Below are 55,802 nucleotides of genomic sequence, written 5' to 3'. Positions count from 1 at the left end.
CGGCGGCAAGTAATCGCTTGACCGGCCGGTCATAGCCGACGGGCGGTTGCACCGGTTTGAATGTCGAGTATGGGAAGGCGCTTCTATCCAAGTGAGGGGAGCGCCTTTTCCATGTCCATCCGTTTCGACGACAAGGTAGCAATCGTCACCGGTGCCGGCGGCGGCCTGGGTCGTGAATATGCGCTTGAGCTTGCGCGCCGCGGCGCCAAGGTGGTGGTCAACGATCTCGGCGGCGACCGCACCGGCGCCGGCGCATCCGACGCCGCGCACAAGGTGGTCGAGGAAATCAAGGCTGCCGGCGGTGACGCGATGGCGAACGGCGCCAGCGTTACCGAATATGAGCAGATGGTCGAGATGGTCGCCAAGGCCAAGGAGACTTGGGGCGGTGTCCATATCCTGATCAACAACGCCGGCGTGCTGCGCGACAAGTCGTTCACGAAGATGGATCCTGCCGATTTCGCCTTTGTGGTTCAGGTCCACCTGCTGGGCTCGGCCAACGCCACCAAGGCTGTCTGGGACACGATGCGCGAGCAGAATTATGGCCGCATCCTGATGACCGCTTCGTCCACCGGTCTTTATGGCAACTTCGGCCAGACGAACTATGGCGCAGCAAAGCTCGGCCTCGCTGGTTTCACCAAGTCGCTGTATCTCGAAGGCGCGAAGAACAACATCAAGGTCAATACCCTGGCCCCGGTGGCCGGAACGCGGATGACCGAAGATCTCTTCCCTGAGCAGCTGTTCCAGGCCTTCTCGCCCGACAAGGTTGTGCCGGCTGCGCTTTATCTCGTCAGTGAGGACGCGCCGACCAATCAGATCGTCGGCGCCGGCGCCGGCGTCTTCCAGGCTGCCTATGTCACGCTGACGCCTGGCGTCGCGCTGAGCGGTGATGAACTGTCGCCCGAAGGCATCGCCAAGCACTGGAACGAAATCACCGATCGCACCGGCGAGATCGTACCTGATTCGGGCGCCGGCCAGTCGATGATGATCGGCAAGAAGCTGCAGGGCGGCTGATCCTCTGCTATCGGCGTGTGCGGCACGTTCCGCCGCACACGCCGATGCGCTATCTGTACCGAGAAAGATGGAAAGCGCCCCAACGGTGGGCGCGGCAGCTTAGCCGTCGACCAGCTTCATCAAGCGCCGCTCGACCGGCGCCAGTACCGGGCCGAGTTCATGGCCCCGCTTCACGATCTGTCCGGCCTCACCATAGAGCGCCCACATGCCCTGCTTGTTGCGCAGGGCCGGCCGCTTCTCGATGCGAAACTCCGGCCGCTCAGCGGTTCTGCGGAACGCGGCAAATTCGGCGACGTCGCGGCCGAGGCTCATCGCATAATCCCGCCAATGGCCAGCGGCCACCATGCGCCCGTATAGATCAAGAATGCGGTTGAGCTCGGCCCGGTCGAAGCCGATCTGACTGGGTTTTCCTGCCAGCGGAAAGGGTGTGACGACCCCCATCAGGCGCGATTGCGCTCCCGTCCCTCACCCTGTTCGTCCAGCAGCGCATCCAGCCGCTTCTTCATTGCTTCCAGTTCGCAGCGAAGGATTTCAACCTTCTGCGTCGCCGGATCGAACATCTCGCTACACGGGGTGCCATAGGCCATGAACTTGCGCTCCGGAGCCTGGCCACCATCGACGACCGTCGGCCGCGCCGGAATGCCGACCATTACGGCGCCCTCGGGCACGTCGCGCGTCACGACGGCATTCGCGCCCACCCGCGCACGGCGCCCGACGATGATGGGGCCGAGCACCTGCGCACCCGATCCGATGATCGCTCCATCGCTGATGGTCGGATGGCGCTTGCCCGCGACGCCGTTATCGGGGCTGGTCCCGCCCAGCGTGACGCATTGGTAGATGGTAACGTCGTCGCCAATCTCCGCCGTCTCGCCGATCACCACAAAACCGTGATCGATGAAGAAGTTGCGGCCAATCTTTGCGCCGGGATGAATATCGATCGCGGTCAGGAACCGCGACAGATGGTTGATGGCTCGCGCAAGGAAGAACAGTCGCGCCCGGTACAGGCGGTGTGCGACGCGGTGCCAGCCAAGTGCCCACACCCCGGGATAGGTCAGGATCTCCAGCCGCGAATGCGGCGCCGGATCACGCGCGCGGATCGAATCGAGATAAACCGCCAAACGCCCCATCACGCGTCCCCTTTCAGAACGCGCGATCTAGGATGTCATGCGAGTGATTTCCAGCACCCCAAAGAATGAACATGCTCCGCGAAAGCATAGCAATCTTGTAGGATTTGCTCTCCTGCGGCATGGCGATGCTGCCAGTCACTAGGGGATGAGTGTGGATTTTTCGTCGCTGACCTTGGAAGCATTGCTGCCGTTCATCCTTGTCGGTTTCGGTGCCCAGATTGTCGACGGCGCGCTTGGCATGGCGTTCGGGCTGATTTGCAACACCCTGCTGGTGGCCGTGATCGGGCTCTCACCCGCGCGCGCATCTGCCAACATCCACATCGTCGAAACCTTCACCACCGCCATTTCCGGCATCAGCCACGTGCTGCATGGCAATGTGGACAAGCGGTTGTTCTTCCGGTTGCTGGTCCCCGGGATCATCGGCGGGGTCGGCGGCGCTTATCTACTGACCAATCTGGACGGAGAGACCGTCAAGCCATTTGTGCTCGGCTATCTCGTCTTCGTCGGCATCTACCTGCTCGTCCGTGGTCTCCTGTTCTCGGCCCCGCGGGGAAAGCCCAAGGTGGTCGAGCCGCTCGGCCTCGTCGGGGGATTTCTCGATGCGGCAGGCGGTGGCGGTTGGGGACCGATCGTCACCTCCAATCTGCTCGTTCAGGGTCTGGAGCCCCGCCGCGTCGTTGGGACGGTCAACGCGGTCGAATTCTTCCTGACGCTGACGGTGTCGGCCACGTTCATCTGGCATTTGGGCCTGGAGGACTTCGCCACCGCAACCGTCGGCCTGCTGATCGGCGGCGTCATCGCCGCGCCGCTCGGTGCCGTCATGGCCAAGCGGATACCCACCACCGTCATGCTCGTCCTGGTCGGCGCGGTGCTTACGATCACGAGTACCTACGGCTTCATCCGCGCGGTTCTGTAGCGGTTGCCCAACCATCTCGCATGATCGAGATATTGCACTATATGGAAGCCATTGATCGACTGGACCGATTACATGGCGAACATCTACCTACCGACGCTGAAGCAACTTCAATATCTGGTCGCGCTCAAGGAGCAGGGGCATTTCGGCCGCGCTGCCGAGACCTGCTATGTCACCCAGTCGACCCTGTCGGCTGGCATCCGCGAACTCGAAACGTTGATCGGCGTCACGCTCGTCGAACGTACGCGCCGCGTGGTCCGCTTCACGCCGCTGGGCGACCAGATCGTCGACAAGGCGCGACGCATCCTGCGGGAGGCGGAGGAGCTGGGGGATATGGCGAGGGCGGCCGGTCGCCCCCTTTCCGGGGAAATGCGGATGAGCGTAATCCCGACCATCGCGCCGTTCCTGTTGCCACGCGTCCTGCCGCGCCTGCGCGCCGACTATCCCGATCTGAAGCTGTACCTCCGTGAGGAACCCAGCGCGCAGGCGTGCGAGGCGCTGCACAGCGGCCGTGCGGACTGTGTGTTGCTCGCCCTCCCCTATGCCTGCGGTGATGTAACGGCTGAGCCGCTATTCGACGACCGCCTGTTCCTTGCCTTTCCCACCGGCGAACTGCCCGACAGCGTCCAGCCCGTTTCGCCAAAGGAGATCGATGAGACGCGCCTTCTGATGCTGGAGGACGGCCATTGCCTGAAGGATCATGTGCTCGCCGCCTGTAACCGACCGGAGTTGCGCGCTGAGGCGACGATGATGGGTACGTCGCTGCACACCATCGTCCAGATGGTGGACAATGGCCTTGGCCTCACGATGCTCCCGGAAATTGCGCTTACCGCCGGGATCCTCGATCATACGGGGATCACGGCCCGGCCGCTCGGCGGGGAGAACCCAAAAAGGACGATCGCATTGGCATGGCGGCGTGCTTCCCCGCGCGAGAAGGATTTTCGCCTCCTCGCCGAAATACTGTCATCCGTCAGGTAATCGGCCGATTTGATCTTCAAACGCGTTCAACTTTTGCGTTAGGTGTCGTGAAGCGACGCAGAATGCGCGCGAGGGAGAGGTTGATGCGGCTGTTTTCAACGCCTGGATTGCTGGCGGCGCGTGCATGACGGGGGCACGGCTGACAGAAGTGTCCCCCCGCCACCAATTCGATGAGGATAGACTAGCGGCCTGGCTCGACCGCCATGTTGAGGGCTTCGGCCGCGACATGCGGGTGCAACAGTTCGTCGGCGGTGCATCCAACCCCACGTTCATGCTGTCGACCGACGCTGGCGACTACGTCCTGCGCAAGAAGCCGCCGGGACAGCTGTTGGCGAGCGCGCATCAGGTCGATCGTGAGTATCGCGCGATGGCGGCACTGCGGGATACGGATGTCCCCGTCCCCGTCATGCGCGCGCTGTGCGAGGATCCGGACGTGATCGGCACCGCCTTCTACGTGATGGATTATCTGGAAGGCCGCATCTTCCGCGATGCCACTCTCCCTGATCTAACGCCGGCGGAGCGGTCTGCGGTTTATGACCAGCTCAATCAAACACTCGCGGCGCTTCACCAGGTTGATCACCGCGCCGTTGGGCTGGAGGATTATGGCCGCCCGACCGGCTATTTCGATCGTCAGATCGCACGGTGGATCAAGCAGTATCGCGGCGCCGAGACCCAGCCGATCCCCGCGATGGAGGCGTTGATTGCGGAACTGCCAGCGCGCGTTCCAAAGGATGAGGCGGTCAGCATCGCCCACGGCGACTACCGGCTGGAAAATGTCATGTTCCACCCGACTGAGCCGCGCCTCATCGCGGTGCTCGACTGGGAATTGTCGACGATCGGGCATCCGCTCGCTGATCTCGGCTACAATTGCTTCATGTGGCATTCCACGTCGCCCAGCTGGGGCACATTGGACGGGGTCGACTTCGCCAGCAGCGGCATTCCGACCGAGGAGGAATATGTCGCCGCCTACAGCCGCCGGACGGGACGCGGCGACGCGATCGAGGATTGGAACTTCTATCTCGCCTTCGCGGTCTTCCGCTTGGCCTCGATTAGTCAGGGTGTTTACGCCCGTGCGCTGGCCGGCGTGACCCCCAACGCCGGAGAGGCCGTGAACGGAACTCCGATGCTGGCGGAACAGGCGCTAACCCTCCTGCGCCGCGGATGAACCGATGACTGAAACGATCACGCCCTTCACCCTGGCCATCCCGCAAGAGGATCTTGATGACCTCAAGGAACGCCTCGCGCGCACCCGCTGGCCGGAGCGCGAAACCGTGGATGCCTGGCAACAAGGCGTGCCGCTGGCGTCAGCCCGGGCGCTGGTGGATCATTGGGAGCACCGCTACGATTGGCGCCGGTGCGAGGCGGCGCTCAACGACGTGGGGCAGTTCACGACCGCCATCGACGGGCTGACGATCCATTTCCTTCACCGCCGTTCGCCGGAATCGGACGCAATGCCCCTGATCCTGACTCATGGCTGGCCGGGATCGGTGGTCGAGTTCCTGAAAGTGATCGGACCGCTCACCGATCCCGCGGCGCATGGCGGCGACCCGCGCGATGCCTTTCACGTCATCTGCCCATCGCTTCCCGGATACGGCTTTTCCGATCGCCCCGCCGACAAGGGATGGGGCGTCCCGCACATCGCCGCCGCCTGGATCACCCTCATGAAGCGGCTCGGCTATGCCCGCTTTGTCGCCCAGGGTGGAGACTGGGGATCGGCCGTGACGACCGCGATCGGTGCCAGCGGCGATCCGGCCGTGGCCGGCATTCACCTGAACATGGTGACTGTCCAGCCGACGCCGGAAGACGTCTACAGCGCCAATGAAGCGGAAAAGGCAGCGCTGGCCGACCTGAAGCGTCATGCGGACCAGGGCACCGGCTATTCGAAGCAGCAGTCCACGCGGCCCCAGACGCTTGGCTACAGCTTGGTCGATTCACCTGTCGGCCAGGCGATGTGGATCTATGAGAAGTTCCACGAATGGACCGATTGCGGCGGCGTGCCGGAGAACGCCCTGACCAGGGACGAGATGCTCGACGACATCATGCTGTACTGGCTGACCGGCACCGGCGCCTCATCGGCACGGCTGTACTGGGAGAGCTTCGGCGCATTCGGCGGGCAGAAGGTCACGGTTCCTACCGGATGCAGCATCTTCCCCAAGGAGATCCTTCGTCCTTCCCGCCGCTGGGCAGAGCGAACCTACAGCAACATCATCCACTGGAACGAGCTGGATAGGGGCGGGCATTTCGCCGCGTTCGAACAGCCCGAACTGTTCGTGGAAGAGGTGCGCGCGACCTTCCGCTCGCTGCGCTGATAGCGGTGTGCCGCCGACGGGCGTGTCACTCCGACCCACGCCGGAGTGACACGCGGATCAGCCTAGCGCCTTCTTCAGCAGCTCGTTGACCACGCCCGGATTGGCCTTGCCCCCCATCGCTTTCATCGTCTGACCGACGAAGAAACCGAACAGCGCGACCTTGCCGGCGCGATACTGCTCCAGCTGATTTGGGTTCTTGGCCAGCACCTCGGCAATTACCGCTTCGATCGCCCCGGTGTCGCTCGTCTGCTTCAGACCCCGCTCCTCGACGATCTTGCCCGGAGCGTCGCCCGTTTCCAGCATTACCTCGAACACCTGCTTCGCGAGGCTGCCAGACAGCGTGCCGTCAGCGACAAGTGCCAGCAGCTCAGCCGCCTGCCCCGGGGTCACAGGCGATTCGGTGATATCCTTGCCGATGCGGTTCAGCGCGCCGAACAATTCACCCGCCACCCAATTTGATGCGGCGACCGGCGCCGCGCCGGCCTCCAGCAATGCATCGAACCAGCGCGCCGTCTCGACCTCTGCGGTCAGCACGTCCGCATTGTACGGCGTGATCCCCGCTGCCTCATACCGCTTGCGCTTCGCGTCAGGCAGTTCGGGCAGCGACGCGCGGCATTCCTCGAGGAATGCGTCATCCAGTTCCAGCGGCAGCAGGTCCGGATCCGGGAAATAGCGATAATCGTGCGCGTCTTCCTTCGACCGCATTGAGCGCGTCGTTCCGGTGTCCGCGTTGAACAGCCGCGTTTCCTGAACGATCTTTCCGCCGCTCTCCAGCACGTCGACCTGGCGGTTCGCCTCATGCTCGATCGCCGCCATCACGAAGCGCACCGAGTTCACGTTTTTCGTCTCGGTCCGTGTGCCGAACTCGTCGCCCGGCCGGCGAACGCTGACGTTGACGTCGGCGCGCATGGACCCTTCCTCCATGTTGCCGTCGCAGCTGCCGACATAACGCAGGATCGCACGGAGCTTGCGCAGATACGCGCCCGCTTCCGAGGGCGAACGCATGTCCGGACGGCTGACGATCTCCATCAGCGCCACGCCGGAGCGGTTGAGATCGACATAGGAGCGCGTCGGATGCTGATCATGCATCAGCTTGCCGGCGTCCTGCTCAACGTGGATGCGCTCCACACCGATCGTCTTTACTGTCTCACCATCCTCGATCTCGATCGAGCCTTCCCCGACAAGCGGATGATAAAGCTGCGAAATCTGATAGCCCTGCGGCAGATCGGCGTAGAAATAGTTCTTGCGGTCGAACCGTGACCATTTGTTGATCTGCGCATCGATCGCCATGCCGGTGCGCACCGCCTGGCGGATGCACTCGCGGTTCGGCACCGGCAGCATGCCAGGCATCGCCGCGTCGATCAGGCTCACTTGCGTATTGGGCTCCGCGCCGAACGCGGTCGCCGCGCCTGAGAACAGCTTGGCGTTGGAGGTCACCTGTGCGTGCACTTCAAGGCCGATCACGACCTCCCAGTCGCCGGTGGCACCCTTGATGCGATATGGTGCGGTTGCGTCAGCCATTGGCCTGATTCCCGAATTCAAACGTCATTACCACCACGCCTGCGGCCGAGCCGCAAAGCCCGCGCGTTCCTCGAGCGCGAGTGCGGCGTTCAGCACGCCCTGCTCGTCCAGCGCCTTGCCGATCACCTGCAGCCCGAGCGGCAGGCCCTTGCGATCCAGACCGCCCGGCACGCTCATCGCCGGCAGCCCGGCAAGGCTCGACGGCACGGTGAACACGTCGTTGAGGTACATCGCCAGCGGATCAGCGCTCTTCTCGCCCAGCGCGAACGCCGCCGATGGCGCGGTCGGGGTCAGCAGCACGTCGCAGCTTTCCCAGGCCTTCTCGAAGTCCCGCGCGATCAGCGTGCGGACCTTCGATGCCTGCGTGAAATAGGCGTCGTAGAAGCCGGCTGAGAGCACATAGGTGCCAATCAGGATACGGCGCTTCACCTCGTCGCCGAAGCCGGCAGCGCGCGTCGCCGCATACATTTCCTGCAGGTTCGCGCCCTCGGGCAAGTCGCGCAAGCCATAACGCACGCCATCATAGCGGGCGAGGTTTGACGACGCCTCGGCAGGCGCGATGATGTAATAGGCGGGCAGCGCATATTTGGTGTGCGGCAGCGACACCTCGACGATTTCCGCGCCCGCATCCTTCATCCACGCGATGCCCTGCTGCCAGAGCGCCTCGATCTCCTCGGGCATGTTGTCGACGCGATATTCGCGCGGGATACCGACCCGCTTTCCCGCCATGTTGGCGTTGAGCGACTGCTCCCACTGGGGCACCGGCAGGTCGAGCGACGTCGCGTCCTTTGCGTCGAAGCCGCTCATCGCCTCAAGCATGATCGCGCAATCGCGCACGTCGCGCGCCATCGGGCCTGCCTGATCGAGCGACGAGGCGAAGGCGATCGTGCCCCAGCGTGAGCAGCGGCCATAGGTTGGCTTGATGCCGGATATACCAGTGAATGCCGCCGGCTGACGGATCGAGCCCCCCGTATCTGTGCCCGTCGCGCCCGGGCAAAGCCGAGCCGCCACGGCGGAGGACGATCCACCCGACGAGCCACCCGGCGCCAGCGGCGCGGTGCTGCCGTCGTTACTACGCCACGGCGAAATCACATTACCGAAAGCGCTGGTCTCGTTGGACGAGCCCATGGCGAACTGATCCATGTTCAGCTTGCCGAGCATCCCGGCGCCGGCATCCCACAGCTTCTGCGACACGGTGGACTCATACTGCGGCTTGAAGCCTTCCAGTATGTGGCTGGCTGCCGTGGTCGTCACGCCCTTGGTGCAGAACAGGTCCTTCATGCCGATCGGCACGCCAGCCAGCGGCTTCAGCTCCTCGCCTGCTGCGCGCGCCGCATCGGCGGCGTCGGCCGCGGCCAGCGCATGATCAGGCGTCTCGACCAGAAATGCGTTCAGCGGCTTCGCGCGGCTGACCGCGTCGTTGAAGGCAGTGGCGACTTCGCGCGCCGAAAACGTACCGGTACGCACGCCGTCGCGAATGTCGCGAATGCCAAGATCTGTGAGGTCAGTCATCAAAGCACCGTCACGCCGACGATCGCCGGCTGTTCAAGGAAAAGGAGCGCCATCGGGCGCTGCACGATGGACGCGGCGATCATTCGATCACCTTGGGCACGGTGAAGAAGCCATGCTCCGCCTGTGGCGCATTGGCGAGTACCGCGTCGCGGATCCCGCCGCCGGTCAGCGGATCGGCATTCACCACGTCGTCGCGCAAGCGCAGCGTGTTGGGGATCACGGCGGTCATTGGCGCGACGCCGCTCGTATCCACCTCACCCAGTTGCTCGATCCAGCCCAGGATGTTGTTCAGCTCGGGCACGAGCCGCTCGGCGGCGGCATCGTCGATCGCGATGCGCGCAAGGCTCGCGACCTTCTTCACGGTGACAGTATCTACGGACATGGCGCCCGCTACCATCGCGGCGGGGCGAAGCGCAATGGTCGGGAAAGCGTATGCGCGATCGATGGGTACCGCGTTGGCGACCCCTCCCGGACGGTCAAAGTTGCACGCCCGCCGCGACTGGGGCAGGCGGCGCGCATGGCTCGCAAGTTCCTCTATGTCATGGCGGCGTTGATCGCGCTGATCATCGTTTTTCAGATCACCTGGAATTTCTACGGCACCGATCTGATCCGCTGGTATTACAAGCCGAAGGTTGCGTTCGAACAGCAGCCGGCACTGACCGTCAACAGCTATGATCGTACTGACATGTGGCTAGCGCGGCCCGACATCGCCGGCAATCCCGCCTTGTGGACCCCAGCGGGGTACAAGCCACGCGCGGCGCCCGGTGGTTCGGCAGTCTTCTTCATTCACCCGACCTCTTATCTCAACGCCGACCATTGGAACGCGCCGCTGGATGATGAGGAGGCGAACGCCCGCGCCGCCCTTTTCCTTCGTGGCCAGGCGAGCGCGTTCAATGAAGTGGGAGAGATCTGGGCGCCGCGCTATCGCCAGGCGACCTTCGGCTCATTCCTGACTGATGCCGCCGATGCTCGTCGCGCCCTCGAGCTGGCGTATGGCGACGTGCAGGAGGCGTTTGCCGCGTTCCTGAAGGAAGTCGGCCCCGATCGGCCGATCATCCTCGCTGGCCATAGCCAGGGCGCCTTGCACCTGACGCATCTGCTGAAGGATCAGGTCGCCGGTACGCCGCTCGCCCGCCGCGTTGTCGCGGCCTATGTTGTCGGCTGGCCGATCAGCCGCAACAACGATCTCGCGGCACTCGGCCTCCCCGAATGCACCCGCGCCGATCAGCGCGGCTGCCTTCTTTCGTGGGAGAGCTTTGCCGAGCCGGCCGACCCGGCGCTGGTAATCGACACCTATGACAGCACGACCGGCTTCGACGGTCAGCCGCGACGCGGCAGCGACCTTGTCTGCACCAACCCGTTGACCGGAACAGCGAACGCCGCGGCACCGGCTAGCGCGAACGCCGGCACGCTCTTCCCGACCGAGGATCTGGCCAGCGCGACGATCCAGGCCGGCAAGGTACCGGCCCGGTGCGGAGAGCGCGGGCTGCTCCTGATCGGCGAAGGACCGGACGTCGGTCCCTATGTCCTTCCGGGCAACAACTATCACGTTTATGATTATTCGCTCTTCTGGGCGAATGTCCGTGCGGACGCCGCACGGCGGGTGGCTGCACAATGATCACGCCAAACGCTGCCGATTTTCGCGAAGCACTCCCCACCGGCGGGCGGCTACTTGGGCTCGACCTCGGCACAAAGACGATCGGCACCGCCTTGTGCGACGCCGGCTGGAGCTTCGCCAGCCCCGCCACGTTGATCCGCCGCCGCAAGTTCACGCAAGACAAGGCCCTGTTGGCGGATCTCATCGCCGCGCAGAATGTGGCCGGGATCGTGCTTGGCCTGCCGCTCAATTTGGACGGTAGCGAAGGCCCGCGCAGCCAGTCGACCCGCGCGTTTGCGCGCAACATCACCGATCTCGGACCGATCCTGTTGTGGGACGAGCGCTGGTCCACCGTCGCGGTGGAACGCGTCATGATCGAGCAGGACATGAGCCGCGCCAAACGCGCCGAACGGATCGACTCGCTCGCAGCGGCCCATATTCTCCAAGCCGCAATCGATGCGCTGACCATCTGACACCACCGCTCGTTATCCTACGGGACAGCGCGGCTTGCCCTCCGCTCGCGCCATGATTATCCGGCGCCTTTGATGCAAATGTCGGACCACCGCCCCGCCTCTCTCATTGCCGGAGGCGACGTTTTCCCACACCGTCACCTCACCGGGATCGAGGGTCTTCAGCCACACGAGATCAGCTTCCTGCTCGACGAGGCGGAGGGCTGGATCACCGCCAACCGCGATCGTGCGGCGCCAGACAAGCGGCTCGCCGGTCTGACCCAAATCAACGCCTTCTTCGAAAACTCGACCCGGACGCTGCTCAGCTTCGAAATCGCCGGAAAGCGACTGGGGGCTGACGTCGTGAACATGCACGCCGCACAGTCGAGCGTGAAAAAGGGCGAAACCCTGATCGACACGGCGATGACGTTGAACGCCATGCGTGCGGATGTTCTCGTCATTCGCCACATGTCGTCGGGCGCGGTCCGGCTGATCGCGGACAAGGTGGATTGTCCGGTGCTGAATGCAGGGGACGGACGGCATGAACATCCGACCCAAGCGCTGCTCGATGCACTGACTATCCGGCGCCGCCGCGGCACGATCCACAATCAGCGAGTCGTGATTTGCGGCGACGTGCTGCACAGCCGGGTCGCCCGATCCAATATCCTCGCGCTCACCGCGCTGGCAGCGGAGGTGCGAGTATGCGCGCCGTCGACCCTGATGCCGCCCGCGATTGAGCGCATGGGCGTCACGCCTTTCACCGATTTCGACGCCGCGCTCGAAGGTGCCGACGTGGTGATGATGCTCCGCCTTCAGACGGAGCGTATGTCCGGCGGCTATGTGCCCTCCAGCCGCGAGTACCGCTTGCGGTACGGCCTCACGCCTGAACGGTTGGCGCGTGCGAAACCCGATGCGCTGGTCATGCACCCCGGGCCTATGAACCGAGGGGTGGAGATCGACTCGAGCGTAGCGGACCATCCAGAACGTTCTGCCATTACCGAACAGGTCGAGATGGGTGTTGCCGTCCGAATGGCCTGCCTCGATGTGCTGACCCGACGAGCGCGCGGCGTGGAGGGCTGGGCATGACCAACGCACTCCATTTCCGCAACGCTCGCATCCTCTGCGCACGCGATGGCGAACGTGGCGGCGACCTGTACGTGGCCGACGGCCGCATTATCGGCGAGGCAGTGAGCGGCGCGACCATCATCGACTGCGCGGGCAAGCTCCTCGCGCCGGCGATCGTCGATCTAGGCGTCGCCACGATCGATCGCGCCGCCTTTCGCGCCGGCGGCATCGTTCGTGTTGGGTTGCTGCCGGATCAGAGCCCAGTGCTTGACGAACCCGGCATCGTTCAGCGCTCCGCCTTGATCGGCCGACCCGATCTGTGGATCCACCCGATCGCTGCTGCCACCCGCGGGCTTGCCGGCACCGATCTCGCCGAAATGGCGATCTGCGTCTCGGCCGGAGCGCGCGCTGTCGGCACGGGGCGGCAGTGGATCGCCGACTCAGGGGTCATGGCCCGTGTCCTCGCTTATGCCCGCGATCTCGATCTCGTGGTGATCACTCATGCCGAGGATCACGGATTGGTTGGCGACGCGGTTGCCACCACTGGCGAGACGGCAACTCGCCTGGGCCTGCCAGCCGCGCCCTCGCTGGCCGAGCCACTCGCCATCGCGCGCGACCTGATGCTGGCGGAGGCAGCCGACGCGCGCATCCACATCCGCCAGGTCACCACTGCTGCCGGTTTCGACCTGATCCGCGCGGCCAAGCGGCGCGGCGTCCGCGTCACCTGTGGCATCACGCCCGCGCACCTCCTCCTTTCCGACATCGCGATGAGCGACTTCCGCACCTTTGCGCGCTTGTCCCCACCGCTCCGCTCGGAGGATGACCGCCGGGCCGCCCTCGCAGCGCTCGCAGACGGGACGATCGACGTTTTGTGCTCCGGCCACGACCCGCATGGTCCGGAGGAAAAGCGGCTGCCCTTCGCCGATTCCGTGGCCGGCGCGGCTGGCGCCGCAACCTTGCTGGCGCTTGCCCTCGGACTGGTCCTGGACGAGCGGCTGCCGCTGGAACGTCTGCCCGCACTGTTGTCGCGCAATCCCGCAGCGATCCTGGGTGTGGAGAGCGGTATCCTGGCGGAAGGCGACCAGGCCGACCTGATGCTCGTCGATCCCGATGCACCGTGGCAGGTCAATGCCGACACGCTGCCCGGAATGGCCGGTAACACGCCGTTCGACGGCCTGCCGGTGCAGGGTCGCGTGCTCCGGCTGTTCAAGGGCGGCCGGGAGATCCCAGCCACCTGATCATCGTGCCGGCGTCGCTTATCGACCCGGCATGATCGGCTCAGCGAACGGCGAGTTGGACCTTGGCCGGCTTCACCCAGGACGCGGTCTGGTCGCCCGCGCCGGTCCGCACGAAGCAGCGGCCACCCGTGGCGCGATAGCCGCGGCACATCGACTCTGCGTCGTTGCGGCTGAACCCGCCGACGGAGAGACGATAGAACGACTTGAACGCCATTCCGGTCGGTGTCTGCTCGGCAAGCGCTGGGTAGCGCCGCTGGGCCCGCTGCCACGCGTCCTTCGCCACCCCCGCGGAATCAAAGGCGCCAAGCTGAACGTACCAGTCGCCCTTCGCCCGCTCGCGCGGTGAAGACACGCTCGTCGCCGACGCCAAGCGGGTCTTGGCCACGGCCGCGGCAGGAGTCGGGGGTGCACGCCCAGCTGGCAGCGACTGTACGACTTCCTGGCGCGCCGCAAACACGATCCGGCTGCCGCTGGCGGACGTGTCCGTCGCTGCAACAGGTACCTGAGGAGCGACCTGCGCCACCTCGACGGGCTGCTCGGCGGGTACGCCGGGTGCGGTTGTTTCGGGGTTCATCGCAGCCGGCTGCACGGCAGCCAGCGCGGTCACCGGCACGGTGGCATTCAGCGCGAGGGCCACCGGAAGCCCCGGATCCTTGACGGGGATCACACCCAATAGTGCCGATACCTGGTCAGCTGCGCCCGTCGGCTTGGCGAACGTGGCCCATTCCAGCATGCGGGCGTCCGCCGCCTGCGGGGCCATGTCGATCCCGGCGATCTGTCGTGCCTCCGCCCAGCGGCCGGCGAGCGCCAGGACGAGTGCAAAATTCTGCCGCGTTGTAGCCGTAGCATCGGGTGCGCGCGCGGCGCCCATCAGGAGCTCGGCGCCCGATGCCGGATCGCCCGCGAGCGCGGTCGCGAGCCCACGGTCGGCGGCGGGAACGATGGCGGCATGTTCTTCCAGCAGCGTCCGCGCCTCGTCCCACTGCCCTTCCGCGATCATCGCCAGCGCCAGGTTGAGCGCGGCCTTCCCGTTGGTTGGCGCGAGCTGGAGCACATCGGCGTACGCCTCATGCGCCGACGTGAAGCGCCCAGCCTTGAGGTAGGACGCGCCCAGCAGCGCACGAAGCTCGGCATCGCGCGGCATGGCCGCCACAGCTGCCTCGGCAAAGGTGATCGCTCTCGCCGCGTCGCCCTTTGCCAGCGCCTGCTGCGCCTTTGCCGCATTGCTCGCCGCCGACGCCGCCAGCTTCGCCTCGCTGCGGGTGCTCGCGGTGGAAATCCCGCCCTGTGCGCATCCCACCACGGTTCCGCCGAGCATCAACGCGGACAGGCTTAGCCCAGCAATCGCGCGCTTCTTCATGTCTCAGTCCCCGAACGATCTTTGTCTCAGGCACCAGCGTTGCACCGCTGCGCGCATCCGCCCCTCTCGGGAAATGCGGCGCCCCGCCCGAAGACGTCAGTGCCCCGATGGACGTGCCACCTTGCGCATGAAGGTGTGCCCCTTTGGGTCTAAGGAATGGTAAATGGCGGCTCACTTTCGCTGGCAAAGGGTTATTGAAGCAGTAACCTTATGGGGTCAGATCGCTGCTCCAGCTTGTCAGCGGAACCGTGAACTTGGGGGTTCGATCAATGCGAAATGCCTGCCTGTTGTTGCCCGTTGCCGCACTTGTGTCGGCCCTGCCGGCTGGCGCCGACGTGAAGCAGGGCGTGGATGCCTGGACGCGCGGCGACTACAAGGCTGCTGTGCAGACCTGGCGCCCACTCGCCGTATCCGGTGATGCGGACGCGCAGTTCAACCTGGGGCAGGCGTATAAGCTGGGCCGCGGTGTCCAGGCCGATCTTCCCGCTGCCGTCGAATGGTTCCGCAAGGCCGCCGTTCAGGGCCATGCCCAGGCAATCGACAATTACGGCCTCGCGCTGTTCCAGGAAGGCAAGAAGACGGAGGCGCTGCCGTGGCTGGAGAAATCCGTCGCCCGCGGCGAGAAGCGCGCCCAGCTTGTCCTCGGCACCATGCTGTTCAATGCGGACGGCGTGCCGCGCGACTGGACCCGCGCCTATGCGCTCGTCACTCGATCCTCGCAGCAGGGCCTGCCGCAAGCCTCGCAGACGCTGGCGCAGATGGATCAATATATCCCGGAGGCACAGCGCCAGCAGGGCCTGACGCTCGCCCGCAAATATGAGACCGAAGCCCGTGCACTCGCCGCGACGCTGCCACCCGCCCGTCCCGCCGGCGCGACGGTCGATTCAGCGCCGCCACGGGCCAGCGCCGCCGCCGCTGCTTCACCGCCACGCACCAGCGTGACGACGAATGCACCAGCCGTCGCTACCCGGGCGCCGGCGGCAGCAACGCCGGTAACCACCAGCGCACCGGCCTCGGTCACGCCCCAGCCCGCCCGTGCCGTCCCCACGGCGACGCCCCGACCCGCCGCGGGCGGTGGAAGCTGGCGCATTCAGCTCGGCGCCTTCCGTGACGAGGCGAATGCCCGCAATCTTTGGTCAAAGGTGGGGAACCGAACCGGCGGTAGCCCCAGCTATGTCAAGGCAGGCACCATCACCCGGCTGCAGGCCACCGGCTTTACATCACGCACGGCCGCGCAGGCGGCCTGTTCAAAGGCTGGCGTCAGCTGCGTGGTGGTTGCGCCCTGACACGCGGGCGCAGGACCTAGCTGAATGCCAAGGCTGGCGCTGGCGGGATTCAGATGATCCCGCCGCCCAGCATCAGGCGAAGTGCGAAGATCACCACTAGGATGATGTTGAGGTTCCGGCCGCCGTTGGTCGACGACAATGCGCCAACGGCGATGCCGACGATCCCGATCGGGATCACGAGCCAGTTCAACCAACCAAGCAACGGCATGAACGCCACGATTCCCAGCAAGAGGGTGACGAGGCCGATAAGAATCGAAGCGATATTGAGCATGCCGATGACATGGTGGCATCCGCGGCGTGTTGCAAGCATAAGACACGTGGGCCGTACCGTTCCTTAAGGATGCGCTGCTAGCCACAACGGCTGATGGAGAAGCGATGATGAAGACGATCGGCTATGTCGGGGCAGCGGCCGCGCTGGCACTCGCAGCGTGCGGGAAGCCAGCGTCAGACCAGGCTGCGCTCGCCGATCTCGACAACAGCCTCGCCACGATGAACGATGCCGCGAGCGTCAATGATCCCGTGCTTCAGGGCGCCTTGCGGGACCCGATCATGGTAGACCCGAAGCTGCTGCAGCAGGCCAATGCGAATACCGTCCGGCCGCCGATGCAGCCTGGGTCGGGCGCCCTCCCGCCGGAAGGTATCGCGGGCGCGGTGCAAAAGCAGGCCACAGGCGCGCTACGATCCGCCCCAGCCCCTACCGGCGCCTGCAAACAATGCGCCGCGGCCCGGAAAGCGCTCACACTGGGGGCGCTCGCGCAAAGCCAGGGCGCATCCGCTCAATGCGTGACCAACGTGGCCTATTCAGCCGATTGGGCGAACCGCCTGCCGCGGGGCGTGCCGCTTTACCCCGATGCGCAGATTGCCGAGGCAGCCGGCGCGGATCGCGACGGCTGCGCGCTGCGAGTCGTCAGCTTTGCCAGCGCCGCGCCAATGCAGCGATTGCTGGACTGGTACTATACCCGCACCTCGGAAGCGGGCTTCCGCTCCGAACATCAGGTGGACGGCGGGGAGCATGTGCTTGCCGGGACGAAGAAGGGTGCGGCCTTCTTCCTGATCCTGAAACCGCGGCAGAACGGCGGCACCCAGGTTGATCTGATGGCCGACGGCGCGGGTTAATCCCGCAACGGCTGATCACCCAACGCGCGATCGTCGTTCCCCTTTTGGCGTTTTCGCTCTAGGGGCGGGCCGATGAACGGATTACTTTTGGTGATGGCCGGTGGTGCCGTCGGGGCTGGCATGCGCCACCTCGTCGGCCGCGCAGCGCTGGTCACGCTCGGCCACGGTTGGCCGTGGGGAACATTGATCGTCAACATCGCTGGTGGCTGCGCCATGGGCGTGCTGGCTGGAACGGTGGCGCGAATGAGCAGCGGTGCAGAACCCTGGCGGCTGTTGATCGGCGTTGGCGTACTTGGCGGATTTACCACCTTTTCGGCCTTCTCGCTCGACGCCATGCTGATGATCGAGCGGGGTGCATGGCTCCAGGCGCTGACCTACATCCTGCTGTCGGTCACCGGTTCGATCGCGGCGCTGGCGGCGGGTCTCGCTTTCTCGCGGGTGACGGCATGAGTGACAGTGTTCGCCAATTCACCGTTGACGCCGAAGATGACGGCATCCGGGTCGACCGCTGGTGCAAGCGGCATCTTCCCGACACCAGCTTCACGACGGTCGCCAAATGGGCACGTACGGGGCAGTTGCGCCTCGATGGCGCCCGTGTCGGTCCGGGCGATCGGGTATCAACCGGCCAGGTGCTCCGCCTCCCGCCGCCGGAGCCGGTGCGAGTCGACGTCAAGCCGAAGCGTGAACGTCCGCCGCTCAGCGACGATGAAATCGCCTTCGCGCGCGAAATGGTCATTCATCAGGATCCCGCTGCCTTCGTCCTGAACAAGCCGCCCGGGCTCGCCACGCAGGGCGGGACCAAGACGACCGCGCACGTCGATGGCCTGCTCGACGCGCTGCAGTATGATGCGGAAGGCCGGCCCAAGCTGGTCCACCGGCTCGACAAGGACACGTCGGGTGCGCTGCTCATCGCCCGGACCTCGCGCGCCGCCGCCTTCTTCTCCAAGGCATTTTCCAGTCGCTCGGCAAAGAAGGTTTATTGGGCGCTGGTCGTCGGCGTTCCGTCGATCGATGATGGCACGGTAGATCTCCCGATCGCCAAGCAGCCGGGCAGCGGCGGTGAGAAAATGCACGTCGACGAAGAAAACGGCCAGATCGCGCGCAGCCGCTATCGGGTGATCGAACGCGCGGGCAATCGCGCGTGCTGGGTGGAGCTTCAGCCCTTCACCGGCCGCACCCATCAGTTGCGCGTTCACATGGCGGCAATCGGCCATCCCATCGTCGGCGACGGCAAATACGGCGGCCCCGCAGCCTTTCTGACGGGTGGCATCAGCCGAAAGATGCACCTTCATGCGCGCCGCATCCGGGTGGATCATCCCGACGGCGGCGCGATCGACGTGACGGCAGAATTGCCGACGCATTTCGCTGAGAGCTTGGCCGGACTGGGCTTCGAAGAGGCCGCCGGCGACGCACTTCCGGCCGATACCAAGCCGCCGGAAACCCGCGACGACCGCAAGGCAAAGGCGCGCGCGCACGCCAAGCAGGTCCGCAAGGCCCGCCGCGGTGAGCGACGCGGACGGGGATCGCGCGAGTAATCGCGCGTTAGTTCAGCGGAAAATGATCGAAGCGCCGGGAGACTGCCTCCCGGCGCTAATCAGATCGTCAGGTTGAGCAGCGGCTCGCCAAGCGACAGGCTCACCACGTGTGCCGACAGGATCAGTGACGCGCCCGCGGTGATACCACACAGGACATACCCGACGTAGTTCAGCACGGGCGGGTTGGGGCGTCGCAGCTTTGCGTTGCGCGATGCGCCCGAAAAAATGAAGCTGACCAACAAACCGTAAATAAAGACTGCCGCGCCGACCATCGTCGTTCCGTTTCCAAGGCTCAGAAATATGAGGCCTGCCCCCCCGGGCCCGCTCTCGCTATTGCACCCCCGTAGAGCATAAAGATGACTTGTAACCAAGAGGTTGACGGCCGCTTGGTCCCGTTGCGGAACCAACTGGTCGCGACTGGCGCACGGGCACTGCATCGGCCATAGCTGCTGCCATGGCACGCGACCCTGCTCGAACACGCTGGCTGATCCTTTCGCTCACCCGCCTCGTCACCGCGATGGCGGCGGTTCTTGGCGTCATCCTTCTCGCGGAGGGTCCGGACACCGGACGCAAGGTGCTGGGCGGCGCGATCGTGCTGGCCGCGCTCTGGGCAATGGCCGTCGTGCCACGCGCCCTTGCGCGTCAATGGCGGAGCCCGACCGAGTGAAGCGTTTCTGGACTGACGTGACGATCGATGATGAGCGCGTGGTGCGGCTCGATGGCCGACCTGTGCGCACGCCCGGACGCGTGCCTCTAGCCCTGCCGTCACTCCCCCTGGCAGAGGCGGTTGCCGAGGAATGGCGATCCGTCATGGAGGAGATCGATCCGCGCACAATGCCACTCACCGGCCTCACCAACGCAGCGATTGACCGCGTCGCGCCAGCGCCCTCGGCCTTCGCCGCAGGGCTCGTCGCCTACGCCGAAACTGACCTGCTTTGTTACCGTGCCGAATCACCTGCCGAACTGATCCAGCGCGAGGCGGAGGCTTGGGATCCGCTGCTGGATTGGGCGCGCGCGCGTTACGATGTTCATTTCGAAGTGGTCAGCGGGCTCATGCACCGCCCTCAGCCGGAAGCCACCGTGGCTCGGCTCGCGGAGGCGGTCGCCAGTCGGGACGCCTTCTCGCTGGTGGCCTTGCAGCCAATCGTCACTATTTCGGGCACGCTGGTAGGCGCGCTCGCGGTGGCGGAGCAGTTCATCGACGCCGACACCCTATGGGAAGCCGCGACCGTGGATGAAACCTGGCAGGCGGAACAATGGGGTGTCGATCCGCTGGCCGTAGAGGCCAGCGCGATCCGCCGCCGCGATCTCGAGGCCGCGGTACGATTCCTGATGCTACTCGATTGAACCGCTCTTCTTCAGAAGGCTACGGATGAAGCCAATGATTCCGGTCTGACGAGAGCGCTTCAGCCGCTCTGCTGCCAGGATCATTCGCACGCATTCGAAACAATGTTCCAGGTCGTCGTTGACCAGGACATAATCGTAACCGTCCCAGTGGCTGACCTCGTTCGCCGCCCGCGACATGCGCGCGTCGATCACTTCCTGGCTATCAGTTGCGCGCTTCTGCAGCCGGTCTTGCAGGATCGCCATTGACGGCGGCAGGATGAAGACCCGGACCACATCGCCACCGGCCAGCTGATGCAATTGCTGGGCACCCTGCCAATCAATGTCGAACAGTATGTCCTTCCCCTCGCTCAACGTGTGGAACACGTCGGCCTTCGGCGTGCCGTACCGATTGTCGAATACGTGCGCCCATTCGAGGAATTCGTGATTGTTCGCCATGTCACGAAAGCGATCTAGCGAGACGAAATGATAGTCCTTGCCGTCCACTTCGCCCGGCCGCGGCGCGCGGGTCGTGTAGGAAACCGACATCGACAATTCCTGTTCGGCCGCCAACAGCTTCTTGGCTATTGTCGATTTTCCCGCCCCCGAAGGCGAGGACAGGACGAACAGGACACCGCGACGGCGGAAGCCATGCGGATCGGTCGGAGAGGATGCGGCCATGCGCGCTAGTGCCGTGCAGAGGACACGAGCGTCAAGGTTCCGCCCGCGTTATGCGCCGGAAAGAGGCTCGCCTAAAGCTGGCTGTTGCGATCTTGGTTGGAACGGAGCGGACGGTCCATCCGTCCGCTCCTTGTTTGTTCAACGCACCGGACGACCCGCCATGCCCTTTGCAGCCTTGCGACGGTCATACATCTTCTTCGCGACATAGCCGCCGCCAAGCAGGAGCCCCAACGGGCCACTGCGCGTCGCCATGCGCGCCGCCAGCGCGCCCACCGCAGCACCCTTCAGCCCACCGCGGCCGTCCCGACGATCGATTTCCTTGCCGACAAGTGCGCCTACGATGGTGCGAAGCATGGATGTTCCTTTCTCTACTTGGCTCGCTAAGCGCGCCGCAGCGGTTCAGGTTCCCAGCATCGCCTCCGGACGGACCACCCGATCGAATATCTCACCCTCAACCAGGCCCAGCGCCAGCCCGGCCTCGCGCAGCGTCAGCCCTTCCGCATGGGCGTGCTTGGCGATCTTCGCCGCATTGTCATAGCCGATCTCAGGCGCCAGCGCCGTCACCAGCATCAGCGAACGGCCGACCAGATCGGCGATCTGGCGCTCGTTGGCCACCATCCCTTCGACGCATCGTTCAGCGAAGCTGGTCATGCCCACCGCGAGCAGGTGGATCGATCGGAGTACATTGGCGCCGATCAGCGGCATGAAGACGTTCAGTTCGAAATGCCCCTGCATCCCGCCGACGGTCACCGCCTGATGATTCCCGATCACCTGCGCGGCCACCATGGTGAGCGATTCGCATTGCGTGGGGTTCACCTTGCCCGGCATGATGGAGCTGCCCGGTTCGTTCGCCGGCAGGGACAGTTCGCCCAGCCCGGACCGCGGCCCCGAAGCGAGGAGCCGGATGTCGTTGGCGATCTTGTTGAGCGCTACCGCCAGCGTGTTTAGCGCGCCGGAGAAGAAGACAAGGCCATCCTTGGCGGCAAGCTGCTCGAACTTGTTCGGAGCGCTTTCGAATGGCCAGCCCGCGATGTCGCTGATCGCGGCGGTCATGTCGGTCGCCCACCCTCCCGGCGCATTCAGTCCTGTGCCGACAGCCGTGCCGCCAATCGCCAGCTTGCGAATATCGCGGTGCAACGCATCCTCGATCCGGCCGCGGCAACTGGCAAGCTGCGCTGCATAGCCGGAAAACTCCTGCCCCAGGGTTAGCGGGGTGGCGTCCTGCGTATGCGTCCGGCCGATCTTCACGATGTTGGCCCACGCCCTGGCCTTCGCATCCAGCGCGGCATGAAGCGTGTCGAGCGCAGGAAGCAGCGCGTCACGCGTCGCGAGCGCGGTCGCGACATGCAGCGCCGTCGGAAAGCTGTCGTTGGACGATTGACTCATGTTGACGTGATCATTCGGATGTACCGGCGACTTGCCGCCCCGCGTGCCGGTCAGCACCTCGTTGGCGCGGCCGGCGATCACTTCGTTCACGTTCATGTTAGTCTGGGTGCCGGACCCGGTCTGCCAAATGACCAGCGGAAACTGGTCGTCCAGCTTCCCCGCGACGATTTCCTGCGCGGCATCCTCGATCGCTTTGACGATGCCGGCATCCAGCCCATGCCGGGCGTTAACCCGCGCCGCCGCCTGCTTCACGATCGCCTGCGCATGAACGATCCCGATCGGCATCCGCTCCGTAAGTCCGAACGGAAAGTTCTCGATCGAACGCTGGGTTTGCGCGCCCCAATAAGCGGTAGCCGGCACCTCGATGCTGCCAATCGAATCGGTTTCGGTGCGCGTCGCGTTCATGCCCGGGCCTATCTGTTGTGACAGGCGGTATTTGGAGGCGCAGGGCACAGGTGCAAGGGCGCACGACCACCCTCCGGCGGTTCGCGTCCTCGGCTTCGAAGTGACACTGCCAGGACTGGCCCGGCAGCGACGCCACTACTTCTTGCGCTTGAAATCCACCGAAACGACGTTCGAACCGTCTTCGCTGGACGGCGTCGGCGGCCCGTCGTTTTCTGCCGGGTCGTGCGGCTCAGGGCCATCGCCCGGCCCTTCCTGCGCCTGGAACCGAAGCTCGAAATTGACGGCCGGATCATGAAATCCCGTGATCGCCGAATAAGGGATCACCAGTTTCGACGGCACCTGGTTGAAGCTGAGGCCGACGGAGAATCGCTCGGCATCGACCGTCAGGTCCCAATACCGGTTCTGCAGCACGATCGTCATTTCGTCGGGGAAACGCTCGATCAGCCGTTGCGGGATGTCGACGCCCGCCGCCTGGGTCTTGAACGTGATGTAGAAATGATGATCGCCCGGCAGGGTGCCGCCGGTTGCGACGGAGCCCAATACACGGCCGACAACGGCGCGCAGGGCCTCCTGCACGATCTCGTCGTAGGGAATCAGGCTGTCGGGTGCTTGGTCGTCCATTGGCACCATCGGTAACGGCGCGAACCGTACGGTCAAGATTGCATGGCGCGCCGGCTCCGCTATGTGCGCGCTCATGCGCACCGCGACGATCCGCCGTGACACCAGCGAAACCAAGATCGCGGTGACCGTTAACCTTGATGGCACGGGAACCTACCGTGTGTCGACCGGCGTCGGTTTCTTCGACCATATGCTGGAGCAGCTGTCGCGCCATTCGCTCGTCGATCTCGATGTCGAGACCAAGGGCGATCTCCACATCGACCAGCATCACACCGTGGAGGATACGGCGATCGCTATCGGCGAGGCGCTGGCCCAGGCGCTCGGCGATAAGCGCGGCATCCGGCGGTACGGCGACGCCCTGTCGCCGATGGATGAGACGCTGACGCGCGTCGCGCTCGACATCTCCGGCCGCCCCTGGCTCGTGTGGAAGACAGAGTTCAGCCAGAAGCGGCTCGGCGAGATGGACACCGAGATGTTCAAACACTGGTTCCACAGCTTCGCCCAGGCCGCCGGCATCACGCTCCATGTCGAGACGCTGCACGGCGAGAACAATCATCACATCGCAGAAAGCGCTTTCAAGGGTCTTGCCCGGGCCCTGCGACAAGCGATCGAGATCGACCCGCGCAAGGCCGATTCGATCCCGTCGACCAAGGGCGTCTTGTGACACTGGCACTGGTCGACATTCTGTCCGGGAATCTGCACTCGGTCGAAAATGCTTTGCGTGCGGCCGGCGCAACGGAAGTGACCGTCACCGCCGACCCCGACGTGATTGCCCGCGCCGACCGCATCGTGCTGCCGGGTGTCGGCGCATTTGGCGCCTGCGCGGCCAACCTTCGTGCCGTGGATGGGCTCGAATCGGCACTGCGAGCCCGTGTGCTTGATCAGGGCGCGCCCTTCCTCGGGATCTGCGTCGGCATGCAACTGCTGGCGGAATGCGGCGAGGAGATGGGGCAGCACCGCGGCCTCGGGTGGTTTGCGGGCAGCGTCCGGCGCCTGGATCCGGCGGGTACCGACGCGAAGGTACCGCATATGGGCTGGAACGATGTGGTGCCGACCGGCGAGCATCCTCTGGTTGTCCCAGGCGAGGCCTATTTCCTGCATAGCTTCGCTTATGAGGGTGATGGCGTGATCGCGCAGACCGACCATGCCGGCGCGGTCACGGCCGCGATCGGCCGTGACACCATCGTCGGCGTTCAATTTCATCCCGAGAAGAGCCAGCGCTACGGCCTCGATCTTCTCGCCCGCTTTCTGGAGTGGCGTCCTTGAGCCTTATCGTTTTTCCCGCCATCGATCTGAAGGCGGGCCAGGTCGTTCGCCTTGCCGAAGGCGATATGGACCGTGCGACCGTCTATGGCGATGATCCTGCGGCGCAGGCGATGCTGTTTGCCGATGCCGGCGCCGGCCATCTTCATGTCGTCGATCTTGACGGCGCCTTCGCCGGTGAAAGCCGCAATGGCGACGCGGTGCGCGCCATCGTCAGCCGGTTCCCCGGTCATGTGCAGCTCGGCGGCGGCATTCGCACACCGGAAAGCGTGGAGGCCTGGTTCAATGCTGGCGTTGCGCGCGTGGTGATCGGCACCGCTGCGCTCGAAAATCCAGAGTTCGTCCGTGACATGGCCGCCGCCTTCCCCGGCGGCATCGTCGTTGCCGTCGACGCCCGAGACGGCATGGTGGCGACCAAGGGCTGGGCGGACGTGTCGACCACCTCCGCCACCGATCTGGCGCGGCAGTTCGAGGATGCGGGGGTGGCCGCGCTCCTGTTTACCGATGTCGGGCGCGACGGGTTGCTGAAGGGCTGCAATGTCGAGGCGACGGTGGATCTCGCCCGCTCCGTGTCGATCCCGGTTATCGCCAGCGGCGGCGTCGCGGGCATTTCGGATATCCATGTGCTGGCACTCCACGCCCGCGATGGGGTGGAAGGCGTCATCACTGGCCGCGCACTGTACGATGGCCGGCTCGATCTCGCCGCCGCCCTGAACGTCGCTGCGGCGGCCTGAGCCGTGACGGTTCGCGCCCGCGTCATTCCCTGCCTCGACGTGGCTAATGGCCGCGTGGTGAAGGGCGTTAATTTCGTCGATCTGGTCGACGCCGGCGATCCCGTCGAACAAGCTCGCGCCTACGACGCGGCGGGAGCCGACGAACTCTGCTTCCTGGACATCACCGCGAGTCACGAGGGGCGCGACACGATCCTCGACGTGGTCCGCCGAACCGCGTCGGTGTGTTTCATGCCGCTGACCGTCGGCGGCGGTGTGCGCAGCGCGGACGATGCACGCGCACTGTTGCTGGCTGGTGCGGACAAGGTGGCAGTCAACTCGGCCGCCGTCGCTCGCCCCGAACTGGTCGCTGACATCGCCGAACGCTTCGGCCGCCAGTGCTGCGTCGCCAGCGTGGATGCTCGCCGCGTGGCCGACGGATGGGAGGTCTTCACCCACGGCGGACGGCGCGCAACCGGGATCGACGCGATCGCGCATGCGCTTCGCCTTGCGGAACTGGGCGCGGGCGAAATCCTGCTGACTTCGATGGATCGTGACGGCACGCGCGATGGCTATGACCTCGACCTGATCCGCGCAGTCGCTGACCGAACCAGTGTTCCCGTGGTGGCGTCGGGCGGAGTCGGGGGCCTCGACGATCTGGTCCGCGGCGTAACCGAAGGTCACGCGTCGGCAGTGCTTGCCGCATCAATCTTTCACTTCGGCCAGGCTACCATCGCTCAGGCACATGCCGCCCTTGCCGATGCCGGCGTGCCAGTCAGGCGTCATTGACTCTTCGCTAAGCGTCGGTGGCATAAGGACGGCTCAGTCCCGCCGGAGCCATTAGCGTCATGTCGCCATCCTTGTTCACGCTGACGGCCTCTACCCCGCGCGCCGGGATTGAGGCGGTCTCCACCCCACGCCGTGGGCCGGAGCTGTCCGATGCGGCGCTGTTCGTCGCCGCTGCGATTGCGGTGTGGCTTACGCGCCGCGCACTGAGGAACAGGGGCCGCAGAGGTTGACCTTGTTCGCCGCGCGCGGCACCTCGCGCGGCATGGCTGACGACACCCTCGACCGTCTCGAAGCAACGATCCGCGCGCGAAAGGATGCGCCCGCCGTGCGCTCCTATACCGCGAGCCTGTTCTTTCAGGGACGCCACAAGATCGCACAGAAGGTCGGCGAGGAAGCGGTGGAAACCGTTATCGCTGCCTGTTCCGGCGAAGATGCCGACATCATCCCTGAGGCGGCGGACCTCATCTTTCACCTTCTCGTGCTGCTGGCCGACGCTGGGCTGACGCTCGATGATGTGCGTCGGGAGCTTGATCGCCGCGAAGGGCAATCGGGCCACGACGAAAAGGCCGGACGCCCCCTCTCCTTCCGTCCCGAATAAGGCTTCGCTCATGCCCGTCGATGCAACGCTGCCCTATGACGATACGAACATTTTCGCGCGCATCCTTCGCGGGGAGATACCGGCGCGCAAGGTGTATGAGGATGATCACGCGCTCGCCTTCCACGACATCGCTCCATGGTCGCCCACCCATATTCTGGTGATCCCAAAGGGGCCGTACGTCAGCTGGGATGACTTCTCGGCAAAGGCGAGCGACGTGGAGATCGCTGGGTTCGTCCGGGCAGTCGGTCACGTCGCGCGAGAGGCGGGACTCGTCGAGCCGGGCTACCGCCTGCTCGCCAACGCCGGCCCCGACAGCCACCAGGAAGTGCCGCATCTGCACGTCCACATTCTTGCCGGGCGCCCATTGGGTCCAATGCTGGTCGAAAACGACAGCCGACCGTAACTCAAAGGACGCAATCTTGCTTCCCTGTGCGTTGAGGGATTGCGCGACGACGATCTCCCGCTAGGTTCGCGCGCTTTAATGCACATGCGGCCGCGAGTGCCGCGTTCCTGGGGGGAAAAGGCCGCATGATCTTTGGCCGAGTAAAACCGCTCGACGCCATCTTGGCGACTGCCGAGAAGAAAGCGCTTCACCGTACCTTGGGCTGGTTCCAGCTCACCTTGTTCGGCATCGGTTGCGTAATCGGTACCGGTATTTTCGTTCTCACCTCCGCCGGCGCGCAAAAGGCCGGCCCCGGCCTGATGCTCGCATTCGCGATCGCCGGCCTGATCTGCATTGTGGCAGCGCTTTGCTACGCCGAGATTGCAGCCATGATCCCGGTCGCGGGATCGGCCTACACCTACAGCTACGCTACCATGGGCGAACTCGTCGGCTGGACGGTCGGCTGGGCTCTCATCCTCGAATATGCCGTGGCGGCCAGCGCCGTGTCCGTCGGGTGGTCGGGCTATTTCACCGGCACGATTCTCAATGAATTTCTCGGTATAAGTCTGCCGGCCTGGCTGTCAGGCGCTCCGCTCGCTCTTGGCGGCGTCGAAGGCGGCTTCATCAATCTGCCCGCCGTCGTCATTGCCCTTCTGATCACCTGGCTGCTGATGGTCGGCACCACCGAAAGCGCGCGCGTCAACGCCGTGCTGGTGGCGATCAAGGTGACGGCCCTCACCGCATTCATCGCACTGACGATCCCATCCGAGGCGTTCGACGCTGATCGCTTCAATCCCTTCCTGCCTGCGGGCGTCTTCGGTGGCTTCGGCACCGGTGTTGGCGCGGTCGGCGCGGCGGCGACGATCTTCTTCGCTTATGTCGGCTTCGACGCCGTTTCGACGGCGGCAGAGGAAACCAAGAACCCGCAGCGCAACGTTCCTATCGGCCTCGTTGGATCGCTGCTGTTCTGCACTGTCTTCTACATCCTCGTCGCGGCGGGCGCGATCGGCACGGTTGGCGGTCAGCCGATCATGGGTCCGAATGGCGTTCCCTTCCCGGCCGGCTCGGAAGAGCTCGCCCGTCAGTGCGCGACCTTCGCGGCTAACGATCTGCCTTTGGTATGCTCCAACGAGGCGCTGGCTCATGTGCTTCGTCAGATCGGCTGGTCGGGCGTCGGCAACATGCTGGGCATCGCGGCCTTCCTGGCGCTGCCGTCGGTCATCCTGATCCTGATGTTCGGTCAGACCCGCATCTTCTTCGTGATGAGTCGCGACGGCCTGCTGCCGGATCGTCTCTCGGCCGTTCACCCGAAGTGGAAGACGCCGTACATCGTCACCGCGATCACCGGTGCGGCCGTGGCATTTGCCGCCGCCTTCCTGCCGGTGGGCAAGCTGGCGGACATCGCCAATGCCGGTACGCTCTATGCGTTCATGATGGTGGCCATCGCCGTCATGATCCTGCGCCGCACCGAGCCAAACCGCCAGCGCAGCTTCCGCACGCCAGCGCTGTGGCTGGTCGGACCGCTGACGATCGCTGGTTGTATCTTCCTGTTCTTCAACCTCCCGATCGATGCGATGCTGGTGCTGCCGCTCTGGGGCATCCTGGGTCTCGCGATCTACTATGGCTACGGCTATCGCGCCTCGCATCTCGGCCGCGGCCTGGTTGAAGTGCATGAGAGCGAAGCCGTGCACGACATCGACCCGTCGACGCCCGGCACGCGCTAAGGCCGTCGCAAGTACCACATGAAACGGGACGGGCCGGGGCAATGCTCCGGCCCTTTTCGCATCTGCTTGGCGGCGCGCGCGGGCTCGCCTAACCAGCCGCTATGACTGCGCTTCCCACCACAGAAAACGCCGCTGCGGCCGAACTCGAGCATCTGGCCGGGGAGATCGCGCGCCACAATCGTCTCTATCACACCAATGACTCGCCCGAGATTTCGGACGCGGACTACGATGCGCTGGTCCGCCGCAACAATGCACTCGAAGCCGCCTTCCCTCACCTCGTACGGGCGGACTCGCCCTCGCGGCAGGTGGGCGCCGCCCCGGCGGGCCATCTTGCTAAGGTGAACCACGCCCGGCCGATGACCAGCCTCGACAATGCCTTCAGCGATGAAGAGGTCGAGGAGTTCGTCGCCCGGGTCCGCCGCTTTCTGCGTCTGGGCGACAGCGAAGAGGTGGCACTAACCGCCGAGCCCAAGATCGACGGCCTGTCCTGCTCGCTACGCTACGAACAGCGCCGCCTCGTCCAGGCGCTGACCCGCGGAGACGGCACGACCGGCGAGGACGTGACCGCCAACGTCCGCACCATCGCCGACATCCCGGCGCGGCTGCCTGACGACGCGCCCGACATTTTCGAGGTCCGCGGCGAGGTATATATGGCCAAGGCAGATTTCGCCGCCCTCAACCAGCGCCTCGCTGACGAAGCGGTAGAAAGCGGCAAGGAAGCGCGCCAGTTCGCCAACCCGCGCAACGCCGCCGCCGGCTCGTTGCGACAGAAGGATGCCGTCGTCACGGCTCAGCGCCCCTTGCGCTTCCTCGCGCACGGTTGGGGAGAGGTGAGCGCCCTCCCCGGCACGACTCAGTCGGACGTAGTGGCTACCATCCGCCGCTGGGGCTTTCCCGTCGCGGACGATTTCGTCTCCGTAGCCACGGCTGCTGAGGCGCTGGCGCAATATAATGCCATCGAAGGCAAGCGTGCCGACCTGCCGTTCGACATCGACGGCGTCGTCTATAAGGTCGACCGGCTAGACTGGCAGGAGCGGCTGGGCTTCGTTGCCCGCGCGCCCCGCTGGGCGATCGCGCACAAGTTTCCCGCCGAGCGGGCACAGACCACGCTCAACGACATCGACATTCAGGTCGGCCGCACCGGCAAGCTGACGCCCGTAGCGAAGTTGGAGCCGGTCACCGTCGGCGGCGTCGTCGTCCGCAATGCCACGCTCCACAATGCGGATGAGGTCGCGCGGCTCGGCGTCCGCCCCGGCGACCGCATCATTGTCCAGCGCGCCGGCGACGTCATCCCGCAGATCGTGGAGAACCTCACCGTCGAAGAGGATCGCCCCGCCTGGCACTTCCCCACTCACTGCCCGGAATGCGGCTCTGAGGCGGTGCGTGAACCGGGCGAGGTCGACTGGCGTTGCTCGGGCGGTCTGGTTTGCCCGGCACAGCAGGTGGAACGCCTTCGCCACTTCGCGTCGCGCCACGCGCTCGACATCGAAGGGCTAGGTATCACCAACATCGAAAGCTTCTTCGCCGACGGCCTCATCGGAACGCCCGCCGATATCTTCCGCCTGACCGAGGAACAGCTGCTCGCGCGTGAGCGCTGGGCCGCGGTGTCGGCGCGCAATCTGATCGCGGCGATCGATGCGAAGCGGCAGCCCCCGCTCGATCGCTTCCTCTTCGCGCTCGGCATCCGCCACATTGGTGAGGTGACGGCGCGCGATCTCGCCCGACGCTGGCGCAGCTGGGCCGCGTTCCGGGCCATGGTGCAGACCGGGATCGAGAAGCGCGACAACATGTTGCAGGCGATCGGAGAGAGCGATGACAAGCTGCTCGCCCGCACCGCCAAGGAACTGGCGGCAATAGTCGACACCAAGCAGGTCGGCCCGGAAGTCGCACTCGCCCTGATCGATTTCTTCGCCGAGGAACGCAACGACTCGGCCGTCGCGGACCTGCTTGGCCAGCTGACCCCCGCCGACGTCGTGCATGAGACTCGCGCGTCGGAGGTGTCGGGCAAGACGGTGGTCTTTACCGGTACGCTCGAAACGATGAGCCGCGATGAGGCAAAAGCGCAGGCAGAGGCACTGGGCGCGAAGGTGTCTGGCTCGGTCTCCACCAAAACGGATCTTGTCGTTGCTGGCTCGGGCGCCGGTTCAAAGGGCAAAAAGGCTGCAGAACTGGGCATTCGCGTGGTCGATGAAGCTGGCTGGCAGGCGATCGTCGCGGCCGCCGGATAGCCTCGATACACGTGTCGCCTTTTTGCAACGCAGCAAAATCAAAATTGGTTCCCTTTGGATTCTGCTCGCCCGCGTAACGTAACGGAAATATTGCGCAGGCACGGGCGCGGCAGCGGTTCAGGCACCGCCTGCCAGAGCACCAGCTCCAAGGGGAATTTGATTCAATGCGACATAACCTGTTTCTGGGCGTAGCTGCGGTTGCGCTCATCGCACCGGCCGGCGCGATGGCACAGGAAACCACTTCCGCCATCCGTGGTACGGTGACGGCAGCAGGTGCGCCCGTGGCTGGCGCAACGGTCATCGCGCGGGAAACTGCGTCGGGCACGACGTCTTCGACTACCACCGACGCGAACGGCGGCTTCTCGCTGACCGGCCTTCGTCCCGGCGGCACGTTCACTGTCGACGTCCAGTCGTCGCAGGGTGCCAAGCAGGTTACCGACATCTACACCGTCGTCGGACAGACCTACTCGCTGCCGATCGACGTCGCAGCTGCCGATGAGGGCGACGGCGACATCGTCGTGACTGCTTCGTCGATCGCTGGCGCTGGTGTCACCTCGGATGGTCCGCAGACCGTCCTCACCGCGCGTGACATCTCGAAGGTCGCTTCGGTCAACCGCAACGTGCGCGATCTCGCGCGTCGCGATCCGTTCGCCGCGCTCGATCTCGCCAACGGCCAGGGCGCCGTCAGCTTCGCGGGCGTCAACCCGCGCTTCAACCGCTTCACGATTGACGGTGTGCAGGTCGGTGACACGTTCGGCCTGAACTCGGATGCGAACCCGACCAACCGTGGCCCGGTCCCCTTCGACGCCATCGGTCAGTTCTCGGTCTCGATCGCTCCCTACGACATCCGTCAGGGCAACTTCCTCGGTGGCGTCATCGATACCACGCTGAAGTCGGGCACCAACACCTTCACCGGCACCGGTTTCTATTCGCAGTCGACCGACGGCCTGCAGGGCGACCGCATCGGTTCGAACCGCATCACGCTGCCTAAGTACAAGTCGGAAACCTACGGCGCGACGCTGGCCGGCCCGCTGATCAAGGACAAGCTGTTCTTCATGGTGTCGGCGGAGCGCAACACCGATCCGCGCCCGCTGTCGATCGCCACGCTGAACCAGATCCCCGGCTACAACCAGGGTGTCCTGGATGAGGTGATCGGCATCGCCAACACCTCGCGTTATGGTGGCTACGCGACCGGCGATTTCGTGACGATCAACAATCAGAAGGACGAGAAGATCGTCGGTAAGATTGATTGGAACATCAGCGACAATCACCGCCTCTCGCTGTCGTACATCAACGCTTACGAGGAAAGCACGGTCGCCAACGGCACCAGCGCCAACAATAACACGCCGGTCATCGGCCTGGCGTCTAACTACTATCAGTCGTCGAACCTGCTGCGCGCCGGCATTGCGAAGCTGAACTCGGACTGGACCGATCAGCTGTCGACCGAAGCCCGCTTCCTTTACCGCAGCACGCGCCGCGGCCAGGATCCGCTGCTCGGCACCGGCTACCCGCAGATCCGCGTCTGCACCGATCCGACCAGCATCGTGAACGGCACCAACACCGCCTCGACCTGCGGCGTCGGCGTGCCGACCGTGGCCTTCGGTCCGGACAACAGCCGCCAGGCGAACGAGTTGTTCTTCGATACCTGGGGTGGTTCGTTCCTGACCCGCTACTCGGCCGGCTCGCACGAGCTGAAGCTGCTCGTTGAATATAACGAGAACCGTAGCCGCAACCTGTTCGTGCAGAACGCCACCGGCAGCCTGTACTTCGACTCGGTCGCAGACTTCCGCAACGGCCGCGCCAGCGCCTACAATCTGCAGGTCGCGCTCGATGGTGACATCAATAGCGCCGCAGCCGACTTCAAATACGGCCAGTACACCTTCGGCTTCCAGGACGACTGGGCGATCACTGACCGCCTGACGCTGACCTACGGCGCGCGTTACGACCTGTACGGCATGCGCACTCAGGTGCCGCTGAACAGCTTCTACCTCGCTCGTTATGGCTTCCCGAACACCAAGACGTTCAAGGGAATGGAGAACTTCCAGCCGCGCATCAGCGCGAACTGGCAGACCAACGATTGGCTCAGCCTGCGCGGCGGCGTGGGCGTGTTCGGTGGCGGTTCGCCCGACGTGTATCTGTCGAACAGCTTCTCGACCACGGGCGTCCTCACCAACGCGCTGAACTCCTCCACCTCGGGCTACGGCGTCATTCGCTCGAACACCAATCCGGCGGTCTGCGGCACGGGCACTGCGCTGTGCGGCATCCTCGACAACGTCGTCGCGCCGGGCATCCCGCAGGCGGCAGTCGATTACCTGCGCAACAACACGCAGTCGCTGTCCACCGCGCCGACCTCGTCGCTGGCTCAGGACCTGCGCCTGCCGGCCGTGCTGAAGGCCACCTTCTCGGCTGACGCGAAGGTGCGCGGCGTGAACTTCGGTGCCGACTTCCTGTACACCGACACGCTGAGCGCGCCGTCGTTCACCGATCTGCGTGTTCGCCGCGTCGGCACGCTGCCGGACGGCCGTCCGCGCTACGCGCCGATCACCACGCCGACCGATGGCAACAGCGACTTCCTGTTCTACAACGAAGATCGTGGTCGCAGCTTCATCTTCGTGGTGCGCGGTGACAAGCGGTTCGACTTCGGCCTGTCGGTTCACGGCAGCTACACCTGGCAGGACGTGACCGACGTCAGCCCGGCGACGTCGTCGACCGCCAGCTCGCTGTACGGCAATGCTGCCATGATTGATCCGAATGTGCCGGCCTACGGCATCTCGAACGATCAGATAAAGTGGGCGTTCAAGTACGGCGTCGGCTTCGACCGCGCGCTGTTCGGTGACTATCGCACGGCGATCCAGCTGTTCGGCGAAACCCGCGCGGGACGTCCGTACAGCTTCACGATGCAGGACAACAACAACGGCCGTTCGCCGGTGTTCGGGACGATCGGCAACAACGATCGCTACCTGATGTACGTGCCGACCAGCCCCACTGACCCGCTGGTCAGCTATGACAGCACGACCACGCGTGACCAGCTCGACGGGCTGATCAACCGCACCAACCTGAAGGACTATCGCGGCCGCATCGCTGGCAAGAACATTGCCCGCAACCGCGCCTTCACCCGCATCGATCTGCACGTCGAACAGGAAATCCCGACCTTCGTCGGCGGCTCGCGGATCACGCTGTTCGGCGATATCGAGAACCTGCCTAACCTGTTGAACAGCAACTGGGGTGGCCTGCGTCAGCTCGGCTTCCCGTACACCGCCGCAACGGTTCAGGTGCAGTGCCTGAACGCAGCCGGCGCCGCGCTGAGCGGGGCGATCGGAACGCCCAGCAACGCAGCGAACGCTTGCGCTTCGTACCGCTACTCGGGCTTCCGTGACCCGAACACGTCCAACCCGAGCATCAACAACTCGGTTTACCTGATCCGTCTGGGCGCGCGCTTCACCTTCTGATCGCGCTGATCTGAATGGGTCTTCGGGCCGCCGCATCTCCGGGTGCGGCGGCCCTTCCTTTTGCGTGGACGCGAATGGCGGTGTAAGGGCCGCGCGATGGCGACCTCGCTTCCTGCCCCATCCAATCCGCAAGCGCCCATCCGGCCCAGCAACCTCGCAGTGCGGCCGTTCTTCGAGGACAAGGCCCGCGCCTTCTGGATCCTGCAGGCGGCGGGGTGGACAGGCTATCTCGTTCTACGCACCGTCTCCGCGATTTCGGGCGGCTTCACGCTTCAAGGCGTGGTCAGCATCCTGGTCGAAACGATCGTCGGCTATTGCATCACATTGCTGCTGTCGGTGCTCTACGGTTTCTACCGCGGGCTGCCGCGCATCACGGCCATCCTGCTGACGGTGTTCACGCTAGGCGCGGCGACCTTCATCTACGCCCTCCTCGACACCTTCTCTTTCAGCCTGATCAAGCTATCGGCGCCCGGCGTGGACGTGAAGCTGCTGATCGGCTCGCTATTCCTGAACTTCACCGTGCTGGCTGGCTGGTCGGCGCTCTACTTCGGGATCAACTTCTACCTGATCGTCGAGGAACAGATCGATCAGCTCCAGCATCTCGAAACGCAGGCCTCATCGGCGCAGCTGGCGATGCTCCGCTATCAGCTCAACCCGCATTTCCTGTTCAATACGCTCAACTCCATCTCGACGCTGGTGCTGCTGAAGCAGACCGAACGCGCCAATGCGATGCTCAGCCGCCTCTCCAGCTTCCTGCGCTACACGCTGGCGAACGAGCCGACCGCGCATGTGACGCTGGCGCAGGAGGTCGAGACGCTGAAGCTGTATCTCGAGATCGAGAAGATGCGATTCGAAGATCGCCTGCGCCCGACGTTCGAGATCGATCCCGCCGCGGAACGCGCCCGGCTCCCCTCGCTCCTGCTGCAGCCGCTGGTCGAAAACGCGATCAAATATGCCGTTACGCCAAAGGAAGAAGGCGCCGAAATCCGGGTCTCCGCGCGGTTGATCGGCGATCGCGTTCGGATCAGCGTAAACGACACCGGACCGGGCTTGCAGCCGACGCGGAACAGGCCAAGCCTTTCAACCGGCGTCGGGATCGCCAATATCAGGGAGCGACTGGCACAATCTTTCGGGACGGATCACCGGTTCGAGGTCCGCGCGATGCCAACGGGGGGCTTCGGCGTGGAGATCGAGATACCGTTCCAGCTTGAATAACAGGGAAGAGTTAAGGGGGCAGTGACGTACGATGACCACCGGCGCCAATCGTCAGGGCCGGTGCCATCCGAATGGAGAATGACCGTACCATGACCATCCGCACCATTCTCGTCGACGACGAGCCGCTCGCGATCCAGGGCCTAGAGCTCCGGCTGCAGCCGTTCGCCGACGTCGAGATCGTCGCCAAGTGCCAGAACGGGCGCGAAGCGATCAGCGCGATCAAGACTCACAAGCCCGACCTCGTTTTCCTCGATATCCAGATGCCCGGTTTTGACGGCTTCTCCGTCGTTCAGGGGCTGATGGAGGTCGAACCTCCGCTTTTCGTGTTCGTTACCGCCTACTCCGATCACGCCTTGCGCGCCTTCGAGGCGCAGGCGGTCGATTACCTGATGAAGCCGGTGGAGGAGGCGCGCCTCGCCGACACGCTCGACCGGGTGCGTCAGCGGCTCGCCGAAAAATCAAGCATCAACGAAGCGGAGAAGCTGAAGGAAGCACTGGCCGAACACGCGCCCGAGGCCGCAGCCGAGATCGTCGACGGCGGCGAAGGCCCCACCGCCAACCGCTTTGAGAAGCTGATCAACGTGAAGGATCGCGGTCAGATCTTCCGCGTCGATGTCGACACGATCGAAATTGTCGAGGCGGCTGGCGACTACATGTGCATCAAGACCGCGGACAACACGCTGATCCTTCGCGAAACGATGAAGGACCTGGAAAAGCGTCTTGATCCGCGCCGCTTCCAGCGCGTCCACCGCTCAACCATCGTCAACCTCGATCAGGTGCGCCAGGTGAAGCCGCATACCAACGGCGAATGCTTCCTCGTTCTCGATTCGGGCGCGCAAGTGAAGGTCAGTCGCAGCTACCGCGACGTCGTCGCTCGTTTCGTGCACTAAGGTTTTGCACCGGTAACCTGCTGGCTGGCGTGAAGGCGCCAGCCGGCAGGACGTGCATTACGCAGGCGCAGCAAATCTGCTAAGGCGCCTTCATGCTTACGATTAACGGTATCACGGTGCGCCTCGGTGGGCGCGCGATCCTCGACGGCGCCTCCGCCTCATTGCCGCCCGGCAGCCGCGTCGGGCTGATCGGCCGCAACGGCGCTGGCAAGTCGACGATGGTGAAGGTGATCGCCGGCCAGATCGAGCCCGATGGCGGGTCGATCGACAAGCCGCGGGGCGCGCGCATCGGCTATATCGCGCAGGAGGCGCCGGCCGGCGACGCGACGCCGTTCGAGACGGTGCTCGCTGCCGATACCGAGCGCGCAACGCTCATGGAGCAGAGCGAAACCGAAACTGATCCCGAGAAGCTCGGCGACATCTACGAGCGGTTGATCGCGATCGACGCCTATACTGCGCCGGCGCGCGCCTCGCAGATTCTGCTGGGTCTTGGCTTCGACGAGGAAGCACAGAACCAGCCGCTCGACAGCTTCTCCGGCGGGTGGAAGATGCGCGTCGCGCTCGCCGCGCTGCTGTTCTCGCAGCCGGACCTTCTGCTGCTGGACGAACCGTCGAACCACCTCGATCTGGAAGCAGTGATGTGGCTGGAGGATTTCCTCCGCTCCTATCATGCGACGATCGTCGTGGTCAGCCATGAGCGCGATTTTCTCAACAACGTCGTCGATCACATCCTGCACCTGCAGGGCGGCAAGACCACGCTGTACGCCGGCGGTTATGATTCGTTCGAGCGCCAGCGCGCGGAGCGTATGGCCCAGATCGCCGCTGCGAAGGCGAATCAGGACGTCCAACGCGCCAAGCTGCAGGACTACATCGCGCGCAACTCCGCCCGCGCCTCCACGGCGAAGCAGGCACAGAGCCGCGCCAAGATGCTGGCAAAGATGCAGCCGATCGCGGAGCTTGCCAACGATCCGACGCTCTCCTTTGGCTTCCCCGATCCCGAGCCGCTTCGCCCACCACTCGTCACGCTGGATTATGCCAGTGTCGGCTATGGCGACACGCCGATCCTGCGCCGGCTTAACCTTCGCATGGACCCGGACGATCGTATCGCGCTTCTCGGCCGCAACGGTAACGGCAAGACCACCTTCGCCAGGCTCATTGCAGCGCAGCTCGCCCCCATGGAGGGCGGCATGACGACCAGCAACCGGATGCGCGTCGGCTATTTCACCCAATATCAGGTGGAGGAACTCGATTCGGACGACACCCCCCTCGCCCATATGACGCGCGTGATGAAGGGCGCGAGCCCGGCCGCCGTGCGCGCACAGCTGGGCAGGTTCGGCTTCTCGGGCGATCGGGCCACCGCAACCGTGGGCAAGATGTCAGGCGGGGAAAAGGCACGTCTCGCGCTGGCGCTGATCACGCGTGAAGCGCCGCATCTGCTGATCCTGGACGAACCTACCAACCACCTTGACGTCGACGCGCGCGAGGCGCTGGTTCAGGCACTCAACGACTATAAGGGCGCGGTCCTGATCGTCAGCCACGATCGCCACATGGTCGAATTGACCGCCGACCGCCTGGTATTGGTGGACGGCGGCACGGCACGCGAATTTGACGGCAGCCTTGATGATTACACCGCCTTCATCCTAGCCAAGGAGCCTAAGTCCGAGGGCAAGGCGCGCGGCAAGGACGATCGGAAGGCGTTCGCCGAGAAGCGGGAGAACGACAAGGCGTGGCGCAAGTCCGTCAAGGAAGCCGAGGCGGAGATCGCCAAGCTGGCCGCCGAACGTGACGCCATCGATCACGCCATGGCGCATCCGGCATCAGCCGCCCGGGAGCTGTACGGCTTCAACACCGGCCAGCTGCTGAAGCGCCGCGCGCAGGTGGTCGAGCGGCTTGAAGTTGCCGAAGCGCGCTGGCTGGAGGCAAATGAGGCACTCGAGGCGGCCTGACCCAAGCCCCGACGCCCCTCGGCCGATCCCAGCGTCGGCCCGGGCGGCAGGGGGGTTGGGTAGCGGCGGGGTGGCGGCTTAACGCTGCTTGACCAGCGTGATCTGGACTACGTCGATCCCGCCGCCGCGAAACCCACCCTCGCAATACATCAGATAGTACCGCCACAGATCGACGAAGCGGCGGTCGAACCGGGCAGGCAGCCGCCCTTCCGCGACGGCGGCGTCAAACCGCTCGCGCCACTGGCGAAGCGTTTCGGCATAATCCTGTCCAAAGGCGTGGCGATCCTGCCAGCATAGCCCCTGCGCCTCGGCCAGCGCGCGGAACTTTGGCTCGTGGATCAACATGCCTCCCGGGAACACATAGGCCTGGATGAAATCGACATTGGCCCGGTACGACGGCCAGATATCGTCAGCGATCTTGATGAACTGGATCGCCGCCCGCCCTCTGGGCTTCAGCGCCCGTGCGACCGTCGCCAGATAGTCGGCCCAATATCGCTCACCAACCGCCTCGACCATCTCGACCGAGGCCACGCCATCATACAGGCCGCGGACATCGCGATAATCGGTCAGCGACACGGCCACCGGCAGATCGATGGTCCGGTCGGCGACAAACCCTTGTTGCTCCGCAGCCAAAGTGATCGCACGCACCCCGATTCCGCGCTGTCCGGCCCGTTCGGCCAACCCGCCCCATCCACAGCCGATTTCCAGCAGAGTGCCGTTGGCCGGCACGTTCGCACGGCTCAGGATTGCATCGATCTTGCGCTGCTGCGCCGCCTCCAGCGTATCGCCCGCTTCGAACAGCGCGCTGGAGTAGGTCAGCGTCGGATCGAGCCACGCCTCGTAGAAATCATTGCCCAGGTCGTAATGGGCGGCGATGTTGCGGCGCGCGTTCCGCCGGTCGTTGTGTCTCAGCGCGTGCATCGCCCGCGCCGCCAGCCGCGTTCCGCGCTTCGCCCGCGCGACATTGCCCAGCGTCGCGCGATTGCGCATGAACAGATCGAACAGCGGGACAGGATCGGGACTAGTCCAGTCCCCCTCTTCCCACGCCTCGTACCAGCCGATCGACCCACCAGTGATCAGGCGTCGCAAGGCGCGCCAGCGAACCACCGTGACATGCGCCACCGGGCCGTCCTGCCGGCCGCCCAGCAGCCGATGAACACCGTCGGGAAGTAAGGCCTCGATGGCGCCCACTTCCAAACCGGCGTCGATCCGGTCGAGGATGCGATGGAATAATGGCGCGATGCTGCGCGCCCAGCGATTGTCCGCCCCCGGCTCTGTCACCCGTCCCTCCATCCCGCGCGCTCATGCACCGGCGCGGGCGGCGGCGAAAGAGGGGATCAGCGCACCTGGCGTCCTGCAGCCAGGGCACGCTCGCGCGCATCGCGATGGCCGATGATCTTGCGCGGATAGCCTGACGGGCGGCATCCGCTCTCTTCCGGATCGTGGATCGCGGCATCTGATACGTTGCGCAGTTCAGGGACCCACTCTCGGATGTACTCGGCCGCGTCGAACTTGGCCGATTGCGACAGCGGGGCCATGATCCGGCCAAACATGTTGGCGTCGATGCCCGTACCCGCGACCCATTGCCAATTGACGCTGTTGTTGCCGTAGTCCGCGTCGACCAGCGTATCCCAAAACCAGCGCTCCCCGTCGCGCCAGTTGATCAGCAAATGCTTCACTAGAAAGCTCGCCGCGATCATCCGCACCCGGTTGTGCATCCATCCCGTTTCCCACAGCTGTCGCATTCCGGCGTCCACGATGGGATAGCCGGTTCGCCCCTGCTGCCACGCCTTCAGGTCGCTCGGTGCATGGCGCCACTTCAGCCGGTCAAACCGCGGGCGGCCGTTGCGGTCGGCATAATCCGGCAACGCGAGGATCAGTCCGGAGGTGAAATCGCGCCACGCCAGCTCGCGACGGAACGACTCCACCCCGGCGCCGCGACTAGTCAGCGCCTCCCAGATCTGCCGCGGCGAAATCTCGCCATGGTGAAGGTGCGGGGAAAGCCGGGACGTGCCCTCCACCGCCGGCAAGTTGCGTGCCTCTTCATACGCATCGACCGCGTGTTCAAAATCGTCGAGTGCTGTCTGCGCGCCCGCCTCGCCCGGCGTCCAAACGTTAAACCCCGTCGCCCAATCAGGCTTGGTCGGGAGGAGATCCCAATCGGCCAGTGCATCGCTTTTCGGCCATTGCTCCGGCGCCTTAATGTGCTTTGGCGCGTCGATCGGCGTCTCCGGAGGCATCATGGCCGATAGTGCGCGGTAGAAGGCCGAAAACATCCGGAACTGGCCACCGCCGCCCGTGCGGACGCTCTCTGGCGGCCGGAGATGATTCCCCTCGTGGGAGCAGAGTCGCTCGCCAAGCGCCTCCTCCGCCTCCCGCCACCATGGCTCATAGTGCCGGATCGCGTGGACCGCTTCTGCGCCACAGGCTTCCGCAACCTCGCGCATGACGGTTGCCGCGCGGCCGCGTCGCAGGATCAATCGACTGCCGATTTCCCGCAGTGATGCGTCGAGCGCGCTTAGGCTGTGATGCAGCCACCAACGCTGCGCCGCGCCGATCCGCCACGCCCCCGGCCCTTCATCATCAAGCACATAGACAGGAATGACCTCACCCTCAGCCGCCGCGGCGATGAGAGCGGGATGGTCATGGAGGCGGAGATCCTGGCGAAACCAGACGAGGGCAGGCATCGCGCGACTACGCTCCCACCGCTCCCCCGGTTCCCGCACCCGACCACCCGCGCTCGAACGCCTCCCCCAATCGCAGGATCACCGCCACGTGACGCTGGGCAATGGCCATGACATCATCCCCGTATCCGCCCCCCACCGTGCTCGCGACAGGCAGGTTCCGCGCAAGCGCAAGCGCTGCGACCAGCCGGTCGCGTGCAGCCAGCCCGTCGTCGGTCAGCGCAAGCCGCCCCAACCGATCGTCAGCGAAGGGATCAACACCGCCCTGATAAAGGATGATATCAGGCTCAAACCGGTCGATCAGCACCGGCAACGTGCTTTGAACAGCCTCCAGATAGTCCGCATCCCCGGTGCCGTCCGGCAACGGCACGTCGAGAGTCGACCGGGCCTTCCGCACCGGGAAGTTCTTTTCCGCATGAACCGAATAGGTTGCGATGCCCGGATCGGAAGCTGTCAGCGCTGCCGTCCCGTCCCCTTGGTGCACGTCCAGATCGACCACCAACACTCGCCGCCCTTCAACGGCGAGTTGAGCAGCAGCAATGGCAAGGTCGTTGAAAACGCAAAAACCGGCGCCCGTATCTGCAAGGGCATGATGACTGCCGCCGGCAGTATTCGCGGCAAAACCGTGCTCGATCGCTATCTGCGCGGCCAGATACGTACCACCCGGAACCAGCTGTGCGCGTTGCGCGACTTTGGCCGTCACAGGAAAGCCGATCCGCCGCTCCTTTGCTCGGGGCACATCGGCCCGGATGACCTCTGCGACATATTCCGGCTCATGCACCGCCTCCAGCCAGCTACGCGGCGCTACTACCGGAGCATGCCATTCAATCCGATCACCCTCCTGCCGCAACAGGTCGCGGATCGCGCCATTCTTGCCCCAGCGATAGGTGCTCCTGGCCGGCGCCTCCGTCACGTAATCGGGATGATGGACGACGGCGATCATCTGCGCCAAGATAGGTAGCAAAAGCGAACTTGAGGAGAGATGTTATGACGGACACGTTAATTCGTGCAGATGGCACGGGCGCAGCTTCAAACAGCGAAGGCCCTTATGTGCGCCCCGATGTTCGCGGCTTCCTCGACTATCTGAATAGCGTCGAGGGCCCCAAAACGCACGAGGGCACGGCTGATTCCGCGCGCGCGATGTACATCGGCATGAAGGATGTCGCAGATCCCCCGGTCGGCGAACTCGCGACGATCAGGGATTTAGTCATCCCCGGTCCAGCCGGCGACATTCCGGCGCGCTTGTTCGACGTCAGGGCGTCACGCGAGCCCGGCCCAGTGGTCGTGTTCTTCCACGGCGGCGGCTTCGTGATCGGTAATATTGATACGCATGCAAGCTTCACCGCAGAAATGTCACGTCAGCTGGACCTGCCGGTTGTCTCGGTCGACTACCGTCTCGCTCCTGAGCACCGCTTTCCCGCCGCGCCGCAGGACTGCGAAGCCGCAGCGCGCTGGATCGCCAGCAATCCGGCCGAACTGGGCCGCACCGTTACCAGCCTCGTCCTCTCGGGTGACAGTGCAGGCGGAACGCTGACCATCACCACCGCTATGGGCCTGCGCGACGCTCCAGCGGACGTGCCGGTCATCGTGCAGGCGCCGATGTACCCCGCGGCCGACATGAACAAGGAATACCCTTCGTTCAACGACTATGCCGAGGGCTTCCTCCTTACACGCGAAACGATGATCTGGTTCGCCGAACATTATCAGGCCGACTTCACCCACTTCCAGGGCTCTCCGATGGTGGGAAGCCTGGTCGGGCTTCCGCCCGCCGTCGTGATCACCGCTAGCCTGGACCCGATCCGAGATCAGGGGCGTGCTTACGCCGCTGCACTCGTCCTCGCCGGCGTTCCGGTGACCTTCCGGGAGGCGGTCGGCAACGTTCACGGGTTCATCACCCTGCGCCAAGCCGTGCCGTCCAGCAGCGGTGATGTCGCCGGTTACCTAGCCGCCGTGAAGAACGCGATCGTTGAAGCCGAGGGCCAGCGCGTGATGGCCCAAGCTGCCGGCTAACTCGGCATACCCATAAAAAAGGGGCGGGCTGTTGCAGCCCGCCCCCCTTCAGTCGATCGCCAGAGGCGATCGATCAGTAACGATAGTGATCCGGCTTGAACGGGCCTTCGACCGAAACGCCAATGTAGCCGGCCTGCTTCGGCGTCAGCTTCGACAACTTCACGCCGAGCTTTTCGAGGTGAAGCGCCGCAACCTTCTCGTCGAGGTGCTTTGGCAGGACGTACACTTCGTTCTTGTAGTTCTCACCCTTGCTCCACAGCTCGATCTGCGCGAGCGTCTGGTTAGTGAACGAGGCGCTCATCACGAACGAGGGGTGGCCGGTGGCGCAGCCCAGGTTCACCAGACGGCCCTTGGCCAGGATGATGATCTGCTTGCCGTCCGGGAACTTCACCAGGTCGGTACCCGGCTTCACTTCGGTCCACTCGTAATTGTCGAGCGCGGCGATCTGGATCTCGCTGTCGAAGTGGCCGATGTTGCAGACAATGCTCATCGGCTTCATCGCCTTCATGTGATCGGCAGTGATCACGTCGGCGTTGCCGGTCGCGGTGACGAAGATGTCGGCGCGCTGCACCGCCTCGTCCATCGTCACGACCTCGAAGCCCTCCATCGCTGCCTGCAGAGCGCAGATCGGATCGACTTCGGTTACCATCACGCGCGCGCCGCCATTGCGGAGCGACTGGGCCGAGCCCTTGCCGACATCACCGAAGCCGGCGACGCAGGCGACCTTGCCGGCGAGCATCACGTCGGTCGCGCGGCGGATCGCGTCAACCAGCGATTCCTTGCAGCCGTAGAGGTTGTCGAACTTCGACTTCGTCACCGAGTCGTTGACGTTGATCGCCGGGAACGGGAGCTCGCCCTTCTTGGCGATTTCGTACAGGCGGTGGACGCCCGTGGTGGTCTCTTCCGAGACGCCCTTCAGGTTCTTCACCGTCTCGGTGAGATAGCCCGGCTTCTTGGCGATGAACGCCTTCAGCGCGCGCTGGAACTCGACTTCCTCGGCATTCTCGGGCTCACCGAACGAGGCGCCGGCCTCGAGCTTCGCACCCCAGAGTGCAAACATCGTCGCGTCGCCGCCGTCGTCGAGAATGATGTTGGCGGTCTGACCCTTGCCGTCATCCCAGTCGAAGATCGAGCCGACATAATCCCAATAGTCGGCGAGGCTCTCACCCTTCACCGCGAACACGGGGATGCCCGCAGCGGCGATGGCGGCGGCGGCATGGTCCTGGGTGGAGAAGATGTTGCACGTTGCCCAGCGCACGTCAGCGCCGAGCGCGGTTAGCGTCTCGATCAGCACCGCGGTCTGGATCGTCATGTGCAGCGAGCCGGTGATGCGTGCGCCCTTCAGCGGCTGCGACGCGCCATATTCCTCGCGCAGTGCCATCAGGCCCGGCATTTCGGTTTCGGCGATGTTGATCTCGGCGCGGCCGAAATCGGCAAGGCCAATGTCCTTCACGACATAGTCAGTGGTGGTGGGGCGATCGAGAACGGTGGCCACAACGGGTCTCCAGGAAAGTGACGCCGACCAAGGTACGTTCACCGGCCGGCATGTGCCCGCACATAGCCCCGGCGCCTGCAGAATACAAATATAAAGATATCTTTATATGTAACTTAGAGCCTCAGGAGCACTTCGTCGCGGCACCGGTGGCAGCCCCAGAAGAAATCCCCGGACGCCGTTTTTTTTCTCTCTGCACCCGCGCCGGGCGCAGCAGCGTTGTACCAAGCCGTGTCGCTCCTTAGAGGTTGAGAATGGACAGTCTGCTTTCGCTGTTTACCGATCCCGCAGCCTGGGCAGCGCTCATCGCGCTTGTCGTGATGGAAGTCGTGCTGGGCATCGACAACCTGATCTTCATATCGATCCTGTCGAACAAGCTACCCGAGGAACAGCGGAAGCGGGCACGCCGCCTCGGCATTGGTTTGGCGCTCGCGATGCGCCTCGTGCTGCTATCGATGATTGCCTGGCTCGTGGGCCTGACGGCTGTCGTGTTCGACCTTGGTATCAGCGGACCACTCAACCAATATGGGCAACCCAGCTTCGAGACCGCCTTCTCCTGGCGCGACATCATCCTGGTGGTTGGCGGGCTCTTCCTGATCTGGAAGGCTACAAAGGAGATTCACCACAACGTGGATCCCACGCCCAGCGATGATTTGCTCGACAGAAAGCAGGTTGCCGCAATCAGCTTCGGCGCTGCAATCATCCAGATCATCCTCCTGGATATGGTTTTCTCGATCGACTCGATCCTGACCGCCGTCGGGATGACGGACAATCTGGCCGTCATGGTCATCGCCGTGCTCATCGCAGTGGGGGCGATGGTGCTAGCCGCCGATCCTCTCGCGAACTTCATCGATCGCAATCCCACCGTGGTGATGCTCGCCCTTGGGTTCCTGCTGATGATCGGTGCCGTGCTGATCGCTGACGGCTTCGGCGTCCATGTGCCGAAGGGCTATATCTACGCCGCGATGGGCTTCTCCGTCCTCGTGGAGGCGCTCAACATTCTGTCGCGCCGGGCGCAGCAGCGAAAAGCCCGCGACAAGCAAAGCGAGGGCTGACCTTAGCTAGAGGCGGAAAGCCGGCCTTGGCGCCTTTAGGCGTGGCCGCTTTCCGTGCCGAGCAGCCTGGGATCGATCCCGGCCGCGTTGAACCCGCGGGTCCAACGCTGCGCCGTCTCCGTCTCGAACAACATGCGCGCATCGTCGGAAACATTGAGCCATCCGTGCCGCGTCATCTCAGCGTCAAGTTGCCCGCCCGACCATCCGGCATAGCCTAGCGCCACCAGCCACTGGCTCGGCCCCTTTCCTTCCGCGATTGCTCGAAGGACATCGAGCGTACCGGACAACGCCCACTTACCAGCGACGTCAATCGTGTCCTGCCCGCTCCAATCACGCGAATGCAGCACAAACCCGCGCCTGGTCTCCACGGGACCGCCGAAATGGATGGGCGCGTTGGGCGTATCACCAGGCTCGATATCCACCTGCTCCAGCACGTCGTGCAGCCCCAACCCCGCAATCTGCGCGCCGACACCAATCCCGATCGCGCCCTTTTCGTCGTGTGCGCAGACGGCGATCACCGCTTGGTCAAAACGCGGATCGCCGATGCCGGGCATGGCAAGAAGGAACTGTCCGGTGAGAAAGGTCGCGGTCTCCATGGCTTACTTCTACGCCGAGGCGCAGCAGATCGTCACGCTTGAAAAGCCACGCTGCCCCTGCGACGACGTATCCGAGACCATCAGCCCTGTAGGGAGCAACAAAAAATGACGATCAACGTCGGCGACAAACTGCCCAAGACCACTCTTGTGAAGGCCACAGAAAACGGCCCTGAAGCCGTCGATTCGCAGGAATATTTCGCCGGTCGCCGTGTGGCGTTGTTTGCTGTCCCAGGCGCCTTCACGCCAACCTGCTCGGCCAAGCACCTGCCCGGCTTCGTCGAGAAAGGCGCTGAACTGAAGGCCAAGGGAATTGATGAGGTCGCCTGCACCGCCGTCAACGATCCCTTTGTACTCGGCGCTTGGTCGAAGTCCGCCAATGCAGAAAATGTCACCATGCTGGCGGATGGCAACGGCGATTTTGCCGAGGCGCTCGGCCTGAGCATGGATGGCTCAAAGTTCGGAATGGGCAAGCGGAGCCAGCGTTATTCCATGATCGTGAATGATGGCGTCGTGGAGCAGCTGAACGTCGAAGCGCCAGGTGAGTTCAAGGTGAGCTCCGCCGACCACCTGCTGGGCAACCTCTGATCGGAGAGTGCGTTGGTCGAGGGGTATTCAAGGAGTATCGCACCATGACCAACGCAACCCAGAGCAAAGCTCGATCGGCTCACGAAGCCAATTTGGCTGAGCGTGCGCGCCATGCCGCCTCCGGGGCACAGGCCAAGGTTAGCGCCGCGACCTCGGCCACGGCCGACGCGGCCAAGGATCACCCGTTTGCCACCGCCGGGATCGTCGCAGGTGTAGCAGCCGCCATCGGAGGTGCGGCCTACGCTGCGACGCGGCGCGGCGGCTCTCAGCAGAACCGGCGTCAGGCAAAACACTGAGCCGTACGGCAGTTCCGGGTGACCCCGGGGCTGCCTCGCGGCTGCGGGCAAGCCCCTCCGTCTTGCCAGTGTCACCGTCGCGGCGTAACGATCCGCGATGACTGCTCAAGACATCGTTGCCGAGCTGGATCGGCTTTATACCCGCGCTGTCGCACGCTTGCAGGCCGCGCTCGATCTGTATCTTACAGAGGGCACGCCGCCGCCGCGCGAGGCGCGAAAGGACGGTTCCTTCGCCTATCCCGAGATCCGCCTGACCTTCGCTGGTGGCGGCGACAGCCGGCCCACGCCATTGCGTTCCTTCGGCCGTCTGGTCACCCCGGGCGAGTATCGGATCTCGGTCACCAAGCCAGCACTGTTCGCCGACTATCTAGTCGAACAGCTGACGCTTCTGATGGAAGATTATGACATCTCCGTAGAAGCAGTCGCGGGAGCGACAGAGATACCGTTCCCCTACGTTCTCGATGCCGGTCATGCGCTTAGCTTGGACGAGGTGTCAGCAGCAGAATTGGCGCGCCACTTCCCGGCCACCGAGCTGGCGCACATCGGGGACGAAATCGCGGATGGCCTCTGGGCGTCGATTGACGGCACGCGGCCGCTCGCCTTGTTCGATGGCCTGCGTACCGACTTCAGTCTCGCACGCCTGCGCCATTATACCGGGACAGCTCCAGAGCACGTGCAGCGGTACGTTTTGTTCACCAACTATCATCGTTATGTCGATGAATTCGTTCGCTGGGGAGCGAGCCAGGTTTCGGGTGAAAGTCGCTTCACGGCCTTGGCCGGCCCGGGCGGCGTCATGTTCCAACCTGGCGACGATCCAGCGATCCTGGACGATAGCGCGTGGCGCCGACTTCAGATGCCAGCCTATCACCTCATTGCTCCGGATCGCTCCGGCATCACTCTCGTCAATATTGGCGTGGGCCCCTCAAACGCGAAAACGATCACGGATCATCTCGCCGTCACGCGCCCTGATGCCTGGATGATGATCGGCCACTGCGGCGGGCTGCGGCCTTCACAGCGCATCGGCGATTATGTGCTGGCCCATGCATACCTGCGCGACGATCACGTGCTCGACGACATGTTGCCCCCAGAGATTCCCGTCCCCGCCATCGCCGAAGTTCAGCAGGCGCTGGCGCGGGCTGCGGAAACCGTCTCGGGTCAGTCAGGCGAAGAGTTGAAGCGCCGGCTGCGGACCGGAACGATCGTCACTACCGACGATCGTAATTGGGAGCTTCGCTATAGCCGCTCGGCGCTGCGCTTTTCGCTTAGTCGAGCCGTTGGTATCGACATGGAGTCGGCCACCATTGCCGCACAAGGTTTCCGCTTTCGCGTCCCTTACGGCACCTTGCTGTGCGTGTCTGACAAGCCGCTGCACGGCGAATTGAAACTGCCAGGACAAGCAAACCGTTTCTACGAGCGCGCTATCTCCGAGCACATACGCATCGGGATCGAGACCTGTGAAGAACTCTGGCGGGAGGGACAGAAGCTGCACAGTCGCAAGCTGCGCGCCTTCAACGAGCCACCATTCCGCTGATGCTCTGCGCGTGAACAGTGAGGCCTGCCCTCACTGTTCACGACGAAACGATTCGTCTCTTCGCTGCGTTACCGGCCATACCGTATGTGACAAGGGGAGCAGATCATGGCCGACAATGAAGAGACACCGGCAGCAACCGCGCCAAAGCCGCCTGCACGCCGGGCTCCGCGGAAAAGTACCGCCAGCAAGCCGGCCGACACTGCAGCGGCGAGCAAGCCCGCGGCAAGACCTAAGCGAAAGCCGGCCAGTTCGACGGCAAAGTCGAGCGAAACCGCCGCGGCCGCCAAAAAGCCGGCTGCGCCGCCCAAACCTCGCTCGTCCAAGCGCGCGACCCCGCCGCCAAAACGCCCCACGAAACCAAGGGCAGCCTCTAGCGCCGCTTCTGCCAAGACGCCGGTGTGGAAGAATAAGGCGGCGATCGCCGGCGGCTTGGCGGCGGTAGGTGCCGCAGCGACGGCTGCTCTCCTGTCGTTACGCGGCTCCACGCTTCGCAAGGACGACGGCGACAGCGCGCCGGCATCACCCAAGATGAAAGCTGGCGACAAAGCGGCCACCAGCAAGGAACAGCCGACAGACCAGTCGGGGCACGCTCATATGCCTGACGGGACCGACGCCACGGCTTCGTTCAACGCAGGCATCGCCGACGAGAACGTTATCCCGGGCGCGAACTAGCTGCCGGGCCGGCGCTGTTTATGCATTAGATTGGCAAGGGCGCCGGGCTCTCCCGTGCGGAGAGACCCGGCACGCCTTTTCGACTTCTTACCAGCCGGTTGGCTTTCCCTTATTCTGTTCGTCGAGCCATTTCTTGAGAGGGGCGAAGTAGGCCATCATTGATTTACCGGACATCTCACGTGTGCCGGTAAAGACCTGCAGCGCATCTGGCCAAGGCTTGGACTGCCCCATCTTCATCATCGCGTCGAGCCGTGCACCGACGGCCTTGTCGCCAAAAAACGAGCACCGGTGCAATGGGCCCTTCCATCCCGCCTGCTTGCATGCCGCTTCGTAGAACTGAAACTGCAGGATACGCGCAAGGAAGTAGCGAGTGTAAGGCACGCCGGCCGCGACGTGATACTTCGCGCCTGCGTCAAATTTGCTTTCATCACGAGCGACAGGCGGCACAATACCTTGATATTGCAGCCGGAGCTTGTCCCACCCCGCCTGAAGCTGGCCAGGCTCAATCTCACCAGAGAAGACCTGCCAGCGCCACTTGTCGATCAGTAGACCAAATGGGAGGAACGCGATCTTGTCCATCGCCTGACGCAGAAGCAGGCCGATGTCCTTGTCGGCGGCAGGCACGCGGGCCGGATCGAGAAGGTTGATCTTAACGAGATAATCAGGCGTGATCGACAGCGCCACGAAGTCACCGATCGCTTCGTGGAAGCCGTCGTTCGCACCGTTTTTGTAGAGGAACGGCTGTTTATTGTACGCCCGCTGGTAATAATTGTGCCCAAGCTCATGATGGATCGTGATGAAATCGTCCGAGTTCACCTTGGTGCACATCTTGATCCGCAGATCATCGATATTGTCGATATCCCATGCGCTCGCGTGGCAAATCACTTCGCGATCGAGCGGCTTCACAATTTGTGAGCGGGTCCAGAACGTCTCGGGGAGCGGCGCGAAACCAAGCGAGGAATAGAAACCTTCACCCGTTCTGACCATCTTAACCGGGTCATATTGCTTCGCTTTCAGCAAGTCGCCGATGTCGTACCCCAGATCACCAGTACCGGCCGGGGCCACGACGTCATAGATGTTGCCCCATTCCTGCGCCCACATGTTTCCGAGTAGGTCCGCGCGGATCGGGCCGGTCTTTGATTGAACGGCGTCACCGTACTTCTCGTTGAGCTTCCAGCGAACATAGGTGTGAAGCGCCTGATAGAGCGGCTCCACTTCTGCCCACAGTTTGTCCGTCATTGCGGCAAACTGATCGGGCTGCATGTCATAGCCCGAGCGCCAGAGGGCGCCTGCGTCCTTGAAGCCGAGGCCGACGGCGCCCTCGTTCGTCAGCTTCGTTGCCTTGAGATAGTCGGGCCGCATCGGCGCACCGACATTATCGTGCCAGCTGACCCACATCTCCTTCAGCTTGGCAGGGTCACGTTCCTCACCCATTGCCGCTTCGATGTCCGACCCATTGATCGGCTTGCCGTTCAGGGTGCCGCGGCCTTTGCCGTAGCTGGAACCCATACGGGTGAAGAGGGTGGACAATTCCTCCGCTGCGCCCGGACGCGTCGGCGCTGGCAGGGTGATGCCGCCAATGATCAGGTCCAGCTTGCGGCGGGTGTCTGCAGATAGCCCTGGCAGCGCGCGGTAACGTGCGGCTTCGTTCGCGACCTCGACCGCGCGTTCAGTGTACCGGCCGCCAGCGGCAGCTGCGAGGGCGTCCGTATCCTCCGTGATGTAGGTCGCGTTCACCCATGAAATCCGCGCCACGTCGACGCTGAGTGCGGCGAACTCCTTCTCCACGGCAGCGACAAAGGCGTCGGCCTGCGCAACGGTAGGGGCGGCAGCGGGCGTCGAGGTGGTTTGTTGGGCAGCAGCGGGCACCGCGGCAAGAGCCACGGCGAGCGCAGCCAGCGACGAGAGATGGCGGATCATGTAAGTCCTTATGAAGTCTGACTATGTGCCGACACTGAAACGTGGCCTGTCAGCGGTCAAGCGCGGAGAAAATCAGCTATCGCCCGGCCTAGTTCGGCCTTGGTGACACAACTCATGTGGTTGCCGGGGATCTCGACCAGCCTCGCGTTCGGCAACAGGCCAGCAAGCGCGGCGGCGGAGCCATTGTCGTCATCATCGACGCCATTGACCACGAGCGTGGGCCACGAAAAGCGCGCCACTTCCTCGCGCGGCGTGGACACGAAGGTGTCGATCACGCGGAGCAGCGCGACGGGATCGCCGCCAGTCGTTTTGAGGAATGCCTCGGCGAGCCATGCGGGGCTTCCGCGCTCATGCTGGCCAAGATTGGTGAGGATGTTGCGGAAGTGATCGGCGCGGCGTTCCGAATTGGTCAGACCTTCAAGCCCCATGCCGGAGAAGATGACGCGGCCCGGGCTGGCGCCCGTAGCCAGCATCCGCGCGGTCGTGCGTGCGCCGAGCGAATAGCCACCCAGATCATAGTCGGTGAGTTCAAGATGCGCGATCAGCGCATGGCCGTCCTTCGCCAGCGCGTCAGCGGGGTAAGCTGCCGCGTCGTGCGGTTTATCACTCTCCCCGTGCGCTCGCAGGTCCGGCATGATGACCCGAAAGCCCTTCGCCGCGATTGCCTCCGCATGGCCGTAGCGGATCCAGTTGGTGTTCGCGTCGGAGAAATAACCATGGAGCAGGACAAGCGGGCGCCCCTCCCCCATTTCGCGCCATGCCAGCCTCGTTCCGTCGAAGCTGTTGAAATACTGCGTCTCAGTCGGGAGTTTTGCCACAAGCGTCCATCCAGCGTTTGATGACGCCCTCATTCTGCTCACTGCGCATGCGTGGCAAGTCGCGCGTGTCGATCCATGCCTCATGCATGCTTTCCACGGCGTAATGGTGGACCGGCCGGAAGCGCGATGGATCATCGAAGCTGCCGACGGTGATGTCGACGTTCTGAACATCTTGGAGGAACGCAAAGCCTAACGGCGTTCCGCACGTCGCGCAGAACGGCCGCTGGGCGATCGGTGATGACTGATACCAATCCGGTTCGGTCAGCCACGTAAGGTGCTCGGCCGGGATATTCTTGAAGGCGATCGACACCCCGCCCGTCGCCCGCTGGCACATCCGGCAATGACACAAATAGGCGTCGCCGCCCGCGATCAGCGCGACATAGCGGATGCGACCGCATTGGCAGCCGCCCTCCATTTTCGTTCCAAGGCCGTCCGTGTTCATGATTAACTGCCTGCAGGGTTGCCTCAGTCAAACGCTGCATCGGTACTTTGGTGGCACGCGCGGGACTGCTGTGACACAGAGACTTTCAATTCATAAGCCTGCTTATTATGCGCAGGGTCATGACCGAGACCTTCGGATTTCTGCTGAGCGATACATCACGCTTACTCCGCAAGCGCTTCGACGAGCGCGCACGTCAGCACGGCGCCACTCGCGCTCAGTGGAAGGCGCTGCTGGGCATCAGCAGGCATGAGGGGATCAACCAGGGCGGCCTCGCCGATCTGCTGGAAGTCGAGCCGATCACCCTGTGCCGCTTGGTGGATCGAATGGAAGAGGCAGGGCTGGTGGAGCGTCGGCGGGATCCAAAAGATCGACGCGCGTGGCGATTGTACCTCACACCAAAGGCGCGACCGGTGTTGGAGGAGCTTCATGCCACCGCCGACGAGCTGATGGCCCAAGCGCTGCGGGGTATTTCCGGCGAGCAGACGGACATGATGATCGATCTTCTTCAGCGCATCCGCGACAATCTTGACCCTGCCGAAGATCAGGAGGCGATCAATGGCTGATGCAGACCCGACCCGCGACCCTGCCGCCGCCGGAGAGCAGACGGGAGAGCAGATGGCGATCGACCCGGCCGCGAAGACCGAAACACCGGTGCGAAAGCGCGCCTGGCTGCGCCCCCTGCTGATGTTTGGCGTTCCGCTACTGATCGCCGCTGTGGGTGCGTTCTTCTACTTCACCTCCGGCCGCTACATCACCACCGACAATGCTTACGTCCGGCAGGATATGATCTCGGTCAGTCCCGACGTTTCGGGCCGGATCGTGGCAGTGAATGTGCGCGAGAACCAGCGCGTCAAGGCGGGTGACGTCCTGTTCCGGATCGATCCGGAGCCTTATCGGATCGCTTTGGCCCAGGCCGATGCTGATCTGGCCACCGCCCGCGTATCCGTGGCCACCATGGCAACTGACACCGGAAGCGCCGCTGCGGACATCCAAAGCGCGCGAGCGGAGCTGACACTCGCCGACGCGACCTATCGGCGGCAGGCGGAATTAATGAAGCGGGGCTTCACCACGCGCGCCAATGTGGACGCGGCGGTGCAGGCGGTTGAAGCCGCCAAGGCGAAGATCGCAACGGGCGAAGCCGCCGCCGCGCGCGCGCGCCAGCAGATCGGATCTGGCGGTGGCGCGGGGCAGCCCGCCGCCATTCAGGTTGCGCTCGCCAAGCGCGCCCAGGCCGCCATGAACCTGGATCGCACCGTCGTTCGTGCGCGCACCGATGGTGTCGTCAGCCAGACGAACCGGTTGCAGGTGGGCAACATCACGCCGTCGGGCGTCCCGGCGCTAAGCTTGGTCGTCAGCGATCGGGCGTGGGTGGAGGCCAACTTCAAGGAAACCGACCTTAATCACATGCGGGTGGGCCAGCCGGCCGAAATGGAATTCGATGCCTATCCCGGGATGAAGGTTCATGGGCGCGTGGATTCCATCGGCGCTGGAACCGGCAGCGAGTTTTCGGTTCTCCCGGCTCAGAACGCGAACGGCAATTGGGTCAAGGTGACGCAGCGCGTTCCGGTGCGGATCGCGATCAACGGCACCCCGCCACGAGCGATGATCGCTGGCCTGTCGACCGATGTGACGATCGATACCGGAGCGCGCTGAGGTGGCGTCCAGCGCCGCTGCCGCGCGGCCGGCCTCTGGTCAGCGTCATTCTGCTGCTGCCCTGGCAGAAGGCAAGCCGCTGTTGGAGACGCGCCATCGCTGGCTGCTGACGATTGGCATCATGGGTGCGATGATCATGCAGATCCTCGACACCACAATCGCCAATGTCGCGCTGCCACACATGATGACCAGCCTGGGCGCTACGGTGGATACCGTCACCTGGGTCCTGACGAGCTATATCGTCGCCACCGCGATCGCCCTGCCCGCGACGGGCTGGCTCTCCGATCGGCTGGGCAGCCGCAACCTCTTCCTGATTGCCACCGCCGGTTTCATCATTGCGTCCATGCTGTGCGGCATCGCCACCAGCCTAGAGGAAATGGTGATATTCCGCGTGTTTCAGGGGGTTTTCGCTGCCTTCATCAATCCTTTGTCGCAGACGTCGATGCTGGACATCAACGCCCCCGAAAATGCCGCCAAGGCGATGAGCGTCTGGGGCATGGGCGTGATGGTAGGACCGATCATGGGACCTGTGCTGGGTGGCTGGCTGACCGAGAGCTACAATTGGCGCTGGGTATTCTACGTCAACGTACCGGTGGGCATCGCCACCTTCGCCATCCTGTGGTTCCTGCTGCCAAGCAGACCCAAGGCGCGACGATCCTTCGACTATGCCGGCTTCATCTATCTGGGCGTGGCGGTGGCGGCGTTTCAGCTGATGCTCGACCGTGGTCAGAGCGAGGACTGGTTCGACAGCTGGGAGGTGATCGTCGAGGGTCTGGCCGCGCTGGCATTTACCTGGCTGGCAATCTTCCACTTCGCGACCGCCAAGAAGCCGCTGTTCGATCGCGCGCTGTTCAGGAACCGCAATCTCGTCACCGGCCTGATGTTCATGCTGGTGGTCGGCATCTCGACCATGGCTCCGATGGCGCTGCTACCGCCGATGCTGCAGAATTTGTTCGGCTATCCGGTGATCGACACCGGGATGATGATGGCTCCGCGCGGCGTGGGCGTGCTGTTCACCATGTGGCTCGCGGGACGGCTGATGGGCAAGGTAGACACCCGTATCGTCATCATGGCGGGGCTGATCATCTTCGGCATCTCGCTTCGTCAGATGGCAGGTTATTCGCTGGAGCAGGATTACTGGCCGGTGGTGACCGCAGGCTTCGTGCAGGGGCTTGGCATGGGCCTCGTCTTCATGCCGCTCAACGCGATGGCCTTTGCTACTCTCGATGGACGCTATCGCACCGATGGTTCGAGCCTGCTCAACCTGTTCCGCTCGATCGGTCAGTCCGCCGGGATTTCGATGGTAACGGTGCTCCTGGCTCGCAACACGCAAACCAGCCACGCCGATCTGGCGCAGCACGTGACGGGCACCGTCGTGTCGGGCTTCGATCTCAACATGCTGCGCGGCCTAGGCACGATCTCGG

The 55,802-nt window shown here is 64.2% G+C and carries 58 protein-coding genes (2 of these 58 cut by a window edge); 37 read left to right on the top strand and 21 right to left on the bottom strand.

Going from position 1 to position 55,802, the window contains the following annotated elements:
• Positions 1-13, top strand: the end of a protein-coding gene (locus K0S66_RS00575; RefSeq protein WP_301073128.1) for a hypothetical protein. It extends 329 nt beyond the left edge of the window; the window shows 13 of its 342 coding nt (coding positions 330-342); its start codon lies off the left edge, out of view; its stop codon occupies positions 11-13.
• Between the two features lie 98 nt (positions 14-111).
• Positions 112-1,011 carry an SDR family NAD(P)-dependent oxidoreductase gene (locus tag K0S66_RS00570; RefSeq protein ID WP_301073126.1) on the top strand — a complete coding sequence of 300 codons (900 nt, stop codon included), beginning with the start codon at positions 112-114 and terminating at the stop codon, positions 1,009-1,011.
• A gap of 99 nt (positions 1,012-1,110) precedes the next feature.
• Here the strand turns inward: K0S66_RS00570 and K0S66_RS00565 are convergent, their stop codons facing one another.
• Complete coding sequence (locus K0S66_RS00565) at positions 1,111-1,452, bottom strand: DUF2794 domain-containing protein (RefSeq protein ID WP_301073125.1); 342 nt, start codon at positions 1,450-1,452, stop codon at positions 1,111-1,113.
• Entirely contained in the window at positions 1,452-2,138 is a 687-nt protein-coding gene (epsC, locus tag K0S66_RS00560; RefSeq protein ID WP_301073124.1) for a serine O-acetyltransferase EpsC, read from the bottom strand. Before epsC ends, K0S66_RS00565 begins: the two co-directional genes overlap by 1 nt.
• A 145-nt stretch (positions 2,139-2,283) precedes the next feature.
• Here epsC and K0S66_RS00555 point away from each other — a divergent pair, with 145 nt between their 5' ends.
• From K0S66_RS00555 to K0S66_RS00540, 4 genes are all read left to right on the top strand, one after another.
• Positions 2,284-3,054, top strand: a complete 771-nt coding sequence (locus tag K0S66_RS00555; protein ID WP_301073123.1) for a sulfite exporter TauE/SafE family protein — start codon at positions 2,284-2,286, stop codon at positions 3,052-3,054.
• A gap of 72 nt (positions 3,055-3,126) precedes the next feature.
• Positions 3,127-4,029, top strand: a complete 903-nt coding sequence (locus K0S66_RS00550; protein WP_301073333.1) for a hydrogen peroxide-inducible genes activator — start codon at positions 3,127-3,129, stop codon at positions 4,027-4,029.
• Between the two features lie 124 nt (positions 4,030-4,153).
• Entirely contained in the window at positions 4,154-5,194 is a 1,041-nt protein-coding gene (locus tag K0S66_RS00545) for a phosphotransferase family protein (protein WP_301073122.1), read from the top strand.
• Positions 5,195-5,198: 4 nt separating this feature from the next.
• Positions 5,199-6,338 carry an epoxide hydrolase family protein gene (locus tag K0S66_RS00540; protein WP_301073121.1) on the top strand — a complete coding sequence of 380 codons (1,140 nt, stop codon included), beginning with the start codon at positions 5,199-5,201 and terminating at the stop codon, positions 6,336-6,338.
• 57 nt (positions 6,339-6,395) lie between these two features.
• Here K0S66_RS00540 and gatB read toward each other — a convergent pair whose 3' ends face one another.
• From gatB to gatC, 3 genes are all read right to left on the bottom strand, one after another.
• Entirely contained in the window at positions 6,396-7,859 is a 1,464-nt protein-coding gene (gene gatB / locus K0S66_RS00535; protein ID WP_301073120.1) for an Asp-tRNA(Asn)/Glu-tRNA(Gln) amidotransferase subunit GatB, read from the bottom strand.
• Between the two features lie 27 nt (positions 7,860-7,886).
• Entirely contained in the window at positions 7,887-9,371 is a 1,485-nt protein-coding gene (gene gatA / locus K0S66_RS00530) for an Asp-tRNA(Asn)/Glu-tRNA(Gln) amidotransferase subunit GatA (RefSeq protein WP_301073119.1), read from the bottom strand.
• Positions 9,372-9,450: 79 nt separating this feature from the next.
• The gene (gene gatC, locus K0S66_RS00525) at positions 9,451-9,753 is read right to left on the bottom strand and encodes an Asp-tRNA(Asn)/Glu-tRNA(Gln) amidotransferase subunit GatC (RefSeq protein WP_301073118.1); all 303 of its coding nucleotides are present in this window, start codon (positions 9,751-9,753) and stop codon (positions 9,451-9,453) included.
• Between the two features lie 135 nt (positions 9,754-9,888).
• On the opposite strand from gatC, the gene K0S66_RS00520 reads away from it, so the two are divergent.
• The 4 genes from K0S66_RS00520 to K0S66_RS00505 all read left to right on the top strand — a co-directional run bounded on the left by K0S66_RS00520 (position 9,889) and on the right by K0S66_RS00505 (position 13,720).
• Positions 9,889-10,989 (top strand): DUF3089 domain-containing protein, encoded by a 1,101-nt coding sequence (locus K0S66_RS00520; protein WP_301073117.1) that lies wholly within the window; start codon positions 9,889-9,891, stop codon positions 10,987-10,989.
• Entirely contained in the window at positions 10,986-11,441 is a 456-nt protein-coding gene (ruvX, locus tag K0S66_RS00515; RefSeq protein ID WP_301073116.1) for a Holliday junction resolvase RuvX, read from the top strand. The genes K0S66_RS00520 and ruvX overlap by 4 nt, the downstream gene beginning before the upstream one ends.
• Before the next feature lie 72 nt (positions 11,442-11,513).
• The gene (locus K0S66_RS00510; protein ID WP_301073115.1) at positions 11,514-12,503 is read left to right on the top strand and encodes an aspartate carbamoyltransferase catalytic subunit; all 990 of its coding nucleotides are present in this window, start codon (positions 11,514-11,516) and stop codon (positions 12,501-12,503) included.
• Entirely contained in the window at positions 12,500-13,720 is a 1,221-nt protein-coding gene (locus K0S66_RS00505; protein WP_301073114.1) for a dihydroorotase, read from the top strand. The genes K0S66_RS00510 and K0S66_RS00505 overlap by 4 nt, the downstream gene beginning before the upstream one ends.
• A 40-nt stretch (positions 13,721-13,760) precedes the next feature.
• On the opposite strand, the gene K0S66_RS00500 is transcribed toward K0S66_RS00505, so the two are convergent.
• Entirely contained in the window at positions 13,761-15,080 is a 1,320-nt protein-coding gene (locus tag K0S66_RS00500) for an SPOR domain-containing protein (protein WP_301073113.1), read from the bottom strand.
• 287 nt (positions 15,081-15,367) lie between these two features.
• On the opposite strand from K0S66_RS00500, the gene K0S66_RS00495 reads away from it, so the two are divergent.
• Positions 15,368-16,366, top strand: coding sequence for an SPOR domain-containing protein (locus tag K0S66_RS00495; RefSeq protein ID WP_301073112.1), 999 nt, complete (start codon positions 15,368-15,370; stop codon positions 16,364-16,366).
• Positions 16,367-16,415: 49 nt separating this feature from the next.
• Here K0S66_RS00495 and K0S66_RS00490 read toward each other — a convergent pair whose 3' ends face one another.
• Positions 16,416-16,637: a hypothetical protein gene (locus K0S66_RS00490; RefSeq protein WP_301073111.1), complete on the bottom strand. Its 222-nt coding sequence runs from the start codon at positions 16,635-16,637 to the stop codon at positions 16,416-16,418.
• Positions 16,638-16,741: 104 nt separating this feature from the next.
• On the opposite strand from K0S66_RS00490, the gene K0S66_RS00485 reads away from it, so the two are divergent.
• The 3 genes from K0S66_RS00485 (at position 16,742) to K0S66_RS00475 (ending at position 19,017) form a co-directional block, all read left to right on the top strand.
• The gene (locus K0S66_RS00485) at positions 16,742-17,482 is read left to right on the top strand and encodes a hypothetical protein (protein WP_301073110.1); all 741 of its coding nucleotides are present in this window, start codon (positions 16,742-16,744) and stop codon (positions 17,480-17,482) included.
• A 72-nt stretch (positions 17,483-17,554) separates the two neighbouring features.
• Entirely contained in the window at positions 17,555-17,932 is a 378-nt protein-coding gene (crcB, locus tag K0S66_RS00480; RefSeq protein ID WP_301073109.1) for a fluoride efflux transporter CrcB, read from the top strand.
• Complete coding sequence (locus tag K0S66_RS00475; protein ID WP_301073107.1) at positions 17,929-19,017, top strand: RluA family pseudouridine synthase; 1,089 nt, start codon at positions 17,929-17,931, stop codon at positions 19,015-19,017. Before crcB ends, K0S66_RS00475 begins: the two co-directional genes overlap by 4 nt.
• 59 nt (positions 19,018-19,076) lie before the next feature.
• Here the strand turns inward: K0S66_RS00475 and K0S66_RS00470 are convergent, their stop codons facing one another.
• A complete protein-coding gene (locus K0S66_RS00470; RefSeq protein WP_301073106.1) occupies positions 19,077-19,289 on the bottom strand; it encodes a hypothetical protein in 213 nt (70 codons plus the stop codon).
• A gap of 182 nt (positions 19,290-19,471) precedes the next feature.
• On the opposite strand from K0S66_RS00470, the gene K0S66_RS00465 reads away from it, so the two are divergent.
• On the top strand, positions 19,472-19,684 hold the full coding sequence (locus K0S66_RS00465) for a hypothetical protein (protein ID WP_301073105.1): 213 nt from the start codon (positions 19,472-19,474) through the stop codon (positions 19,682-19,684).
• Positions 19,681-20,364 carry an ATP12 family protein gene (locus tag K0S66_RS00460; protein ID WP_301073104.1) on the top strand — a complete coding sequence of 228 codons (684 nt, stop codon included), beginning with the start codon at positions 19,681-19,683 and terminating at the stop codon, positions 20,362-20,364. The genes K0S66_RS00465 and K0S66_RS00460 overlap by 4 nt, the downstream gene beginning before the upstream one ends.
• On the opposite strand, the gene gmk is transcribed toward K0S66_RS00460, so the two are convergent.
• The 4 genes from gmk to K0S66_RS00440 form a co-directional block, all read right to left on the bottom strand.
• The gene (gmk, locus tag K0S66_RS00455; RefSeq protein WP_301073102.1) at positions 20,353-21,021 is read right to left on the bottom strand and encodes a guanylate kinase; all 669 of its coding nucleotides are present in this window, start codon (positions 21,019-21,021) and stop codon (positions 20,353-20,355) included. The genes K0S66_RS00460 and gmk overlap by 12 nt on opposite strands.
• Positions 21,022-21,159: 138 nt before the next feature.
• Positions 21,160-21,375, bottom strand: coding sequence for a hypothetical protein (locus K0S66_RS00450; RefSeq protein WP_301073101.1), 216 nt, complete (start codon positions 21,373-21,375; stop codon positions 21,160-21,162).
• 45 nt (positions 21,376-21,420) lie between these two features.
• Positions 21,421-22,812: a class II fumarate hydratase gene (gene fumC, locus K0S66_RS00445; protein ID WP_301073100.1), complete on the bottom strand. Its 1,392-nt coding sequence runs from the start codon at positions 22,810-22,812 to the stop codon at positions 21,421-21,423.
• Between the two features lie 135 nt (positions 22,813-22,947).
• Positions 22,948-23,433 (bottom strand): ClpXP protease specificity-enhancing factor SspB, encoded by a 486-nt coding sequence (locus K0S66_RS00440; RefSeq protein ID WP_301073099.1) that lies wholly within the window; start codon positions 23,431-23,433, stop codon positions 22,948-22,950.
• Between the two features lie 73 nt (positions 23,434-23,506).
• Here K0S66_RS00440 and hisB point away from each other — a divergent pair, with 73 nt between their 5' ends.
• The 12 genes from hisB to K0S66_RS00380 all read left to right on the top strand — a co-directional run bounded on the left by hisB (position 23,507) and on the right by K0S66_RS00380 (position 38,624).
• Entirely contained in the window at positions 23,507-24,094 is a 588-nt protein-coding gene (gene hisB, locus K0S66_RS00435; RefSeq protein ID WP_301073098.1) for an imidazoleglycerol-phosphate dehydratase HisB, read from the top strand.
• Positions 24,091-24,696, top strand: a complete 606-nt coding sequence (gene hisH / locus K0S66_RS00430) for an imidazole glycerol phosphate synthase subunit HisH (RefSeq protein WP_301073097.1) — start codon at positions 24,091-24,093, stop codon at positions 24,694-24,696. Before hisB ends, hisH begins: the two co-directional genes overlap by 4 nt.
• On the top strand, positions 24,693-25,427 hold the full coding sequence (gene hisA, locus K0S66_RS00425; RefSeq protein WP_301073096.1) for a 1-(5-phosphoribosyl)-5-[(5-phosphoribosylamino)methylideneamino]imidazole-4-carboxamide isomerase: 735 nt from the start codon (positions 24,693-24,695) through the stop codon (positions 25,425-25,427). The genes hisH and hisA overlap by 4 nt, the downstream gene beginning before the upstream one ends.
• Before the next feature lie 3 nt (positions 25,428-25,430).
• The gene (gene hisF / locus K0S66_RS00420) at positions 25,431-26,192 is read left to right on the top strand and encodes an imidazole glycerol phosphate synthase subunit HisF (RefSeq protein WP_301073095.1); all 762 of its coding nucleotides are present in this window, start codon (positions 25,431-25,433) and stop codon (positions 26,190-26,192) included.
• A gap of 262 nt (positions 26,193-26,454) precedes the next feature.
• Complete coding sequence (locus K0S66_RS00415) at positions 26,455-26,790, top strand: phosphoribosyl-ATP diphosphatase (protein WP_301073094.1); 336 nt, start codon at positions 26,455-26,457, stop codon at positions 26,788-26,790.
• Between the two features lie 10 nt (positions 26,791-26,800).
• Positions 26,801-27,193 (top strand): histidine triad nucleotide-binding protein, encoded by a 393-nt coding sequence (locus tag K0S66_RS00410; protein ID WP_301073093.1) that lies wholly within the window; start codon positions 26,801-26,803, stop codon positions 27,191-27,193.
• A 125-nt stretch (positions 27,194-27,318) separates the two neighbouring features.
• Positions 27,319-28,896 carry an amino acid permease gene (locus K0S66_RS00405; RefSeq protein WP_301073092.1) on the top strand — a complete coding sequence of 526 codons (1,578 nt, stop codon included), beginning with the start codon at positions 27,319-27,321 and terminating at the stop codon, positions 28,894-28,896.
• 101 nt (positions 28,897-28,997) lie between these two features.
• Positions 28,998-31,124 (top strand): NAD-dependent DNA ligase LigA, encoded by a 2,127-nt coding sequence (ligA, locus tag K0S66_RS00400; protein WP_301073091.1) that lies wholly within the window; start codon positions 28,998-29,000, stop codon positions 31,122-31,124.
• Positions 31,125-31,288: 164 nt separating this feature from the next.
• Entirely contained in the window at positions 31,289-34,573 is a 3,285-nt protein-coding gene (locus K0S66_RS00395) for a TonB-dependent receptor (protein ID WP_301073090.1), read from the top strand.
• 96 nt (positions 34,574-34,669) lie between these two features.
• The gene (locus tag K0S66_RS00390; RefSeq protein ID WP_301073089.1) at positions 34,670-35,788 is read left to right on the top strand and encodes a histidine kinase; all 1,119 of its coding nucleotides are present in this window, start codon (positions 34,670-34,672) and stop codon (positions 35,786-35,788) included.
• Between the two features lie 89 nt (positions 35,789-35,877).
• Positions 35,878-36,678, top strand: a complete 801-nt coding sequence (locus K0S66_RS00385; protein WP_301073088.1) for a LytTR family DNA-binding domain-containing protein — start codon at positions 35,878-35,880, stop codon at positions 36,676-36,678.
• Positions 36,679-36,770: 92 nt separating this feature from the next.
• Positions 36,771-38,624 carry an ABC-F family ATP-binding cassette domain-containing protein gene (locus K0S66_RS00380; RefSeq protein ID WP_301073087.1) on the top strand — a complete coding sequence of 618 codons (1,854 nt, stop codon included), beginning with the start codon at positions 36,771-36,773 and terminating at the stop codon, positions 38,622-38,624.
• Positions 38,625-38,702: 78 nt separating this feature from the next.
• Here the strand turns inward: K0S66_RS00380 and K0S66_RS00375 are convergent, their stop codons facing one another.
• Genes K0S66_RS00375 through K0S66_RS00365 form a run of 3 tightly spaced genes read right to left on the bottom strand, consistent with a single transcriptional unit; the run spans position 38,703 to position 42,251 of the window.
• Entirely contained in the window at positions 38,703-39,905 is a 1,203-nt protein-coding gene (locus K0S66_RS00375; RefSeq protein ID WP_301073086.1) for a cyclopropane-fatty-acyl-phospholipid synthase family protein, read from the bottom strand.
• A 56-nt stretch (positions 39,906-39,961) separates the two neighbouring features.
• Entirely contained in the window at positions 39,962-41,311 is a 1,350-nt protein-coding gene (locus tag K0S66_RS00370; RefSeq protein WP_301073085.1) for a deoxyribodipyrimidine photo-lyase, read from the bottom strand.
• A 7-nt stretch (positions 41,312-41,318) separates the two neighbouring features.
• Complete coding sequence (locus tag K0S66_RS00365; RefSeq protein WP_301073084.1) at positions 41,319-42,251, bottom strand: histone deacetylase; 933 nt, start codon at positions 42,249-42,251, stop codon at positions 41,319-41,321.
• 44 nt (positions 42,252-42,295) lie between these two features.
• On the opposite strand from K0S66_RS00365, the gene K0S66_RS00360 reads away from it, so the two are divergent.
• Positions 42,296-43,318, top strand: coding sequence for an alpha/beta hydrolase (locus K0S66_RS00360; RefSeq protein WP_301073083.1), 1,023 nt, complete (start codon positions 42,296-42,298; stop codon positions 43,316-43,318).
• Between the two features lie 73 nt (positions 43,319-43,391).
• On the opposite strand, the gene ahcY is transcribed toward K0S66_RS00360, so the two are convergent.
• Complete coding sequence (ahcY, locus tag K0S66_RS00355; protein WP_301073082.1) at positions 43,392-44,813, bottom strand: adenosylhomocysteinase; 1,422 nt, start codon at positions 44,811-44,813, stop codon at positions 43,392-43,394.
• A gap of 251 nt (positions 44,814-45,064) precedes the next feature.
• On the opposite strand from ahcY, the gene K0S66_RS00350 reads away from it, so the two are divergent.
• Positions 45,065-45,865 carry a TerC family protein gene (locus K0S66_RS00350; protein WP_301073081.1) on the top strand — a complete coding sequence of 267 codons (801 nt, stop codon included), beginning with the start codon at positions 45,065-45,067 and terminating at the stop codon, positions 45,863-45,865.
• A gap of 35 nt (positions 45,866-45,900) precedes the next feature.
• Here K0S66_RS00350 and K0S66_RS00345 read toward each other — a convergent pair whose 3' ends face one another.
• Positions 45,901-46,461 carry a YqgE/AlgH family protein gene (locus tag K0S66_RS00345; protein ID WP_301073080.1) on the bottom strand — a complete coding sequence of 187 codons (561 nt, stop codon included), beginning with the start codon at positions 46,459-46,461 and terminating at the stop codon, positions 45,901-45,903.
• Between the two features lie 105 nt (positions 46,462-46,566).
• Here K0S66_RS00345 and K0S66_RS00340 point away from each other — a divergent pair, with 105 nt between their 5' ends.
• The 3 genes from K0S66_RS00340 to K0S66_RS00330 all read left to right on the top strand — a co-directional run bounded on the left by K0S66_RS00340 (position 46,567) and on the right by K0S66_RS00330 (position 48,873).
• On the top strand, positions 46,567-47,046 hold the full coding sequence (locus K0S66_RS00340) for a peroxiredoxin (protein WP_301073078.1): 480 nt from the start codon (positions 46,567-46,569) through the stop codon (positions 47,044-47,046).
• A 44-nt stretch (positions 47,047-47,090) separates the two neighbouring features.
• On the top strand, positions 47,091-47,342 hold the full coding sequence (locus tag K0S66_RS00335) for a hypothetical protein (RefSeq protein WP_301073077.1): 252 nt from the start codon (positions 47,091-47,093) through the stop codon (positions 47,340-47,342).
• 97 nt (positions 47,343-47,439) lie between these two features.
• Entirely contained in the window at positions 47,440-48,873 is a 1,434-nt protein-coding gene (locus tag K0S66_RS00330; RefSeq protein WP_301073075.1) for an AMP nucleosidase, read from the top strand.
• Between the two features lie 68 nt (positions 48,874-48,941).
• Here K0S66_RS00330 and K0S66_RS00325 read toward each other — a convergent pair whose 3' ends face one another.
• Positions 48,942-49,262 carry a hypothetical protein gene (locus K0S66_RS00325; RefSeq protein ID WP_301073074.1) on the bottom strand — a complete coding sequence of 107 codons (321 nt, stop codon included), beginning with the start codon at positions 49,260-49,262 and terminating at the stop codon, positions 48,942-48,944.
• 7 nt (positions 49,263-49,269) lie between these two features.
• Between K0S66_RS00325 and K0S66_RS00320 the strand changes: the two genes are divergently transcribed.
• On the top strand, positions 49,270-49,545 hold the full coding sequence (locus K0S66_RS00320; protein WP_301073073.1) for a hypothetical protein: 276 nt from the start codon (positions 49,270-49,272) through the stop codon (positions 49,543-49,545).
• Positions 49,546-49,632: 87 nt separating this feature from the next.
• Here the strand turns inward: K0S66_RS00320 and K0S66_RS00315 are convergent, their stop codons facing one another.
• The 3 genes from K0S66_RS00315 to K0S66_RS00305 are packed head-to-tail and all read right to left on the bottom strand — an operon-like array spanning position 49,633 to position 52,725.
• Positions 49,633-51,465: a M2 family metallopeptidase gene (locus K0S66_RS00315; protein ID WP_301073072.1), complete on the bottom strand. Its 1,833-nt coding sequence runs from the start codon at positions 51,463-51,465 to the stop codon at positions 49,633-49,635.
• A 56-nt stretch (positions 51,466-51,521) separates the two neighbouring features.
• The gene (locus K0S66_RS00310) at positions 51,522-52,283 is read right to left on the bottom strand and encodes an alpha/beta fold hydrolase (protein WP_301073071.1); all 762 of its coding nucleotides are present in this window, start codon (positions 52,281-52,283) and stop codon (positions 51,522-51,524) included.
• Positions 52,264-52,725: a GFA family protein gene (locus K0S66_RS00305; RefSeq protein ID WP_301073070.1), complete on the bottom strand. Its 462-nt coding sequence runs from the start codon at positions 52,723-52,725 to the stop codon at positions 52,264-52,266. The genes K0S66_RS00310 and K0S66_RS00305 overlap by 20 nt, the downstream gene beginning before the upstream one ends.
• A 119-nt stretch (positions 52,726-52,844) precedes the next feature.
• Between K0S66_RS00305 and K0S66_RS00300 the strand changes: the two genes are divergently transcribed.
• The 3 genes from K0S66_RS00300 to K0S66_RS00290 all read left to right on the top strand — a co-directional run.
• The gene (locus tag K0S66_RS00300) at positions 52,845-53,288 is read left to right on the top strand and encodes a MarR family transcriptional regulator (RefSeq protein ID WP_301073069.1); all 444 of its coding nucleotides are present in this window, start codon (positions 52,845-52,847) and stop codon (positions 53,286-53,288) included.
• On the top strand, positions 53,281-54,378 hold the full coding sequence (locus K0S66_RS00295; RefSeq protein WP_301073068.1) for an HlyD family secretion protein: 1,098 nt from the start codon (positions 53,281-53,283) through the stop codon (positions 54,376-54,378). The genes K0S66_RS00300 and K0S66_RS00295 overlap by 8 nt, the downstream gene beginning before the upstream one ends.
• Positions 54,379-54,460: 82 nt before the next feature.
• Positions 54,461-55,802 carry the 5' portion of a DHA2 family efflux MFS transporter permease subunit gene (locus tag K0S66_RS00290; protein WP_301073067.1) on the top strand. The gene runs 164 nt beyond the window's last position, so the window shows 1,342 of its 1,506 coding nt (coding positions 1-1,342); it begins with the start codon at positions 54,461-54,463; its stop codon lies off the right edge, out of view.

It is taken from the genome of Sphingomonas sp. (genome assembly GCF_029239295.1).
In the GTDB taxonomy this organism is placed as follows: domain Bacteria; phylum Pseudomonadota; class Alphaproteobacteria; order Sphingomonadales; family Sphingomonadaceae; genus Sphingomonas.
This window is presented reverse-complemented; position numbering and strand designations above follow the sequence as displayed.

Coding starts and splice junctions, on each gene's coding strand:
- K0S66_RS00350 (WP_301073081.1), top strand. CDS start 45,065: ATGGACAGTCTGCTTTCGCTGTTTACCGATCCCGCAGCCTGGGCAGCG.
- gatA (WP_301073119.1), bottom strand. CDS start 9,371: ATGACTGACCTCACAGATCTTGGCATTCGCGACATTCGCGACGGCGTG.
- K0S66_RS00520 (WP_301073117.1), top strand. CDS start 9,889: ATGGCTCGCAAGTTCCTCTATGTCATGGCGGCGTTGATCGCGCTGATC.
- K0S66_RS00365 (WP_301073084.1), bottom strand. CDS start 42,251: ATGATCGCCGTCGTCCATCATCCCGATTACGTGACGGAGGCGCCGGCC.
- K0S66_RS00545 (WP_301073122.1), top strand. CDS start 4,154: ATGACGGGGGCACGGCTGACAGAAGTGTCCCCCCGCCACCAATTCGAT.
- K0S66_RS00305 (WP_301073070.1), bottom strand. CDS start 52,725: ATGAACACGGACGGCCTTGGAACGAAAATGGAGGGCGGCTGCCAATGC.
- K0S66_RS00540 (WP_301073121.1), top strand. CDS start 5,199: ATGACTGAAACGATCACGCCCTTCACCCTGGCCATCCCGCAAGAGGAT.
- K0S66_RS00490 (WP_301073111.1), bottom strand. CDS start 16,637: ATGCTCAATATCGCTTCGATTCTTATCGGCCTCGTCACCCTCTTGCTG.
- K0S66_RS00370 (WP_301073085.1), bottom strand. CDS start 41,311: ATGCCTGCCCTCGTCTGGTTTCGCCAGGATCTCCGCCTCCATGACCAT.
- K0S66_RS00440 (WP_301073099.1), bottom strand. CDS start 23,433: ATGGACGACCAAGCACCCGACAGCCTGATTCCCTACGACGAGATCGTG.
- gatC (WP_301073118.1), bottom strand. CDS start 9,753: ATGTCCGTAGATACTGTCACCGTGAAGAAGGTCGCGAGCCTTGCGCGC.
- K0S66_RS00385 (WP_301073088.1), top strand. CDS start 35,878: ATGACCATCCGCACCATTCTCGTCGACGACGAGCCGCTCGCGATCCAG.
- K0S66_RS00510 (WP_301073115.1), top strand. CDS start 11,514: ATGCAAATGTCGGACCACCGCCCCGCCTCTCTCATTGCCGGAGGCGAC.
- ruvX (WP_301073116.1), top strand. CDS start 10,986: ATGATCACGCCAAACGCTGCCGATTTTCGCGAAGCACTCCCCACCGGC.
- K0S66_RS00475 (WP_301073107.1), top strand. CDS start 17,929: ATGAGTGACAGTGTTCGCCAATTCACCGTTGACGCCGAAGATGACGGC.
- K0S66_RS00390 (WP_301073089.1), top strand. CDS start 34,670: ATGGCGACCTCGCTTCCTGCCCCATCCAATCCGCAAGCGCCCATCCGG.
- K0S66_RS00405 (WP_301073092.1), top strand. CDS start 27,319: ATGATCTTTGGCCGAGTAAAACCGCTCGACGCCATCTTGGCGACTGCC.
- K0S66_RS00505 (WP_301073114.1), top strand. CDS start 12,500: ATGACCAACGCACTCCATTTCCGCAACGCTCGCATCCTCTGCGCACGC.
- K0S66_RS00485 (WP_301073110.1), top strand. CDS start 16,742: ATGATGAAGACGATCGGCTATGTCGGGGCAGCGGCCGCGCTGGCACTC.
- fumC (WP_301073100.1), bottom strand. CDS start 22,812: ATGAACGCGACGCGCACCGAAACCGATTCGATTGGCAGCATCGAGGTG.
- K0S66_RS00300 (WP_301073069.1), top strand. CDS start 52,845: ATGACCGAGACCTTCGGATTTCTGCTGAGCGATACATCACGCTTACTC.
- K0S66_RS00550 (WP_301073333.1), top strand. CDS start 3,127: ATGGCGAACATCTACCTACCGACGCTGAAGCAACTTCAATATCTGGTC.
- K0S66_RS00555 (WP_301073123.1), top strand. CDS start 2,284: ATGAGTGTGGATTTTTCGTCGCTGACCTTGGAAGCATTGCTGCCGTTC.
- hisB (WP_301073098.1), top strand. CDS start 23,507: ATGCGCACCGCGACGATCCGCCGTGACACCAGCGAAACCAAGATCGCG.
- K0S66_RS00415 (WP_301073094.1), top strand. CDS start 26,455: ATGGCTGACGACACCCTCGACCGTCTCGAAGCAACGATCCGCGCGCGA.
- K0S66_RS00335 (WP_301073077.1), top strand. CDS start 47,091: ATGACCAACGCAACCCAGAGCAAAGCTCGATCGGCTCACGAAGCCAAT.
- gatB (WP_301073120.1), bottom strand. CDS start 7,859: ATGGCTGACGCAACCGCACCATATCGCATCAAGGGTGCCACCGGCGAC.
- K0S66_RS00500 (WP_301073113.1), bottom strand. CDS start 15,080: ATGAAGAAGCGCGCGATTGCTGGGCTAAGCCTGTCCGCGTTGATGCTC.
- epsC (WP_301073124.1), bottom strand. CDS start 2,138: ATGGGGCGTTTGGCGGTTTATCTCGATTCGATCCGCGCGCGTGATCCG.
- K0S66_RS00565 (WP_301073125.1), bottom strand. CDS start 1,452: ATGGGGGTCGTCACACCCTTTCCGCTGGCAGGAAAACCCAGTCAGATC.
- gmk (WP_301073102.1), bottom strand. CDS start 21,021: ATGGCCGCATCCTCTCCGACCGATCCGCATGGCTTCCGCCGTCGCGGT.
- crcB (WP_301073109.1), top strand. CDS start 17,555: ATGAACGGATTACTTTTGGTGATGGCCGGTGGTGCCGTCGGGGCTGGC.
- K0S66_RS00330 (WP_301073075.1), top strand. CDS start 47,440: ATGACTGCTCAAGACATCGTTGCCGAGCTGGATCGGCTTTATACCCGC.
- K0S66_RS00340 (WP_301073078.1), top strand. CDS start 46,567: ATGACGATCAACGTCGGCGACAAACTGCCCAAGACCACTCTTGTGAAG.
- K0S66_RS00380 (WP_301073087.1), top strand. CDS start 36,771: ATGCTTACGATTAACGGTATCACGGTGCGCCTCGGTGGGCGCGCGATC.
- ligA (WP_301073091.1), top strand. CDS start 28,998: ATGACTGCGCTTCCCACCACAGAAAACGCCGCTGCGGCCGAACTCGAG.
- K0S66_RS00570 (WP_301073126.1), top strand. CDS start 112: ATGTCCATCCGTTTCGACGACAAGGTAGCAATCGTCACCGGTGCCGGC.
- K0S66_RS00465 (WP_301073105.1), top strand. CDS start 19,472: ATGGCACGCGACCCTGCTCGAACACGCTGGCTGATCCTTTCGCTCACC.
- K0S66_RS00470 (WP_301073106.1), bottom strand. CDS start 19,289: ATGGTCGGCGCGGCAGTCTTTATTTACGGTTTGTTGGTCAGCTTCATT.
- K0S66_RS00395 (WP_301073090.1), top strand. CDS start 31,289: ATGCGACATAACCTGTTTCTGGGCGTAGCTGCGGTTGCGCTCATCGCA.
- K0S66_RS00295 (WP_301073068.1), top strand. CDS start 53,281: ATGGCTGATGCAGACCCGACCCGCGACCCTGCCGCCGCCGGAGAGCAG.
- K0S66_RS00315 (WP_301073072.1), bottom strand. CDS start 51,465: ATGATCCGCCATCTCTCGTCGCTGGCTGCGCTCGCCGTGGCTCTTGCC.
- K0S66_RS00450 (WP_301073101.1), bottom strand. CDS start 21,375: ATGCTTCGCACCATCGTAGGCGCACTTGTCGGCAAGGAAATCGATCGT.
- K0S66_RS00345 (WP_301073080.1), bottom strand. CDS start 46,461: ATGGAGACCGCGACCTTTCTCACCGGACAGTTCCTTCTTGCCATGCCC.
- K0S66_RS00360 (WP_301073083.1), top strand. CDS start 42,296: ATGACGGACACGTTAATTCGTGCAGATGGCACGGGCGCAGCTTCAAAC.
- K0S66_RS00410 (WP_301073093.1), top strand. CDS start 26,801: ATGCCCGTCGATGCAACGCTGCCCTATGACGATACGAACATTTTCGCG.